Origin of the sequence: Bartonella sp. ML70XJBT (genome assembly GCF_028618425.1) — a bacterium.
Classification (GTDB): domain Bacteria; phylum Pseudomonadota; class Alphaproteobacteria; order Rhizobiales; family Rhizobiaceae; genus Bartonella.
On sequence record NZ_JAQISX010000001.1, the window covers coordinates 57672 to 115342 of the forward strand.

Annotated in this window: 37 protein-coding genes and 1 pseudogene (1 of these 38 only partly in view); 18 read left to right on the forward strand and 20 right to left on the reverse strand. The window is 37.2% G+C overall.

The window, feature by feature from the left end; translation table 11 throughout:
• Window positions 1–972: 972 nt before the first annotated feature.
• From lspA to ihfB, 5 genes are all read right to left on the reverse strand, one after another.
• Window positions 973–1476, reverse strand: coding sequence for a signal peptidase II (gene lspA / locus PVV65_RS00255; protein WP_273753952.1), 504 nt, complete (start codon window positions 1474–1476; stop codon window positions 973–975).
• Window positions 1473–2321 (reverse strand): RNA methyltransferase, encoded by an 849-nt coding sequence (locus tag PVV65_RS00260; protein ID WP_273753951.1) that lies wholly within the window; start codon window positions 2319–2321, stop codon window positions 1473–1475. Before PVV65_RS00260 ends, lspA begins: the two co-directional genes overlap by 4 nt.
• Before the next feature lie 2 nt (window positions 2322–2323).
• Window positions 2324–3256, reverse strand: a complete 933-nt coding sequence (locus tag PVV65_RS00265) for a class I SAM-dependent methyltransferase (protein ID WP_273788781.1) — start codon at window positions 3254–3256, stop codon at window positions 2324–2326.
• Window positions 3257–3416: 160 nt separating this feature from the next.
• Complete coding sequence (locus tag PVV65_RS00270; RefSeq protein ID WP_273788782.1) at window positions 3417–3713, reverse strand: lipopolysaccharide assembly protein LapA domain-containing protein; 297 nt, start codon at window positions 3711–3713, stop codon at window positions 3417–3419.
• Between the two features lie 7 nt (window positions 3714–3720).
• A complete protein-coding gene (gene ihfB, locus PVV65_RS00275; protein ID WP_273788783.1) occupies window positions 3721–3999 on the reverse strand; it encodes an integration host factor subunit beta in 279 nt (92 codons plus the stop codon).
• A gap of 185 nt (window positions 4000–4184) precedes the next feature.
• On the opposite strand from ihfB, the gene lptC reads away from it, so the two are divergent.
• The 6 genes from lptC to rlmN all read left to right on the forward strand — a co-directional run bounded on the left by lptC (window position 4185) and on the right by rlmN (window position 10369).
• On the forward strand, window positions 4185–4826 hold the full coding sequence (lptC, locus tag PVV65_RS00280; RefSeq protein WP_273788784.1) for an LPS export ABC transporter periplasmic protein LptC: 642 nt from the start codon (window positions 4185–4187) through the stop codon (window positions 4824–4826).
• A gap of 105 nt (window positions 4827–4931) precedes the next feature.
• Window positions 4932–5504, forward strand: a complete 573-nt coding sequence (locus tag PVV65_RS00285; RefSeq protein WP_273788785.1) for an LptA/OstA family protein — start codon at window positions 4932–4934, stop codon at window positions 5502–5504.
• 6 nt (window positions 5505–5510) lie between these two features.
• Window positions 5511–6305, forward strand: a complete 795-nt coding sequence (gene lptB / locus PVV65_RS00290) for an LPS export ABC transporter ATP-binding protein (RefSeq protein WP_273788786.1) — start codon at window positions 5511–5513, stop codon at window positions 6303–6305.
• Window positions 6306–7406: 1101 nt separating this feature from the next.
• Window positions 7407–7871 (forward strand): PTS IIA-like nitrogen regulatory protein PtsN, encoded by a 465-nt coding sequence (gene ptsN / locus PVV65_RS00295; RefSeq protein WP_273753944.1) that lies wholly within the window; start codon window positions 7407–7409, stop codon window positions 7869–7871.
• Window positions 7872–8596: 725 nt separating this feature from the next.
• Complete coding sequence (locus PVV65_RS00300) at window positions 8597–9100, forward strand: invasion associated locus B family protein (RefSeq protein ID WP_273754074.1); 504 nt, start codon at window positions 8597–8599, stop codon at window positions 9098–9100.
• A gap of 42 nt (window positions 9101–9142) precedes the next feature.
• Window positions 9143–10369, forward strand: a complete 1227-nt coding sequence (gene rlmN, locus PVV65_RS00305) for a 23S rRNA (adenine(2503)-C(2))-methyltransferase RlmN (RefSeq protein ID WP_273788787.1) — start codon at window positions 9143–9145, stop codon at window positions 10367–10369.
• Window positions 10370–11076: 707 nt separating this feature from the next.
• Here the strand turns inward: rlmN and PVV65_RS00310 are convergent.
• Entirely contained in the window at window positions 11077–11718 is a 642-nt protein-coding gene (locus PVV65_RS00310) for a LysE family translocator (RefSeq protein ID WP_273753942.1), read from the reverse strand.
• A gap of 172 nt (window positions 11719–11890) precedes the next feature.
• Between PVV65_RS00310 and PVV65_RS00315 the strand changes: the two genes are divergently transcribed.
• The 7 genes from PVV65_RS00315 (at window position 11891) to trxA (ending at window position 24384) form a co-directional block, all read left to right on the forward strand.
• Window positions 11891–13126, forward strand: coding sequence for an argininosuccinate synthase (locus PVV65_RS00315; RefSeq protein WP_273753941.1), 1236 nt, complete (start codon window positions 11891–11893; stop codon window positions 13124–13126).
• 263 nt (window positions 13127–13389) lie between these two features.
• Window positions 13390–13605, forward strand: coding sequence for a hypothetical protein (locus PVV65_RS00320; RefSeq protein ID WP_273753940.1), 216 nt, complete (start codon window positions 13390–13392; stop codon window positions 13603–13605).
• Between the two features lie 137 nt (window positions 13606–13742).
• The gene (locus PVV65_RS00325) at window positions 13743–15404 is read left to right on the forward strand and encodes a lysine--tRNA ligase (protein ID WP_273788788.1); all 1662 of its coding nucleotides are present in this window, start codon (window positions 13743–13745) and stop codon (window positions 15402–15404) included.
• Entirely contained in the window at window positions 15404–16978 is a 1575-nt protein-coding gene (locus PVV65_RS00330; RefSeq protein WP_273788789.1) for a peptide chain release factor 3, read from the forward strand. Before PVV65_RS00325 ends, PVV65_RS00330 begins: the two co-directional genes overlap by 1 nt.
• Window positions 16979–17287: 309 nt before the next feature.
• The gene (gene addB, locus PVV65_RS00335; RefSeq protein ID WP_273788790.1) at window positions 17288–20407 is read left to right on the forward strand and encodes a double-strand break repair protein AddB; all 3120 of its coding nucleotides are present in this window, start codon (window positions 17288–17290) and stop codon (window positions 20405–20407) included.
• A 2-nt stretch (window positions 20408–20409) separates the two neighbouring features.
• Window positions 20410–23886: a double-strand break repair helicase AddA gene (gene addA, locus PVV65_RS00340; RefSeq protein ID WP_273788791.1), complete on the forward strand. Its 3477-nt coding sequence runs from the start codon at window positions 20410–20412 to the stop codon at window positions 23884–23886.
• A gap of 174 nt (window positions 23887–24060) precedes the next feature.
• Window positions 24061–24384 carry a thioredoxin gene (trxA, locus tag PVV65_RS00345; RefSeq protein WP_120121550.1) on the forward strand — a complete coding sequence of 108 codons (324 nt, stop codon included), beginning with the start codon at window positions 24061–24063 and terminating at the stop codon, window positions 24382–24384.
• A gap of 199 nt (window positions 24385–24583) precedes the next feature.
• Here the strand turns inward: trxA and tsaE are convergent, their stop codons facing one another.
• The 11 genes from tsaE to gyrB form a co-directional block, all read right to left on the reverse strand.
• Entirely contained in the window at window positions 24584–25051 is a 468-nt protein-coding gene (tsaE, locus tag PVV65_RS00350) for a tRNA (adenosine(37)-N6)-threonylcarbamoyltransferase complex ATPase subunit type 1 TsaE (RefSeq protein WP_273753934.1), read from the reverse strand.
• Between the two features lie 11 nt (window positions 25052–25062).
• A complete protein-coding gene (locus PVV65_RS00355) occupies window positions 25063–27528 on the reverse strand; it encodes a PAS-domain containing protein (RefSeq protein WP_273753933.1) in 2466 nt (821 codons plus the stop codon).
• Window positions 27529–27562: 34 nt separating this feature from the next.
• Window positions 27563–28960: an adenosylhomocysteinase gene (gene ahcY / locus PVV65_RS00360; protein ID WP_273753932.1), complete on the reverse strand. Its 1398-nt coding sequence runs from the start codon at window positions 28958–28960 to the stop codon at window positions 27563–27565.
• Between the two features lie 589 nt (window positions 28961–29549).
• Complete coding sequence (locus PVV65_RS00365) at window positions 29550–30548, reverse strand: complex I NDUFA9 subunit family protein (protein WP_273788792.1); 999 nt, start codon at window positions 30546–30548, stop codon at window positions 29550–29552.
• Window positions 30549–30591: 43 nt separating this feature from the next.
• Window positions 30592–31911 carry a folylpolyglutamate synthase/dihydrofolate synthase family protein gene (locus PVV65_RS00370; RefSeq protein ID WP_273788793.1) on the reverse strand — a complete coding sequence of 440 codons (1320 nt, stop codon included), beginning with the start codon at window positions 31909–31911 and terminating at the stop codon, window positions 30592–30594.
• A gap of 4 nt (window positions 31912–31915) precedes the next feature.
• Entirely contained in the window at window positions 31916–32836 is a 921-nt protein-coding gene (gene accD / locus PVV65_RS00375) for an acetyl-CoA carboxylase, carboxyltransferase subunit beta (protein ID WP_273788794.1), read from the reverse strand.
• Window positions 32837–33835: 999 nt separating this feature from the next.
• Window positions 33836–34555: a sulfate transporter family protein gene (locus PVV65_RS00380; RefSeq protein WP_273788795.1), complete on the reverse strand. Its 720-nt coding sequence runs from the start codon at window positions 34553–34555 to the stop codon at window positions 33836–33838.
• 1246 nt (window positions 34556–35801) lie between these two features.
• Window positions 35802–37223 (reverse strand): bifunctional phosphopantothenoylcysteine decarboxylase/phosphopantothenate--cysteine ligase CoaBC, encoded by a 1422-nt coding sequence (gene coaBC / locus PVV65_RS00385; protein WP_273788796.1) that lies wholly within the window; start codon window positions 37221–37223, stop codon window positions 35802–35804.
• Window positions 37224–37291: 68 nt separating this feature from the next.
• Window positions 37292–38878, reverse strand: coding sequence for a 2-polyprenylphenol 6-hydroxylase (gene ubiB / locus PVV65_RS00390; protein WP_273788797.1), 1587 nt, complete (start codon window positions 38876–38878; stop codon window positions 37292–37294).
• Window positions 38879–38880: 2 nt separating this feature from the next.
• A complete protein-coding gene (gene ubiE, locus PVV65_RS00395; RefSeq protein WP_273788798.1) occupies window positions 38881–39663 on the reverse strand; it encodes a bifunctional demethylmenaquinone methyltransferase/2-methoxy-6-polyprenyl-1,4-benzoquinol methylase UbiE in 783 nt (260 codons plus the stop codon).
• A gap of 117 nt (window positions 39664–39780) precedes the next feature.
• Complete coding sequence (gene gyrB / locus PVV65_RS00400; protein WP_273788799.1) at window positions 39781–42231, reverse strand: DNA topoisomerase (ATP-hydrolyzing) subunit B; 2451 nt, start codon at window positions 42229–42231, stop codon at window positions 39781–39783.
• Between the two features lie 630 nt (window positions 42232–42861).
• On the opposite strand from gyrB, the gene PVV65_RS00405 reads away from it, so the two are divergent.
• Window positions 42862–43776, forward strand: a complete 915-nt coding sequence (locus tag PVV65_RS00405; RefSeq protein ID WP_273788800.1) for a transporter substrate-binding domain-containing protein — start codon at window positions 42862–42864, stop codon at window positions 43774–43776.
• Window positions 43777–43787: 11 nt separating this feature from the next.
• Here the strand turns inward: PVV65_RS00405 and PVV65_RS00410 are convergent, their stop codons facing one another.
• On the reverse strand, window positions 43788–45320 hold the full coding sequence (locus PVV65_RS00410; protein ID WP_273753922.1) for a YifB family Mg chelatase-like AAA ATPase: 1533 nt from the start codon (window positions 45318–45320) through the stop codon (window positions 43788–43790).
• 396 nt (window positions 45321–45716) lie between these two features.
• Between PVV65_RS00410 and PVV65_RS00415 the strand changes: the two genes are divergently transcribed.
• The 3 genes and pseudogenes from PVV65_RS00415 to PVV65_RS00425 form a co-directional block, all read left to right on the forward strand.
• Window positions 45717–47681, forward strand: coding sequence for an autotransporter assembly complex family protein (locus tag PVV65_RS00415; protein ID WP_273788801.1), 1965 nt, complete (start codon window positions 45717–45719; stop codon window positions 47679–47681).
• Window positions 47681–52321, forward strand: a complete 4641-nt coding sequence (locus tag PVV65_RS00420; protein WP_273788802.1) for a translocation/assembly module TamB domain-containing protein — start codon at window positions 47681–47683, stop codon at window positions 52319–52321. Before PVV65_RS00415 ends, PVV65_RS00420 begins: the two co-directional genes overlap by 1 nt.
• A 394-nt stretch (window positions 52322–52715) precedes the next feature.
• Window positions 52716–52903, forward strand: a pseudogene (locus PVV65_RS00425) (integrase); the annotation flags it as partial.
• A 752-nt stretch (window positions 52904–53655) separates the two neighbouring features.
• Here the strand turns inward: PVV65_RS00425 and PVV65_RS00430 are convergent.
• Both PVV65_RS00430 and infC read right to left on the reverse strand, forming a co-directional pair.
• Window positions 53656–55422 carry an ABC transporter ATP-binding protein gene (locus tag PVV65_RS00430; protein WP_273788803.1) on the reverse strand — a complete coding sequence of 589 codons (1767 nt, stop codon included), beginning with the start codon at window positions 55420–55422 and terminating at the stop codon, window positions 53656–53658.
• A 1525-nt stretch (window positions 55423–56947) separates the two neighbouring features.
• Complete coding sequence (infC, locus tag PVV65_RS00435) at window positions 56948–57466, reverse strand: translation initiation factor IF-3 (protein ID WP_273753918.1); 519 nt, start codon at window positions 57464–57466, stop codon at window positions 56948–56950.
• 192 nt (window positions 57467–57658) lie between these two features.
• Here infC and PVV65_RS00440 point away from each other — a divergent pair, with 192 nt between their 5' ends.
• On the forward strand, window positions 57659–57671 hold the beginning of the coding sequence (locus tag PVV65_RS00440; protein ID WP_273753917.1) for a carboxylesterase. The gene runs 767 nt beyond the window's last position; 13 of the gene's 780 nt are visible here — the first part of the coding sequence; its start codon is at window positions 57659–57661; its stop codon lies beyond the right edge, outside the window.

Consider the following 57671-nt stretch of genomic DNA (forward strand, 5'->3'; position numbering starts at 1 on the left):
ATCGTAAGGTTTTCTGATGACAAATCTGTTTATATTAAAGCAATCAAGATCATTTTCCTGCACGATACGATTAGGATTGGCGTGCGGATAAAAAGTTCTAAAAAGGAGTAAAAATAGCGCTCATAAATTCTCTAAAATGCAAGAAGCTATAAGACAACATTGAGAGCTGTAAAATAATACGATGATGCAATTGTTTTTTCATAGCCATAAAAATGGTGGTGCACAGTGGGTTTTACATTATGAAACAAAAAAAATATATTTATAGGTCTATCACTTTGATTTGTTAGATTTTTTTGCATTAAAAATAAAAAGATTTGAAACAATGAAAAATAACAATTTAAAGCAGCTTAAATTCAATATAGAATTATGATTTATTATTTATAATCAATATATTAACTTTATAGTTTATTAAGAAAAGAAGAGGAGCATAGAAACTGAAATCGAAAAAACGAATAACAAGTATTTTTGTAAACAATTGTAATCATTTAATAAACACTTTCAATATTTCAAACTCTATTTATCGATGGAGATAAGGGTGTAGCACCCTATGCGTATCAGCTTGACTTAATAAAGGTGAAAACTGCTACTATCGTATTCTTTTTTGTCTCTAATGTTGCGGCAAACTTTGTATATGAAAGCTTTCATAAGGGGTATTTTCATTTATCCGCTCATCATATCCCTTATGAGGAACAGAGTACCATTGGATTCTCAATTTACTTACTTGTTTTAGAGATACTCTCAACGCTTTCCAAGCTCATTTTACGACAGAGTCCGTGAAAATAGTATAGCGTAAAAGCCATTTGAAGTCAGTTCTTTTGTATTGAGTAGAGATGGACATGTAAGGTTGAAGAAAACATAAAATTTTCATAAAGAAAAATATGTAAAATAATCAGTCTAAAGAATTAGTTAAGAGAGTTTGTAATTAGATTTATGATGGTTGAAAATCTCTGTTTTTTTAAGGCGATGAGAATATTAATGAGAAGATGTATGGCTAGAATGACGTTTTGCTTTCATCCAAGTGCGCAGTTCCTCAATAAGGATAGCAATAACACCAAGAGTGATAAAACTATCTGCAAGATTGAAAATAGCGAAATAAAAAATATCAGCAATGTGAAAAAGTATATAATCAGTGACATGATGAAAGCGAATACGATCAATAAGGTTGCCAATTGCTCCCCCAATAATAAGGACAAGACCAAAGCACGTTAAAAATTTATTATCTTCAGCATTTCTCCATAACCATAAAAGAAAGATAATTACAATGATCGTAATGGCAATGATTCCCCAGTGAGAAAAAGAAGAAAAAAACGAAAATGCAATGCCAGAATTATGCACATGATAAAGGGAAAGGAAAGGAATAAGCGGGATTTCTGTTCCTAAAGGCATATTGTGCATAACCCAGTACTTAACAGCTTGGTCAAGCCCGACTGTAAGGGTTAAGCCAAGGAGAAGAAAAGGGAGTGATTTGCGGATCATATTTTTTCCTCGCATGGTTCCAGTGTTAAATAAGGACGACGGATTTCATAAAGCATAACAGCTGTTGCTACTGCTAGATTAAGCGAGTCAGCGCGTCCACTTTGTGGAATACGCGCAAGTTTATCGCATCGACGTGTAAGAATATCTGACAGCCCCTGTTTTTCATTTCCCATTAAAAGGACTATCGGACCATTTTTGAAATCAAGTGTCCGATAATCCAGAGATCCTTTGAGATGCGTGCCAACAATCATGCCTTTAAAGTGAGTCGACCAGTTTAAAAAGGCGCTTTCATCAAAACGATAAAGGGGTATAGAGAAAATAGATCCCATGGTTGCACGAACTGTTTCAGGTGAAAAAGGATCTGTTGTTTCGCCAATTAAAAGAACACCTTTGGCACCTACAGCATCAGCAGTACGAATAATGGTCCCAAGATTTCCAGGATCACGCACACGATCAAGCGCGATGTAAACATCTTTAGCTTGCCCTTGTATTGTTTCAAGAGGTTGCCATTTTTGTTTGAAAATACCAATAACTGTTTGTGGGTTATCGCGTCGAGTAAGTGATTCCATAACCTTTAGTGAGGCTTTGATAACAAAAGCACCATTAGCTACAGCGCGTGCAGCAGTATTTTCGATAATGGCATTACCAATTTCGCTTTTAGAAAAAATAAGTGTCTGTATTGTCCAACCGAGATTGAGAGCGTCAATAACCAATTTCAATCCCTCTGCCATAAAAAGACCTTCGCGATTACGGTTTTTCTTTTGGTTAAGTGCTTTAAGATCTTTTATGATAGGGTTGCTAAGAGAGGTGATTTCTTTCACTCTACCAGTTTTTGTTCCACACATATTCAAGCAATCCAGCGGCTAAAAAGAGAAGTAGAAAGGGCGCGTCCTGCAACTTCTTCACGCAAAATGAGTTCTCCTGATTCGACCTTACCACCAAGATTTACAAATGTATCGCGCATTAAAGTATGAAGCGCAAAGAAGGAAGCACGAATGGAATAAGCTGTAAGGACAACAGAGAGCGGTTTATCAGAGAGGAGTTTACGACAATTTGTGATCATAGCTGGTAAATGATCAAAAAGTTGCCAAATTTCACCATGGGTTCCACGTCCATAAGCAGGGGGATCAAGAAGGATCATATCATAGCTTTTTTTGCGACGGAGTTCTCGCTCGACAAATTTTACAGCATCATCGCAAATCCAGCGAATAGAATGATCTGGTAATCCTGCTTTTTTCTGATTAGCTTTTGCCCACGCAATCGCTTTTTTAGAAGCATCAACATGGGTAACGTTTGCACCCGCTCGTGCTCCAATCAAAGAGGCAACACCTGTATAGCCAAAAAGATTCAATAGTTTTATAGGACGTGCAGCTTTTATGATTTGTTCTTCCATAGAGCGCCAATGGGCATCTTGTTCAGGAAAAACGCCTACATGACGAAAGGAAGTAAAACGCCCCAGAAAAGACAATCCATTCCAAGAAAGGGGCCATGTTTCATCTAGTGGCTTTTTAGGAAAATGCCAACGACCAACTCCTTCTTCATCACGGTTTCCTGTAAAAATAGCATCAACATCAGCCCATTGTTTTTGTGATAAAGCAGGTTTCCATAATGCTTGACCTTCTGGACGAATAATTCGATAATCTCCATAACGCTCTAATTTTTGTCCATTTCCAGAATCAATAAGAGCATAGTTTTCACTCATACCTGTTTCCAAAATAAGAGGCAACTTTTCCTGCGGATATCTATTCTTGTAGGGGGATTGAAAACATTGTGCAGGCATGTTTTGTATCACGGTATATGAGGTATAAAAAATTACTTTATAAAGCTCTTAAATGTTTCGTAAAAGTACAAAAGAACTAAAATCAATTAAAACACGTATAGAAAAAGACTCTATATTGACTATAAAATACTAATGGAAAAACTCTTTCATTAAAAGATCATTACACTAGATTTGTGATAGACATTTTCAATTTCTCAATCTCGGCTTTACTTTTTTTGAGAGCTTTTTTGCATTTGTGATAGGAAAACCAACGGATCAGATTTCCTAATAAAATACCAAGACCAAAGAAAATAAAAAGCCATATAAAGAGGGGAGCATGATAAGTAAAACTTTCAGAATTTTCTCGAAAAGGATCAAGTGTTAACGGAACCATTTGACGATTAGCTACAATAAAAACAACCAAAAAGGCTGTGATAATCACACCGATACTTGTTAGAAGAATACGTTTAATAATCATAAGTTTCTCACTGATTAAGACGGTCGCGTAAATCCTTGCCAGTTTTAAAAAAGGGAATCCACTTTTCTTCAACAACAACGGCTTCTCCAGTTCGTGGGTTACGTCCATTCCGAGCTGAACGGCTTTTTACAGAAAAAGCTCCAAATCCACGAAGTTCAACACGATCACCATTGGCAAGAGCTGTTGAAATTTCTTCAAAAATAGCGTTTACAATATTTTCCACATCCCGTTGAAAAAGATGCGGGTTATGACGAGCAATAATTTGCACAAGCTCTGATTTAACCACAATAGCCTCACTTTCACACAAAAAATTTTTTTATAATTGTGCACTTCATGCATATTACAATATATAAACGGATAAAAGCAAAATAAAACCAAGAAAAAACAAATTTCAAGAAACAAAATTTGAAAATACCTCTCATAAAGGTTATACAGATTAAAAATGTGGAATATTTAAGAGATTAGGAGAGTATGTCCGTACACAATCATTATGAAGTCTTTTCAACGCAATCATCAGTTGGAGATGTTTTTAAAAAGGCATCTCGTCATTCGCGTCGCATTAGCCTATTAAAATTTTTTTTACCCCTCTTAGCGTTAGTTTTAGCGCTGGTTTTTTGCTGGTTTACGTTTTTCTTGGTTCCCGTTACTTCTGATCCTATGCCTTTGAATAATGAAGAGAATGGAGTGAGCAACTTGACAATACTCAATCCAAAATTAGAAGGTTATACGCGTACTCATGAACCTTATTGGCTTAAAGCAGAAAAGGCATTTCAAGATCAAACGCGCTCTGGAATAATTGGATTACAAAATATTACAGCGAAAGCATCTATGGGCCAACAAAGACAAGTTTTTCTTGCTGCACAAGGGGGTGTTTACGATAACATTCATGGTTTTTTACAATTGGATAAGCCATTCACCATTACGACGAATGATGGGATGATGGCACAATTTATGTCGGCTAATATTAATTTATCTGAGGGACAGTTAAAAACAGATCAACGCGTTGATATTCAGCGAGCCGGTTTTCATCTTGCAGCCAATGCCTTACAAATTCGAGAAAAAGGAAAAAACATGTATTTCCATGGTGGTGTGCATTTAGTGCTTCAAAAGTAATGACGCAATATCAATAGGAATCTTTAAGGGATATTTAATAAAGAGAATTCATGTATAACAAACAGAAGAATTGAAAGAATGAGATCATACAAAAGATGGATAGGTATGACGTTGGCTTTTAGCATGGGAATGTTAGGAGGAGGAACGGTTTTAGGATATGCTGAAGGGACCCATTTGGGGATAAGTCTATCAAACGACAAAGAGCCTGTAGAACTTCATGCAGATTCTTTAGAAATACGTGATAAAGAAGGGATGGCACTTTTTAAGGGTGATGTTTCAGTGGTGCAAGGTGAACGTTTTTTACGGACAGAAAAATTAATTGTTTATTACGATAAAGCCCATAAAGAAGCGAATAGAAACAAGGAAGATACGGAGGCATCATCTTTTACTTTGTTTGGTTCGTCGGGTATACAAAAAATGGAAGCCTTAGGAAAAGTCTATATAAAAATAGCGACGCAAATTGCTACGGGGGATAAAGGCGTTTTTGATGGAAAATCAAAAATGATGAGCTTGACAGGGAACCATGTTGTATTAACAGATGGTGACAATGTGGCAACAGGATGTAAATTAACGGCAAATATGGAAAGCGGAAGGGCTTTTTTAGAAGGTTGTGAGACGACTAAGAAAAAAGGTCGCGTTTCTATTATTTTTAAACAAAGTCAACAAAATGGCCATTAAGGTTTTATGTTTGGAATCAAAAGAAAAAAACAAACTGATCAGCATGATCTTGTAAGTGAAGCTTCAAAAAAGCGCTTAAAAGGGACTTTGATTGCCAGTCATTTGATTAAAGTTTATCGAGGAAGACCAACAGTTAATGGCGTTTCTTTTGGCATTCGTACGGGAGAAGCAGTTGGCATTTTAGGTCCTAATGGGGCAGGTAAAACAACTTGTTTTTATATGGTTACAGGGCTCATAAAATCTGATGGAGGATCCATTAAAATTGATGGATTTGATATTACGCATCTTCCGATGTATCGACGGGCGCGTTTAGGTATTGGGTATCTTCCCCAAGAAGCATCTATTTTTCGTGGTCTTTCAGTAGAAAATAATATTAAAGCTGTTTTAGAAGTCGTTGAAAAAGATCGTCTTAAACAGCGTGAAGAGCTTGATAGTCTTTTACATGAATTTAAAATTGACCATTTACGTAAAATGCCTGCAGTTTCGTTATCTGGGGGTGAACGTCGACGACTTGAAATTGCGCGTGCTTTAGCTTCTCGTCCTCATTTTATGTTACTTGATGAACCATTTGCGGGGATTGATCCTATCGCTATTTTTGATATTCAACAACTTATTCGTCATTTAACGAGGCGTGGCATCGGTGTTTTAATAACAGATCATAATGTACGCGAGACACTGGGGCTCGTCGACCGTGCTTATATTATTCACACCGGCAAAGTGTTAGTTCATGGTCGTCCTAATGATATTATCAACAACGTTGATGTTCGCAGAATTTATTTGGGACATCAGTTTTCTCTATGATTTTACAGCTTTCATACGGTTCTATTTAAGTTTAATAGAAACAACTAGTCGTCACAAACACCTTTCAAAGGAGATAGATTAAGGTTTCGTTGTAATTATTAGTAAAGCATATTATTAATATATATTTTTATTAGAGAAACAAATGAAATTATTACTTTATTGTAGAAACGATGATAATTTTATCAACGGCTTGTAAAGCAATAAAAGAATACGACTTTAGGATAAAGTTTTTTAATTGAGGTGTGCAATAGGATTTTCTCTGGTAGCTGTATTCATTACATTATTATTGAAAATCTCCTTATTTATGCCAAAACTTCTTTTATGAATGTAATCTAAAAAAATTTTTATTGAGTGGAGCAAAAGGCTTCATCACTATAAGGTGAATTTATTGTTTTATTGGTTGAGCTTACTCATAATTGTGTCATAGAAAAGATATCATTAGATTAACTTGATAATAAGTGATAAATGAGGCTGTAAATAAATGCATGTGTTATTGAAAGGTAAGAGATATTCATCGCATTTTTTCTGTCAAATCAAAGAATATGTTGATGATGCTGTTTTGGGTATTTTGATTGGAGCATCCATCCGTTATATATTGCGTTTATTTAATAGGGATTGTCGTGTTTTATTGGTTTGTATGGCGCATTTAAAATAGGAGCAAAACGCCTTTGGGTTCTTGTTATAAGGCTTTGTTTAAGATATACAGTAATTTCCAAACCAAAGGTCTGTTTTGCTTAATATGCTTCTCATTCTATTAAGGGCTTATTTTTAAAGAAAGAAAAAAATCTAATGGGGAGTTATACATTAACTCTTGTGACAAGTTTAATAAATTTATAAATAATGCCCTTTTCTAGGGTCTTAAGGAAATTAATTTTATGAACAACTTCATTTCTTTTTTTCTTTTCTCATGCTGTTAATGAGGAGCTAAACACTATTTATTGTTCTGTTAAAAGTGATATGAGACGTATTAAGCCTTCACCCATTATAAATTGAAAAATAAAAACACATGCGATGTTGTGAAAAGTGAAAGAGCTTTAAGGTTCGATATCGTTTATAGGGTTTATTAGTGAGCATTTGAGCGTGTAAGAGGAAAATTAAAGGATGAATTTGAGTGAGTTAATAACACCGGAAGCAATTATTCCGGCTCTTAAGGCTAATTCGAAAAAACAAGTTCTGCAAATTTTAGCCGAAAAAGCGTCTCAACTGACAGGTCTTAGTGAGCATGTAATTTTTGATATTGTTTTGCAACGCGAGAAACTTGGTTCAACGGGGCTGGGTGGTGGTATTGCGATTCCTCATGGAAAATTACCTGATATTAATCGGATTATTGGTATATTTGCACGTCTTGAAAGTCCTGTTGATTTTGAAGCTCTCGATGACGAGCCTATAGACCTTGTTTTTCTTCTTTTGGCACCTGAAAATGCGGGTGCAGATCACTTAAAAGCTTTATCACAGATTGCACGCGTTTTGCGTCATGCTGATGTTGTGCAAAAATTGCGCAATACACACAATGCCAATGCACTTTATGCTTTATTGATTCAAACTTCAGAATCAAATGCAGCTTAAAAAAGATTATAAGTGTATAAATTGTGAAGGGTACATCATAGAACTTAGAAATAATATAATTAGTATCTTAAAGAGCTGATAGTAGAAGGTTACGTTATACGATTCGCTATTGAGACGGAATTTAAGGCTTTTCTGTTTCGTAATTTAATATATTGATAATATTTGGTTATTCTTGAGAGATATTTTTAAGATTATGACAAGATGATGTCAGGACGATATTGAATACGACGTATGAATACACTATAATAATTGGAAGGTGGAGTATCTTACAGATACGCGTCTATTGAATGTGTAGAGTTGAGAAATGATATTCTCAAGGCTGTGATGCGATGCTATGAAATTTTTGAGGGAGGGTTTATTTTCAAAGTTTTGCAGCAGATTGTTTGTGGTGTAAAGAGTATGGTTTATTTCTCTGCAGAGTGGTGGTATATTTTCATCTTGTTTTGAAATCCTGTTGCTTAAAGGAATTATTTTTTATTAAAAAACGAAATGGGCAGTATGAAATCAAAAATATTGTTTTTTAATGTGATTATTAAATAAAAAGTTCATATTTTGGTAACGACTAAAAGGTCACAATGGAGCGTAAAATCTGTTTTGATTACTTTGGAAATATTTCCTTTATTGAAGGAATTAGGATAATTACACATGAGTATCGAGGAGTTTTTGTTTGAACTTTTCCAATGAAGAGAATCTTGTTAAAGACTAAAGAAGTGAGCTAAATGAAGATGTTTGAAAAAACTGTTATCGCTGCATCTGTAATGGTTCTTATTACAGGTGGGATCGCATGTGCACAAACGCCAAGCCGTTTAAACCAATTTGAAGCGTGGGGAGCCTATTCTTATAAATCGTCCCAAAATACGATTTGCTATGTGTTATCTGTTCCTTTGAAGGCTCTTCCAACAACGGTTAATCATGGTGATAATTTTTTCTTAGTTACCAAGCGTTCTTTGTCACCTGTTTCGTTTGAACCGCAGTTTATGGCTGGTTATACGCTTCAAGAAGGGTCGAAAGTGACAGTAACCATTGGAGGCAAGGACTTTGATTTTTTCACGAAGGATTCCTCAGCTTGGTTGGCATCATCAGAGCAGGAAAAGCAGCTTGTTTCTGCTATGCGTGCTGGAAACAATATGACAGTGAAAGCAATATCAAAACGAGGAACGCATACGACCTATACTTATTCCTTAAAAGGGGTCACTGCTGCATTAAATATGGCTCAAAAGTGCCATTAAAGTTTTGATAACTTCTACAAGAGTGATGTAAATTGGAAAGCAATGGCTATTTCCTATGACCTTAGGCCTGTTGGTTCATGTTTAGCACAAAAAACAGATAATGTGGTGGTAAAGGAGAGTTCTAAGCTCTCTTTAATTGGACTATCACAAGATGAAATAGTGCAAACTTTAAAGACACTTGGTATACCAGAGCGTCAAACGCGTATGCGTGCACGTCAGCTTTGGCATTGGCTTTATGTCCGTGGCGTTTCAAATTTTGATGAAATGCTAAATATTTCAAAAGCAATGCAGGAAACACTTAAACGTTATTTTTCCATTGCTCGTCCGGAGATTGTTGGAGAACAAGTATCAAAGGATGGTACACGTAAATGGCTCTTACGTTTTCCAGCCCGTGGGGCTGGAAAGCCTGTTGAAATTGAAACGGTTTATATTCCTGAAGAAGGGCGAGGTACTTTATGTCTTTCATCGCAAGTTGGATGTACGTTAACCTGCTCTTTTTGTCATACAGGAACGCAGATGCTTGTTCGCAATCTGACGGCGGAAGAAATTTTGGCACAATTATTAGTCGCACGTGATTGTTTGGGTGATTTTCCTGATAAGGATACGCCTGATGGTGCAATTATTCCTGTTGAAGGGCGCAAAATTACCAATATTGTTATGATGGGAATGGGAGAACCTCTTTATAATTTTGAAGCTGTAAAAAAAGCTTTATTGATTGCTTCTGATGGCGATGGACTTTCTTTATCAAAACGTCGGATTACGCTTTCAACCAGTGGAGTTGTTCCTGGAATTATTCGAACTGGGGAAGAAATTGGTGTGATGTTAGCAATTTCATTGCACGCCGTACACGATACACTAAGGGATATGCTTGTTCCTATTAATAAAAAATATCCGCTTGCTCTGCTCATGGATGCTTGCCGTAATTATCCTGGTCTGTCTAATGCAAAACGAATTACATTTGAATATGTTATGCTGAAAGATATCAATGATAGTTTAGATGATGCTAAGCGATTAATACAGTTGCTAAAAGGTATTCCAGCAAAGATCAATTTAATCCCTTTTAATCCGTGGCCAGGGAGTAATTATCAATGTTCTGATTGGGAGCAAATCGAGCGTTTTGCTGATATTGTTAATCAAGCGGGCTATGCTTCTCCTATTCGGGTACCGCGTGGACGCGATATTTTAGCTGCATGTGGACAGCTTAAATCGGCTTCAGAGCGCTTACGAAAATCTGAACGTTTGAAACTTGAAAATGCCATTGGTCATTAGTTAACGCAATTTTTAGTGCTATAAAGCTTGAATTTTTTTCTGTAAATCAACTCTCTCATATAGAGGCATGTATGAGACAGGGATTAAGATGAATAGTCTTCGCTTTATAAGTTCAATAGGGGGAAAGATATTGTATAAAGTCTGTTTGCGTAATCTCTGAAATGAGGAGGCGGCCTAATTTAGAGGAAAATTTCAAGAGCCACTCATTTCCACCTCATTTCACATTTTTTACTTTGGTTTTATGATTTTTAAAAGCATCGACTGTAATAAATTTTAAAGAGTGGAGATATATATATATCCTGATGCTTTTGTTTATTACGTTCTTTAGCAAGATTGCGCTTTACATATAAACGGCATGTCTAAAATGTAAATACTTCTTACCATAAATATCATTGTTACCCATTGACATGTTTTAAAAAAAGCATTTCTTCATGCACTCTCCATCTCACGACAACGACTGTGAAAACTATAGCAAAAAAGCTTCTGTGAAATATATGATACCATCCATATTTTTAGGTTTCATCCTAGGTGTGTAAGGTTAGTACGAGCATTCAAATTTTTAGCTACACGACAATTCCAGCTTTTTTTGTGATGTACAAGAGAATAAAGCTATTCTTTAATTCAATATAGACAGATTTAAAATGAGAGCGTTTCACAATATATAGAGTTCTCATTTAAATTAAGAATGATAAATTACACCTTATAAATCAATTTTTTGTAACGATAAGAAGATGGAGAGCAAAACTGGTAAAAGTACCAGCAATAAGCCAGTCGAGAAAGCGAATATAAAGAGGGTTTTGTTTAAGGGTTTTGGTAAGTTTATGCGCTGTAAAAACAACAGAAATTGTAATAGGGAAAGAAATAGGAATGTAAGAGAGTCCTAAAAAAAGTAACTTTTGTGTTGCCATAGGATCATTCTCATTAATAAATTGTGGTAAGAATGTTGCGTTAAAGAGTATGACTTTAGGATTGAGAAGATTAATTCCAATACCAGCAAGATAGTTACGTTTAGAGCTTTGAGATTTAGAAGGTGTTTGTTCAAAGAAAAATGTCGGTTTTCTCCGTAAAGCTTGGAAGGAAAACCATAAAAGATAAAAGGCACCAACAATTTTCAGAAGAACAAAAGTGTGTGGCGCAGCAAAAATAAGTGCTGACAAGCCAAGTGCTACAGCAATAACTTGAATAGCAAATCCTGTTGCGCTTCCTAAGGCACACATAATTCCAGCTTTTTTGCTTTGTGTAATGGTTCTTCCTACGGAAAGCATCATGTCTGGTCCTGGGATAAGCGCTAAAATCAATGATGCTAAAGCAAATTGTACAATAATAGACCACTCCGGTAGAAATGACACCTAAATCTCCTCTTATTTTTAAGTAGTGTTCACGCTATTTATCGTCCGAAGCGCCCTTATTTACGCTTTTTGAGTCTTTTTAATGTTGCTTGAAAAAATTTATTTTTATACTTCTTAGATTGTTTAAATTTTTAGGAAAAAATGAAAGAAGCAGCTCACATGGGATTTTAAAATGAAAAAGTGGCAAAATACTAGAAAAGTTGTTTTAGCTTATTCAGGGGGGCTGGATACGTCAATTATTCTCAAATGGTTGCAAACTAAACTAGGCGTTGAAGTTGTAACTTTTACAGCAGATTTAGGGCAGGGAGAAGAGCTAGAGTTTGCTCGTCATAAAGCTGAAACGTTAGGTGTTAAAGAAATCTATATTGAAGATTTGCGTGAAGAATTTGTGCGTGATTTTGTCTTTCCGATGTTTCGAGCCAATACGGTTTATGAGGGGAGTTATCTTTTAGGAACATCAATTGCACGTCCACTTATTTCAAAACGTTTAATTGAAATTGCTAAGGAAACAGGAGCAGATGCAATTGCTCATGGAGCGACAGGAAAAGGCAATGATCAGGTACGCTTTGAGCTTTCCGCTTATGCACTTAATCCCGATATAAAGATTATTGCTCCATGGCGTGATTGGGATTTTAAGAGTCGGACAGATCTAATTGAATTTGCACGTACATATCAAATTCCTGTAGAAAAAGATAAGCAAGGTGAAGCACCTTTTTCAGTGGATGCAAATTTATTGCATTCCTCATCAGAAGGAAAGATATTGGAGAATCCAGCTCTTTCTGCTCCTGAATATGTCCATATGCGTACTCTTTCGCCGGAAGATGCTCCCGATCAAGCAACCAGAATCACGCTTGGTTTTAAAAAAGGCGATGCTGTTTCAATCAATGGAGAAAATTTATCGCCTGCAACTTTACTTACAGAATTAAATCATTATGGGCGCAATAATGGTATTGGTCGGTTAGATTTAGTAGAAAATCGCTTTGTCGGTATGAAGTCACGGGGTATTTATGAAACCCCAGGGGGGACCATTCTTTTGACAGCACATAGGGCTATGGAATCTTTAACGTTAGATCGTGGTGCAGCTCATTTAAAAGATGAATTGATGCCACGTTATGCAGAACTCATTTATTATGGCTTTTGGTTTTCACCTGAACGCAAGATGTTGCAGGCAGCGATTGATTTATCTCAAGAACATGTTGAAGGTGAAGTTACGTTAAAGCTCTATAAAGGAAATGTGATTGTTGAAGGACGCCAAAGTAAAAAGTCGCTTTATTCGAGTGAGTTAGTAACCTTCGAGGATGATAAAGGCGCTTATAATCAAAAAGATGCAACGGGTTTTATTAAATTAAATGCTCTGCGTTTACGTACATTAGCCATGCAGCATCAAGGTGATAAAGAAAAGAAATAAAAGATTTTTTTGACAAGTATCATGTGGGGCAGTGCTTTTGTATGAAACAATTTATTGAAGTATTTTTGTCTATTAGTTTTTTACAGTTCTTTCGTTCACTATTAGAGATTTCATTTTTATGATTTATCATATTGTTTTATATGATAATTTATCTTTTTTCTATTGAATTAAAATCTTGAAGACTCTAAAATTTTCTCATTTCAAATGTCTATCATATAGAATCAATCAAAATCATTTTTTTGCACATTATAAGCTGATGAGTCATGTGGATAAAAACTGTACAAGAAAGGCATATCTTTTATGAATCATCTCAAGCGCCAAGAATTGTAGCAACATTAGGGAGCAAAGTTTGTGATGATGTTGGTCCACTCATCAGTATAATAAGCGCGCCTCATGATAAGAGCAATGAAAGCTTTGATAAGCAAAACAAGATACTTTTGCTTTATAATATTGAATGTTTTTTATTTTTATCAAAATAAAATATGTTTACAGCGCGGTTTGTTTTTATATTGTGAGTATAAAGAAATTTCCAAATTTTTGCTTGCTATTATTGACGAATAAATTCAAGAACCATACACCCTAATTTGAAAAGAATATAATTTTTAGGATAAAGATAATGATGCGTGATCAGTGTGATGCCCTTAGCCTTACGCCAGAATTAAGAGATGCAGCTTCTCAATCGAGAGCTTGGCCCTTTGAAGAAGCACGTAAGATTATCAAACGCTATGAAAAAACAGGTTATCCAGAAAGTATAATATTTGAAACGGGCTATGGACCTTCTGGTTTGCCGCATATTGGCACTTTTGGGGAGGTAGCGCGTACCACTATGGTGCGTCATGCTTTTCATATTCTCACAGAGAATAAAGTGAAAACAAAATTGCTTTGTTTTTCTGATGATATGGATGGTTTGCGCAAGGTTCCAGATAATGTACCTGATCGTGAGAAGATGGAAAGCTATCTTGGTCAACCGTTGAGTTGTGTCCCTGATCCTTTTGGAGATGACTATCCTTCTTTTGGAGCGGCAAATAATGCACGTTTACGGGCTTTTCTTGATCGTTTTGGTTTTGATTATGAATTTGCAAGTGCTACGGATTATTACAGTTCCGGCCGTTTTGATGAAACACTTTTAAAAATCCTTGCCTGTTATGACAAGGTGATGGCAATTATTTTACCAACGTTGGGTGAAGAACGACAAGCAACTTATTCTCTCTTTTTACCGATTTCTCCCTTTTCTGGAAAAGTATTACAAGTACCGATGATTGCGCGTAATGTTGAAAAAGGAACGGTTACTTATATCGAACCTGAAACAGGAGAAACTATAGAAACGGAGGTTACAGGGGGCAAGGTCAAGTGTCAGTGGAAGGTGGATTGGGCAATGCGTTGGACAGCGCTTGGCATTGATTATGAAATGGCAGGAAAAGATCTTATCGATTCCACAAATCTTTCTTCGAAAATTTGTAAAGTATTGGGTGGGAAGCCTCCAGAAGGATTTAACTATGAGCTCTTTTTGGATGAAAAGGGTCAGAAAATTTCCAAATCCAAGGGAAATGGTTTAACCATTGATGAATGGCTTACTTACGCCCCAACGGAGAGCTTAGGGCTTTATATGTTTTCAAAGCCCAAAACAGCCAAAAGGCTTTATTTTGATGTTATTCCCAAAGTTGTGGATGAGTATTATGCACATCTTTCAGCCTATAGTCGTCAAAGTTGGCAAGAACGGCTTAATAATCCAGTATGGCATATCCATAATGGTTGTCCTCCACAGGTTGATTTACCGGTACCCTTTGCCCTTCTGTTGAATTTAGTAAGTGCTTCAAATGCAGAAAATAAAGAGGTTCTCTGGGGGTTTATTTCTCGCTATGCTCAAGGAGCCAATGCGCAAACTTATCCAGAACTTGATCAATTAGTGCAATTTGCTCTGAAATATTTTGATGTTTTTGTTAAACCTAACAAAAAATTTCGAATGGCAGATGATAATGAACGGGCAACATTAGCGCAAATTGATGCAAAATTAGCCAGTTTGCCTGAAACTGCTGATAGCAATATGATTCAAAATGCACTTCTTGATGTTGCACGTTTAATAGAATGCTATCAAGATCATAACAAAAAAAGCCCTGAAGGGGGTCCTGGTGTTTCAAATGTCTTTTTTCAAATGATCTATGAAGTCCTTTTAGGGCAAGAAAGAGGACCACGATTGGGATCATTTATTGCTTTGTATGGAATTAATGAAATGCGTGCATTGATTGCTGAAGCGCTTGCGCGGCCTGTGGTGGAATAATGGAAAAGCGCGTACAAGAAGTAAAACGGCGTCGCACATTTGCAATTATCGCCCATCCAGATGCGGGAAAAACAACACTAACAGAAAAGCTGTTATTATTTGGTGGAGCTATTCAGCTTGCTGGTGAGGTCAAAGCGAAAAAAGACCGGATTCAAACCCGTTCTGATTGGATGCATATTGAACGTGATCGGGGTATTTCAGTTGTAACATCGGTGATGACATTTGAATATGCAGACCATATTTTTAATCTGTTAGACACTCCAGGCCACGAGGATTTTGCTGACGATACTTATCGTACTCTTACAGCCGTTGATAGTGCTATTATGGTGCTGGATGGTGCACGCGGAATTGAGCCTAGAACACTGAAATTATTTGAAGTGTGTCGCATGCGGGATATTCCTATAGTGACTTTTATCAACAAGATGGACCGTGAGGCACGTGATCCTATAGAGCTGTTAGATGAGATTGAAGAAAAGCTTGCCCTTGATACTGCACCAATAACTTGGCCGATTGGTACGGGAAAAGATTTTGTAGGAACATTTGATCTTCATCATAATAGGTTTCGTCAAAAAGATGATGAAGTAACACAACAGACAGTTTCTAAGCTTGATGAGGTTGCAAATCTGCTTCCTGAGTATCAGCGTTCACATTTTATCGAAGGTGTAGAGCTTGCACGAAGTGCTTGCAAAAATTTTGATCTTCAATCTTTCCGCGAAGGGCATATGACACCGGTTTATTTTGGTTCGGCTTTACGAAATTTTGGTGTTCGTGATTTGATTAATGCGCTTGTTGATTTTGGTCAAAGTCCTCGTGATCAGGATGCAGATCAACGCAATATTATTGCAACGGAAGCTAAAATGACAGGGTTTGTTTTTAAAATTCAAGCGAATATGGACCCTAATCACCGTGATCGTATTGCATTTTTTCGGGTCTGTTCTGGAACACTTGAACGTGGCATGAAGACAAAGTTAGTCCGAACAGGAAAACCAATGACACTTTCAGCACCACAATTTTTCTTTGCGCGTTCACGGCAAATTGCTGATCAAGCCTATGCTGGTGATATTGTAGGAATTCCTAATCATGGCACATTACGTATAGGTGATACTTTGACAGAAGGAGAAGATATCCTCTTTAAGGGAGTACCCAATTTTGCACCGGAAATTTTGCGTCGTGTTAGTTTGGGCGATCCAATGAAAGCAAAAAAACTTAAAGAGGCTTTGCAACAAATGGCAGAAGAAGGGGTTGTTCAATTATTTATTCCTGATGATGGGTCACCCTCGTTGATTGGTGTGATTGGTGCTTTGCAGATTGATGTTCTCAAAGAACGGCTTAAAATAGAATATGGTTTACCCGTCAATTTTGAACCAGCACGTTTTAATATATGCCGTTGGATTTCGGCAGAGAATAAAGATGAGTTGCAAAAGTTTCTTAGCAATCACCGCTCCGCTATTGCGTATGATCTAGAGGGTGAGCCAGTTTTTTTAGCAGAGAACCATTTTTCACTAAATTATGAGGCAGAAAGAGCTCCTAAAATAAAATTTTCCACTGTTAGAGATTATCAAATGCGCGCTTAATATAAAGAAGAATCTATTATAAACAATTTAGTTGGTAATCATTTTTCATGTTGAGTTGGAGTATTTTTTTATAGTGCTTATGTGATTTAGAAAACAAGCTGTCAGCAATTCTTTGTTGAAACATATCAAAAAAAACTTTGATATATTTTTTCACGATAGCTTAAGATATTGAGTGTCTTTCAATCTTTTTTAATCTAAGCTGAAAATTTCCTGTATAAATATAGTTTTTCCTTGTATGAGAATAGTATACAGTCAAAATAATACAAATAATCAATAAGATGGAATTTGTTATCCCAAATATGATATTATATGACCTATAAACCACATGTTTTTTCTATTTCTTCTGGAACAGCTTTTTTGCCTCACTTTGTTGATGCATTGCTCTCTGGTACCCTTATTGATAATTTTGCTCTCAATGGAGATATTCAAACGGCTCTTGCCGATAGCCTTATTTATGTTCCGACACGTCGTGCGGCTCGCGCTTTGCGCTTAGCCTTTGTTGAAAGAAGCGATACACAATCAACTTTCTTGCCAACCATTCGTGCTCTAGGAGATCTCGATGAAGATAGTTTTCTTTTTGTTGAAAATCATACCAGCGCTCTCGATCCACCCATTGGAGAAAGTGAACGCTTGCTGCTTTTAGCGCGTCTTATTCGTCCATGGCGTGAAAATTTGCCTGCGCATCTGCGTGCCATGTTTGGTACGGAAGATGTGCTTATTCCGGCTCATAGTGCCGATGCACTTTGGCTTGCTCAAGATTTAGCACATTTGATGGATGAAATTGAAACAGAAGGAGCAGACTGGTCAAAACTTAAAGATATTGCCCCTGATATGGTCGCTGAATGGTGGCAAATAACGCTCGATTTTTTAACGATTGTGACAAAAAATTGGCCACAAATCTTAAAAGAAAGAAAACGGAGCAATCCCGCTGAATGGCGTAATCAAGCACTTAAAATGCATGCAGAGACTTTACGACGCGCACAATCTGATAAACCGATCATTGCGGCTGGTGTGTCAGGTTCTATGCCCGCAGTTTCTCATCTTTTAAAAGTTATAGCCTCTCTACCAAAAGGAGCTGTTGTTCTTCCGGGTCTTGATTTTCATATGGATGAAGAACAATGGAATGCACTTGGCGCAAGCAATAAAGAAAAAACAGCGTGTATTTCTTTTGATCATGCAGAAAATATTTTTAGCCATCCTCAATATCATTTAAAAAAACTTCTAACTCTCATGGAGTATCAACGTGATCATGTTTGTGAAATTGGCCAACAGAGCACAATAAAGAAAAGGCGAATGGCGCTTTTATCAGAAGTATTCCGACCAGCTTCTACAACCGATAAATGGGTACAAATTGTCCGTGATGATTATGAAGAACTTTGTGCAGATTGGTCATTTATTGAAGCTATAAATGAACGTGAGGAAGCTCTGGCTATCGCTGTCGCTTTACGAAAAGCTATTGAAAACCCCAAAAAAACCGCAGCCCTTATTACAAATGACCGTAATTTAGCCCGCCGTGTTGCTGCAGAATTACAGCGATTTGGTATTGAAGCAAATGATTCAGGGGGAATACCACTTGCACAAACATTGCCTGTAACGCTTTTGCGACTGATCTTAGAAAATGTTTTGCAACCTGATGATCCCATTGTTTTTCTTTCTCTTCTTAAACATCCACTGACAACACTCCAACAAAACCGTCATCGCTTACGCGAACTGGCAGAAAATTTTGAACTTTTTGTACTTCGAGGAAATACAGGGCGCATCAATCTTTTTGAATGTGATCAATTCCTTGAAAAATGGATTGAAACATATTCCCATGATCATTCTGAAATGAATGCCCTTGATCAGCAGAAGTTTGAAGAAGCACGTTTTCTGTGTCATCTTTTAAAGAAAGCTGTTGAACCTTTAACCTCTCTCATGAAACAAGAGAAAGAATGCACCGTCAATGAAGCTGTGATAGCAACTGTTGAGGTTTTTGAAAATTTTGGTCGCAATGAGGATAATTCTCTTGCCCATCTTTATCAATACGAAGCAGGACAAGCCCTATCAAATTTTTTGCGTGAATTGGTCAGTGATCAATCAGGATTAACATTTCATCTGAGCGAATGGCCCGCTATGTTTTCTGCATTGATCGCAACGCGTTCCGTCACACCTTCACCTGGAGGACATCCACGTTTATTCATCTGGGGTACTTTGGAATCGCGTTTGCAAACGGTTGATACAGTGGTCATCGGCGGTCTTAATGAAGGTTCATGGCCGATATCAACCCGAAATGATGCTTTTTTATCGCGACCGATGAAAATGATGTTAACTCTGGAACCACCAGAGCAGCGTATTGGTCTTTCTGCGCATGATTTTCAATGGGCTATGGGAATGGATAAAGTGATTATGAGTCGCGCGTTGCGGGTTAATCATACCCCTTCTATTCCCTCACGCTGGCTACAACGTATAGAAACGGTTGTAGGAAAACAGGTTTGGAAAAAAATTCGTGCACGCGGTGAAATACTCCTCTATTGGAGCAAGATGCTTGATTATACAAGCGTAAATTCTGAAGTGAAACGTCCTTGTCCTGTACCACCTCTTGATATGCGTCCGCATCATTTTTCAGTCACTGAAATAGAAACATTGCGGTATGATCCTTATACTATTTATGCCAAAAAAATCTTACGACTCAAACCTCTTAAAGCGTTGATTCATGACCCTAGCGCACCTGAGCGTGGAATACTTTATCACGCTATTCTTGCTGCTTTTTGCACACAAATAAAAAATCCAAATGCTGCAAATGCACTCAATGTTCTGCTTTCTATTGGACGTAAAGAATTTGATAAATTCAATTTTCCACCCGATATTGAAACAGTTTGGTGGAACAGTTTTGAAAATCTTGCTCCATTTCTAATTCAATGGGAACAAAGTTTAGGACCGCGAAAGCGGTATGCTGAAGTGGTCTCACAAAAAATACCGATAGGGACAACAGGAGTAACCCTTTCAGGACGGGCTGATCGCCTTGATGTTTTGCCAGACAAAACGATTGAAATTATAGATTTTAAAACAGGAACCCCTCCTTCATCAAAACAAGTTCGTGAATTATTATTTCCACAATTGGCTTTAGAAGCAGCTTTGCTGATGGAAGGAGCATTTCTAGATTTTCAAGATCTTACTCCCTCAAGTTTGTTTTACGTTCCCCTGAACGGAAAAGGTGAAATTAAATCCCAATCTATTCTTTTAAAGAAAAAAGAGAAAAAAACTTACCTCAGTGCAGTTGATCTTGGTGAAATCGCATGGAAAAATCTTATCGCCCTTATAACGTATTATCAAAATCCACAACAAGGCTATCTCTCACATGCTGTTCCCTTAGAAAAACGATATGAAGGTGATTACGATCATTTGGCAAGGTTGTGGGAATGGTCAATTGGTTTTCATAAAGAAGAGTAATCATGAGTTTTTTTTCTATTCCTGAAGCCGCTCTTGATGCACAAGCAACGGCAACACATCCTCAAAAAAACGTGTGGGTTTCTGCAAATGCTGGATCTGGAAAAACCCACGTTTTAAGTGAACGTGTTATTCGTTTGCTTTTAAATGGTACGCCTCCAGCACGTATTTTATGCCTTACTTATACAAGAGCTGCTGCGGCTGTGATGCAATCACGAATTTTTCGCATACTTTCTAGTTGGAATGAACTCGATGATACACAGTTGCAAGAAACCTTAACACGCTTTGAAAATAAACCTGTCAATGCGCAAAAATTAATTTATGCACGACAACTCTTCGCGCGTGCTCTCGAAACACCTGGTGGTTTGAAAATTCAAACGATTCATGCTTTTTGTGAATCTCTCTTGCATCAATTTATGTTGGAAGCCAATATTGCAGGGCATTTTGAACTCCCCGATGATATCAGTCGCAAAAAATTACGACAAGAATCTCGTCGCCAACTTTTAGCACGTCGTGATGTACAATCTGCTTTGCAACAGTTACTTCAAGTTATTAGCGAACATACTTTTAATCAATTGCTCTATGAAGCCGTTGAAAAGCAACATAAACTCTCTGATTTTTTATCTTCTCTTCTGTCTGAAAATGGAGAAGAAAAATTGCGCACGCTTTTTAACTTAGCGCCTGATGAAACAAATCAATACTTATTAGAACAAATTCAACAAACCGCACGCCTTCCTCTTTATGCTCTTAAACATTGTGAAACCAATGGCAGTCAACGTCTGAAAGATATGGTTAAAAAATTTTCCCAATTGAGAGAGATGCGTGATGAGGCCAATATTATTAATGTTGTCTCTGATATTTATTTTAAAACAAAAGGTGAGCCGTGTAATTTTTCACATTTATTTCGTAAAAAGTCAGATGAAATTTGGCCTTTTATTCAACAAATGCTTGAAGATAAACAAAGCAAGCTTTCTGTTCTTTTAGAAAAATACCAATGCGCAAAGGTTGCTACCATCAATATGGCTGCTTTTCAGCTCTGTGCCATTTATCTCGAAATTTATACGAATCTAAAAAAGGCCAATGGTTTGTTAGACTTTGATGACCTTATTGAGCGTACGCTTCATTTGTTACAGCGCAAAGGTGCAAGCCAATGGGTACATTATAAACTTGATCAGGGGCTTGATCATATTCTACTTGATGAAGCACAAGACACCAACCCTGAGCAGTGGCAAATTATTCAACTGTTGGCGCAAGAATTTTTCTCCGGGTATAGCCAACGAACAAATATACGGACTCTTTTTGCTGTTGGAGATGAAAAGCAATCTATTTATTCTTTTCAAGGTGCTGCTCCAGAAAATTTTGCTGCAAATGGACGAATCATTCAAAAAAAAGCGCAGCAAACAAATCAGCAATTTGAAAAAATACAACTACATTATTCTTTTCGCTCGACAGCAGATGTTCTTAAAAGCGTTGATCTTGTTTTTGAAACACCAGAAAACTATAAAGGACTTTCAGCAGAAAATACAAAAACGGTGCATGAAGCTATTCGTGTTCATAGTCCCGGTGAGGTTGTTATATGGGATGCCATTTCCAAAGAAACAAGCGAATTTCCGCATGATTGGCATTTAAGCGTTGGTCATTTAGATACACCTGAAGTGCGTTTAGCAGAAAAAATTGCTGAAACGATTGCTGGTTGGTTACAAAAAGGCGAAATGCTTCCAGCAAAGGGACGCTTAATACGGGCAAATGATATTATGATCTTGGTCCGTAAACGTGGTAAATTTGTCTCAGCTCTTTCCCGGGCTCTTAAACAGCTTAATATTCCGGTAGCAGGGGCTGATCGTTTACAACTCACCAAACATATTAGTATCCGTGATTTAATGGCGCTTGCACGTTTTGTTTTGCAGCCACAAGATGATCTTTCTCTTGCTTGCGTATTAAAAAGCCCCCTTTTTGCTTTTAGTGAAGAGGAACTCTATCAGCTTGCCGCGCACCGCACCGGCTCTCTTTGGCAAAGCTTATGTACGCACGCATCATTGAAAGCATCTTTAAAAGATGCTTTTGAAAAGCTGAATCATTATCGCGCTTTAGTGGATAAAATACCAGTTTTCGAGTTTTATAGCCATATTTTGAATAATGATAAGGGAAGACAAAAAATTCTGTCTCGTTTAGGATCTGAAGCCAATGATGTGCTCGATGCTTTTATGGATTATACACTTAACATTCAAAAAACAGGATTACCAGGATTACAAGCTTTTTTAGAAACATTAAGTGCAAGCGAACCAGAAATTAAACGTGAATTTGAACAAAACAATGAAGAAATTCGCATCATGACTGTTCATGCTGCAAAAGGACTAGAAGCTGCTGTTGTATTTTTGGTTGATCCTGGTAGTGAGATTTGGCACCCTCAGCATGCGCCTCATTTGCTTAAAGTGTCTTTAGACAATGCACAAGAGAACGGACAACAAGCTTTTGTTTGGCGCCCCAATGAAAAGTTTGATACAAAACTCTCTAAAAAAGCAATTTCACATTTAAAAGAACGTGCTGAAGAAGAGTATAGGCGCCTTCTTTACGTGGGAATGACACGCGCTGAAGATCGTTTATTTGTTTGTGGATATAACGGTAAAAAAACGCTCTCTGATACATGGCTACAACTGGTAAAAAACGCCCTTAAACCCCATGCGGTTGCTATAAAAGGCCCTGCAGAAGATATTTCAGCTTGGCGTTATTGCATTACATCTTCTGCTGCTGCTCCTATAAACCAAGAAGTCGCTTTCGCTGAGAGTCAAACCTTACCACCTTTGCCTGTTTTTTTCTCTCATAAAGTACCAGCAGAACCAATGCTCCCGAAACCGTTAAAACCCTCTCTCGCAAGCCTTTCCATTGAAGCTGATAGAGATCTTTCTTCAAGCCCAAAACAACTTTTCACTTCACCTGTTTTAGGAGAAACAAACACCAATAGAGCTTTTTACATTGAATATGGTCATCTCATTCACCGATTATTACAATATCTACCTGACTGCCCCCCACAAAAACGTCAAGATTATGCTCGAAACTATCTCAATATCAAAGCCTCTCATTGGGAGGAAAGCCAAAGAGAAGATGCTCTTCGCCATGTTTGGAAAATGTTAAATCATGTTTATCTCAAACCCCTCTTCTCTGAGCATTCACGTGCTGAGGTTCCTTTAATGGGTATTGTAAAAATTCGAGGAAAAGAACAAGCAATTTCTGGTCAAATTGACCGTCTCTACATCACGCAAGACAGCATTATCTTTGCTGATTTTAAAACAGGATACCCACCAGAAAATGAAGCTGCTATTGCTCCTCATTATTGGTTGCAAATGGCTCTTTATCGAAAATTATTACAAGCTATTCATCCCGGTAAAGATGTCCAAGCTTTACTTATCTACAGTAAAGAAGCTAAAATTTTTAAACTTCTCCCAGAAAAGCTTGAGGCATTTCTTAATGAAATTGCCTTATAAATTATTTCTTCTCTTCAAAGTATCTTTACGCTTTTTACTTTAATAAAATTGCTCAAATAAACACGCTCCACAATTTTTGGTGCAGAAAACCCCTTTAATAATTTATCTTTGCAATAACTTGATATGAATTGCTATCATACCAATCTATAAAAAGTGAGTATAAAGGATAAATCAATGACGTGTATAAAAGTTGATAAAGACAATTTCGAAAGTGAGGTTCTAACCTCTTCTATCCCTGTTGTGGTTGATTTTTGGGCAGAATGGTGCGGTCCCTGCAAAATGATTGCTCCAATTTTAGATGAAGTTTCAACGGAAATGCAAAATCAAGTTAAAATTGCTAAAGTAAATATTGATGAAAATCCGGAATTGGCGACCCAATATGGAGTACGCTCTATCCCTACATTATTGATGTTTAAAAACGGAAATGTCTCATCAAATATGGTTGGCGCTACCTCTAAAGGACGTCTTTCTGAGTGGATAAAAGATGGGCTTAGTTAATGCCACAATTGTTTTGACATATCTTGAAAACGAGCAATAACGATAAAGGGGAGAAATTTTATCTCTCCTTTTGATTTTTTCAAACATTCTTTTCTAAAATATATTAGTAGTAGAGAGTTAATTAAATCAAAAAGTTAGATGCATTTATTTTAATACTTTTAAGAATCCACGCTGTTATGCATGATTATGTCGATATTTTTTATGGACGAATTGCAAAAGATTGTTGCAAACGTTCAATAGAATGTTGTGCTGATCTCAATGTCACATGACGTCCCTGTGCTTTATATTGTAAGGCGAGTGCAAAAGTGGCAATCTCTAAAAGGTCTGCACTTCTCTCTGGCCATTCAACGAGTAAAATATTTTTCTCACGTGCTTCATGAAGCCCTAATTCATCAATTTCCTCTACCATAGAAAGGCGATAAAGATCAGCATGAATAATTTCAAACTGTGGAAGTTGATAGCTTTGCACAAGAGTAAAAGTAGGGCTTGGAACCTCCATCGTGTCATTGTTTGCAAGCGTTTGGATGATTGTCCGTGCAATGGTTGATTTTCCAGTTCCAAGGTCCCCTTGCAGCGTCACAAGATCCCCCGGCTTTAAAGAAAGGGCTAAATTTTTTGCAAAAATCTTTGTTGCCTCTTCATTTTCAAGAAAAAAATCAAAATTCATTAAGACTTCCATTAAAAAATCTTATCTCCTTTGGGGAGGGGGAAAAAACACTCAACTGTTGTTCCTTGTCCTGTACCGGTAAAAATTTCAACATGTCCACCGTGTAGCTCAACAAAACTTTTCACAAGTGAAAGACCAAGTCCTGCTCCTGCACGCCCGCCATGGTGTGAATGGGAAGAAAAACGTTTAAAAATACGATCAAGAATGTCTTTAGGGATGTCAGAGCCCTCATTGTGAACGCTAAAGACGATGTTACCATCTTTTTCATCGGCACAAAATTCAATAGTGCTCGCCTCTGTTGCAAAATTAATAGCATTACTTAGAACATTCACAAAAATTTGATGTAAGCGTTTTTCGTCAGCTGAAATAGAATTTAAGGAAGGAGAAATTTGTTGTAAAAGTGTAATATGGCGTCCATTGAGGCGATCTGCTACACGTGTTACTGCTTGTATCATAGCATCGGCAATGTTAACTGGTTTTATATCTAACTCCATAATGCCTGCATCAAGGGTGGCAAGATCAAGAATATCGTTCACAATATTTAAAAGAGTTCCTGATTCTGAATGAATGTGCCCAAGATACTCTTGTTGACGTTCATTGATAGAACCGAAAATTTGATCCCGTAAAATATCCGAAAATCCAATAATATTGGTGAGAGGTGTGCGTAATTCATAGGAAACATGTTGGACAAATTCATTACGCAAACGATCTGCACTTTCTAAGGCTTCATTTCTTTCTTGAAGAGCACGTGCAACATGGACAGTGTCTGTAACATTTACAAAAGTAAGCATCGTTTGTCCATCGGGAAGAGGGACTAAAGTATAGTCAATAATCATATCATTTTTAAGATCTATACGACCCGAAAATGTTTCACGTTTTTCAGCAAAACCGGTAATGAATTTGGTAAATTGATCCCATTCTTGTCGCACGGTTAAGGCTGAACAATGGCTTTTTAACTGTGTAATATGGGTCCCTTCTACCAGTAAATTATAAGGAAGCGACCACAATTTCGATAGGGAAGGATTTGATAAACGAAGGCGTCCATCAGCACCAAAAACGACCACACCTTCAGAAAGTTTATCAAGTGTTTCACCTTGTATTTTAATAAGTGTATTATAACGGCGCTCAAGATCAATTTTTTCTGTAAGGTTTTCATAAAGCCATGTGACCCCTCCTTGTGGATGAGGATTCGAGACAACACGCACCGTACGGCCATCTGGAAGATTCCAAATTTGTTGGTTCGATTCTGTTTGCCGATAGGCTTTAAAAAGTTCTTCTTTCCACGCGCGCCAATCAGGATGTTCAGCAATGAGTCCTTTTTCACGTAAACGTTCAAGAAATAATGTATGGCTTGGTTCACTTTCTAAAAAGGAGCTTTCTAACGGCCATAAAACTTTAAAAGCGTGATTGCAAAATTTTAATTTTTGGTTTGTATCAAAAATAGCTACAGCTGTTGAGATTTGGTCAAGGGTTTCACAATGGCTTTGAAGAACATATCTTAATTCATGAGCAAGATTTTCATAGTCGCTGTCATCACGTGCAAAAGCAGCCATGCCTTCGGCAGTTGTGAGACGTGTGAGGTGAAAACGGCGCCGTTCACCATCAATGACGGTATGAACATGTTCTTGAAAAATTGTTTCTGTTGCATCTGTTGTGCGTTGTGTGTTTTCATTGAAAAGATCGCCCACTTCATCACTATCTTCACGAAAGTTTGTCATTTCTCTAAAGGCGCGATTGATAAAACAAATTTTTCCTCCGCAATCTTTTATCCATACAGGCTCTTGAATAAGATCAAGAAGATTACGCTGCATTCTCAGTTCAGTAAGAAGACGGGCAATATCTTTCTGTAAACGAGCATTTTCGCTCTGCTGTTTTGAGATATCTTGAAAACGAGCAATAGCGACTGTTCCTGCGATAACCCCTGTAACTTGTAGCAGCACATTATTTGTGGTGGTTATAGAAAGCTCAAAAGGGTGACATTTACAACGCAGTTGAGTCAATGCATAATCAAGTTCTCGCAGAGAATTTTCTTCAACCCAGAGTTCAAAGCGCTGAAAATCTTGCTGAACAATACCTATTTTTTGCAATGTGGAAAGGCCCCCAACGACATGAGGCAAGGATTTTGGATTTTCCCAAATAAGAAGGAATTGTTCGGTTTCTTCCAGAAGCCATTCATAATATTTAAGTTTTTCAGAAAAATCTTTTTGAATTATATTTAAAGGCTTCTGTGTTGCTTTTTTTGCATGCATAATAACAGCCATGCACGTAAAAAATGAAGCACAAGAAATTCCTCCACACAGTGCTAAAAGCAGCCATGGACCATTAGGCAAAGTAAAGGAAAATGGTAAATAATCTTCCAACGACTGAGCAACAGTGCGTGTTGGAGAAAAAAAGAAAAAAAAGCAAAAGATATGTGTGCAGATTCGAATCATTTTTTGAGCTTTTTCTTTGGGGGGATGGTCACTAAAGCTGAGCACGACATTTTTCCCTTTTTTAACCCAAGGAAGCATTTTAGTAACGGTAATGGTTCGGTTTATAAGGTCCTTGCGGTGTAACTCCAATATAAGCAGCTTGTTCTTCTGATAAAACAGTTAGTTTTATTCCTAATCGATCAAGATGGAGACGTGCAACTTTTTCATCAAGATGTTTAGGCAAAACAGTGACTTCATTTTTATAGTGTTCAGCACGAGTAAAAAGTTCAATTTGCGCTAAAACTTGGTTGGTAAATGAGGTTGACATGACAAAAGAAGGATGCCCCGTCGCATTGCCGAGGTTTAACAAACGCCCTTCAGAAAGCAAAATGATGCGTTTTCCATCGGGAAAGGTGATCATGTCCACTTGAGGTTTAATATTGATCCATGGCAAATTCCTAAGGGCTGCGACTTGGATTTCATTATCAAAATGACCAATATTGCCAAGAATACACATATCTTTTAACTGTCGCATATGATCTAAACGGACAACATCTTTATTGCCTGTTGTTGTGATGATAATATCAGCACTGGAGGCAGCATCATCTAAATTAACAACTTCATAGCCATCCATAGCCGCTTGAAGCGCGCAAATAGGATCAATTTCTGTTATTTTAACACGAGCCCCAGCACCTGACAGTGACGCCGCTGAACCTTTTCCTACGTCACCATAACCACAGACAATGGCTGTTTTACCAGCAATCATCACATCTGTTCCACGGCGAATACCATCAACCAATGATTCTTTACACCCATATTTATTATCAAACTTTGATTTTGTGACGCTATCATTGACATTAATAGCAGGAAAAGGCAGAAGCCCTTCTTTTTGTAATTGATAAAGACGATTAACACCTGTTGTGGTTTCTTCGCTTACACCTTTAATTGCTGCACGTTGTCGTGTAAAAAATCCTGGCGTTGTAACCATACGCTTTTGGATTTGTTTGAAAAAAATTTCTTCTTCTTCTGTTTTGGGATGCGAGAGGATATCTTTATTTTGTTCTGCACGACTTCCCGTTAAAATATAGTTTGTGGCATCTGCTCCATCATCTAAAATCATATTGGAAGGATTACCATCAGGCCATTGGAAAATGGCATCTATATAAGTCCAATATTCTTCCAATGTTTCACCCTTCACAGCAAATACAGGAATACCCCTTGCGGCGATAGCTGCTGCTGCATGATCTTGCGTAGAAAAAATATTACTAGAGCTCCACCGTATATCGGCGCCAATTGCTTTTAATGTTTCAATTAAAACAGCTGTTTGAATTGTCATATGCAATGAGCCAGAAATGCGTGCACCACGCAAAGGTTGATTGGAGGAAAATTCCTTGCGACATGCCATCAAGCCAGGCATTTCAGTTTCAGCAATATCAAGTTCTTTACGACCATAAGCGGCAAGGGTAATATCTTTGACAACAAAATCTTGAGCTGTCATTCCTCATTCCTTTAAAATCAGTTTTTGAAAAGACGGTAGGAGAAATTAAAAAAAAATGCAAGACAAGAAGAAGACTTCTTTATGTGAAAAGGCTCTTTTAAAATCTCTATAAATTTGTGCAAGAAACATGCATTTATGGATTTGAGTAACGATTTACGAAGAGGACAAGAGATCTCATGATAAAGTCTTATTATAAAAACAAAATTTTATCCTTTTTACATAACTTTAAAGCTTTTAAAAATCTTCAGAGAGATACCTTTTAAAGAATAAAAATGATGCATTGCTTCACAATTTTTAATCGACTTTTTAAGGGATAATCAAAGAGAGTATACTTTTTATTTTCCTCGCTCATGCGGTTGTTTAGAAAAGGTATCATGACCTCGTTTCATTTCATGATTAAGCTTTTGAGCAAAATAATATAACGTAAAGCCATATATTGTTGTCTTTATATTTATGAATAGGTAACCCATATCCAGTTCTTCTAGATTCCTATGGTGCCTTTGCTTTTGCATAAAAACAGTTTATAAGAGACGCTTTTTCTATTTTCAATAGTTTTTATCAAAAGACTGCAAATTTGGGAAAATTTATTTTAGACGAATAAGTTTTTTGAAAATTGACCATGTGGACGAAATCTCCAGAGATAACTTGGCAAGGATGCAGCTATTGCTTTAGGAGTAATTCCCACACCTTCTAAGGTATATCCATTTTCTATAGCTTCTTGAGAAACAATGTTATCCATTTGCAAAAAGCGTATCTGATTAGTTGTTACAAGTGTTGGTATAAAAGGCAATTTACCGATTATTCCCAAAACTCCTCCAATCAATAACCCTGCAGAAAGAGGCATGGACAGGAGTGTTTTTTTACGGTGAATAATTTTGAATATATTTTCAAGAGCATTTTGGAAGGTGATAATCTGGGGGCCACCAAGATCATAATTTTTCCCCCAAGCAATCTGACCATCTAAAGCGCGCGCAATAAACTCGGCAACGTCACCAACATACACGGGTTGCAATTTACTTTGTCCCCCTCCAAAAAGAGGCATAAAGGGTAAAAAACGTGACAAATCTGCCAAGGTGTTAAAGAAACAATCCTCTGGTCCAAAGATAACAGAAGGACGGATAATAATTGCTTGAGAATGCTTGTTATGAATGATTTTCTCACCCATAAATTTAACACGCGCATAAAGACATGAAGCGTTCTCGTTAGCTACAAGTGTTGACATATAGATGAGTGGAATACCAGCTTCTGCTGTTAGTTCAGCAACATTGTAAGTGCCATCAATTTGTGTACTTTTAAAATTGGATTGATTTGCTTGTTTTAAACTACCAGGCAAAAACACTGCTGCATCAGCCCCAAGTAATGCGCGTCCAACAGAGGCACGATGCTTTATATCCGTTTTAAGCATTTGGGTTTGCCCAACTTCTCCTATTTGGAGCATGTAATAAGCTTTTTGTGGACAACGAACAGCGATACGAACGCGATATCCTCGTTTAGTCAAAGTTTCAACGACATGACGTCCTACAAAACCAGATCCGCCAAAAACAGTAATAAGTTTAGGATGTTGATAAAGTGCACAATCAAGTTGCATGGTTAAAAAGTCTATCTTTCAAAGCTTTAAAAATAACCAATCTCTAACACGGTGGTGTTTTATTGTCACGCAAAATATCGCCAGCAAGATAAAGGGAACCTCCAATAAGGACAATAGCCTCTTGATATTCTCCCTTAATTTTATGCAAAGCATCTTGTAGGTGTGCTTGGGGGGATGCAAAGATTCCTGCTTTTTGGGCAGATTCAGCTAAATTTATTGGACAGATACTGGCGTTATTATTAATAAGCGGTATCGTATATACTTTTTCGACAAGGCCGGCTAAAGGACGAAAATAACCGACAGCATCTTTTGTGTTGATCATGCCAGCAATCATAATAATGGGACGATCTGTTTTTTTTCTCCATTGTGTAAGTTCTGCCGCAATAACTTTTCCAGCAGCGGGATTGTGACCGCCATCGAGCCATAAATTAAACTTAGGAGACAGTTGATCAACCAAATATCCGTAGGTGAGATGTTGCATCCGTGCGGGCCAATAAATATTTTTCAAAGCGTCACTTATGACTTGTTCTGAAAGGTGAAAACCTGCTTGATAGACTGCTTCAATAGAAGCACCAGCATTGGCAATTTGGTAGTCTCCAATAAGGTTAGGAAGGGGAAGATCCATAAGACCTTGATTGTTTTGAAAAACCATACGTCCATGTTCTTTATAGCTTTGATAATCTTGATCAAATAAAGAATAAGGTACTTTATTTTTATCGGCAAGGGATATTAAAGTAGCAAGAGCTTTTTCATAATTTTGCTTACCGATAATCAGAGGAACCTTTGGTTTGATAATCCCTCCTTTTTGAAAAGCGATTTGAGAAATTGTGTTTCCAAGAAAGTCCTCATGATCATAATCAATGGGCATAATAAGCGATACAGCTGGTTTGTTAATGACATTGGTAGCATCAAAACGTCCTCCCAAGCCAACTTCTAAAATAACAACATCAGCTGGATGTACACTAAATAGTATAAAGGCAGCGGCTGTAAAAATTTCAAAAATAGTAATCGGCTCTTGATGATTGACTTTTATAATTTCATGGATTGTTTCAGCCAATAGGCTCTCTGTAACAAGTTGACCTCCTCCTTTTTGGCCTAACCGGCAGCGTTCATTCCAGTTGACGAGATGAGGTGAGCTGTACATATGAACGCAGTAGCCTGCACTTTCTAAAAGAGCACGGCAAATTGCTGAGGCAGATCCTTTGCCATTTGTTCCAGCAATGTGAATAACAGGGCCAAGTTTTAAATGTGGATTGCCAAGACGTTCTAAAAGGCGGACAATACGCCCTAAAGAAAGATCAAATTTTTTCGGATAATTCTTGAGTAAATCATCTACCACCCTTTGTACTTGACTTTGTTGCATAAATTTAAGCTGCTTTTGTTGTAGAAAGCGACGTTTGAGGATCTGTTGGGGATGGGTTGGAAGGGTTAAGAACAGCAGGATGTTTCATCATTAAACGTAAAAGACGCGCAATGGTTGCTTTCATTTCTAAACGCGATACAACCATATCAATCATACCATGTTCGAGCAGATATTCACTACTTTGAAAGCCTTCTGGTAGGGTTTCACGTATAGTTTGTTGAATCACACGTGGGCCAGCAAAACCAATCATAGCGCCGGGTTCAGCAATGTGAATATCACCAAGCATAGCGTAAGAAGCAGTAACACCACCAGTGGTTGGATTGGTCAGAACAACAATATAGGGAAGCTTTGCTTCTTTCAGCATTTCAATTGCTACTGTTGTACGGGGCATTTGCATCAATGAGAGTGTTCCTTCTTGCATGCGAGCACCACCAGAAGCAGCAAAAAGAACCAACGGGCGCCTTTCCGCAATGGCAGTATCAAAAGCTTTGATAATAGCTTCTCCTGAAGCCATACCGAGAGACCCGCCCATAAAGGCGAAGTCTTGAACGATTGCAATGATGGGCAAGCCTTCAATTTTACCGCGTGCACTTAAAATATTGTCATCAACACCAAGTTTAGAACGATAATCTTTTAACCGGTCGATATAGCGTTTTTCATCGCGAAACTTTAAAGGGTCTGTTACAACTTTTGGATTTTCAAGAGCTGTATAAACACCATCATCAAAAAAATGCATGAGACGATTTTGGGCACTGATACGCATATGATAGCCAGAATTGGGAGCCACAAATTGATTGGCTTCCAGATCCTTATGGAAGATCATTTCACCACTTGTAGGATCTTTTATCCATAGATTTTCTGGAATTTCACGGCGTCCCAATATAGAGTTAATTTTAGGACGAACATAATTTGTAATCCAGTTCATCTTTATAGCCTTCCTTTAAATATTACACATCTTTTGTATGATTTGAAAGAATATAGAACTTAAGCAGTCACATTTGCTTTTCCGGCTGAACAATAACGAATCCATTTAATACTTTTATCCATGCGCGTATAGCTCTAACTCCATTGTTTTTTTATTTTTAATATTTCTAATGTCATAACAATCATATGCATGAAGAGTATTCCCTATAACAAATTTCTCAGAAGCTTTAAGAACTTATATGTTTTTATTCTTTGATTTTGATATTAAAACCCACCTCTTGCGCTGGTTAACAAACGGCTTATTTTCTTTTAATAAAAATAACTCTTCAATTAATCACTAATATTAACAGTCCTGAAGCAAAGAAACCTTATAAGAATAAAACCTTAACAAGACTACACGCATCCATTAAAAATTACGGATATGATAACGTTATGTTAGCGAAACGCTAATACCAGAGCAAGATTTTTTTCAAACGGTTTTCTTAAAGCGCGTGCGTTTCACATAAAATAAAGCACCCTAAAAAATATTATTTTTTATTGTGTATCCACACATTGCTAGATTTGACCATCTCACATATTTCAGAAATTTTCTCATGAGTACCTATGAAGTATATATTCCCTTCTATGAAAGGTATAAAATTTATTACATTCCCCTATTTTTACTGAAATAGAAGGTACAAGCCGATATCTTCATACGTTTGGCTAGCTTTTAATGTCATAATAGTTCTTGCCTTGAGAGGGGGAGAATGGAGAGGTCTTTTATGTCTTTTGCAAAGTGCTTTTATACATACACTGCCCCCGTTTATGACATCTCACAAGCGATTATAGTTGATTCAATATGAATAGGGTTAAAATGAGAAAGCTTTATAATATTTAAGTTTTTTAATGCCATAAAACAATAAACTATCATCATAAATCAATGTATTGATTAAAAAAGTTAAGCATAAAATTTTATAGTATGCTTTCTCTGGCTGGCGAGTTTTGTTAAGTTTAAAGAATATTATTTTTGAGTGATGCGTGCCATAGTTTTTTGGGAAAGCATTTTGTGTAAATGTGTCATAAAGGCGGCTGCAAAAAGTGGTGTGGCTAAATTAAGAATGGGAATTGAAACAAAAACCGCGATCAATAATCCAGCGCTAAAAACCGTTGTATAATAAGTATGTAAAAAAACACGCGCATCTTGCTCTGTTCGAAAACGATAAGCAGCAAACAAGAAATATTCGTGCCCAAGCAAATAACCATTAATAACATAAAAAGCAATGAAATTAACACCTGGTATGAAGAATAAAATAAAAGCAACTCCATTACCAAGAAGGCTTAAAATAACAAATTTAAGTGAGAGGATAAGAGAACGCCCAAATGGCATCGCTTGTCCAATAGGCTCATTCGGATAATCTTCCTTTTCGATAATTTCAGCAGCAGAGTCAATGAAAAAACTACCAATCATAGCGGTAATGGGGGCAATAAAAAAAGCTAACAAAAGAGCCAAACCAAGATTGAAGATGATAAACATGCTAAATCCCAACCATCCTGCCCAACTGGGGAGTCCAGGAAGAAACTGAGAAGCCCAAGGCCAAAAGTAAGACACAAAAAGTTGGTGCACACATAACCATAAAATGGCGAGCACAAAAAAAGTAATCCCCAATGCTTTCAGGATCATAATGCTATATTGCGAGGTTAGTAAACGTTGTAAAGCACGATAGGCAGCAGTAAAAATCATAGATTAATAAACTAAGGAAAGAAGCAAAAAAAACAAGAAATATATTTAAAGAAGGTGTGTGTAATTTTTTATTGCTTGAATTACAAGCTCTATTTTCAATGACATTAAAGAAATATATTGATATTGCTTTGTAAAAAAGAGAATTTTACCTTTATATATTATTAAAATCAGGCTAAATTTTCTTATAGAATAGATAGAATAAAAAATAATTCAGAATCCTTCATTTAAAATAAAAATAGACATTTTGGTTAAAAAGATGAGAATAATTTAAGAAATATTGAGTAGGCGTTTTTTACTAACATTTTTTATCCAGTATAGCTTCCGAATTTTGTTTATCGATATCCTTATTTGTTTTGCAAGATCCCTAATATTTTGTATTTTAAGAACTATAAGTGCAATAAAGTAAGAATTCATAGAAGCATTTTTCATAAAAATAGTGCATTGGAGCGAATAATTTTGAGCTAATAACACCATTTATTTATGAAGAAAATTGATCATCTTCAATTTCAATGAGTACCCCAAATAAAGAGATATTCTATCAAATCTTTCATCATCAAAATCAGAAAATCATTTATTTTCACATTATAAATAGGACTAATATGGGGATAAAAACACTTAATAAGAAAATGCTTTTTATAAATTTTCCCCCTAAAGCAAGGTTTTCGTAAAGTTGAAGGGTGGCAAATGATGATTCTAACTTGTCTTTTGAGAATTGGAAAGACAGTGGTACAAAAAATTCTATTCTTTACAAAGCCTAGGCTAAGGCAGGATTTTTTTAAGAAACGTTTCTCAAAGCTCGTCATACCCCTTTTGCAACAGTCTCTATGAATGGGATAAGGATAAAGCTGCTATGAATACTATAAAACTTATAGGGCACCACTACCTTTATACTTAGCAAAGAAACATGCCGGTAGCGCCATACACTTTGCCAATCCTTTCAATGTTGAGACAAGCACTTAATCCTTGAAACGATTCATTATAAGTTTTTTAGTCTTTTCTTGAATATTTTATATTTATGCAGCTATCCTCGCTAACGTGCAAATAAGTAGCTTTGATTGATTCAATATACATGGATTTAAAATAAGAGAATCTTACGATAACTAGGGATCTAATTGTAAGTTGAATAACGCCAGATTATTATTATAAATTAATATGTTATCTAATCTAGATTGATAGACATCTTCTGTGTCTTCAAAAATTCAGTTCTTATTTTATGAGATGTTTTAATAAGGCTTTTGAAGAGTTATTATTTGAAATGAGGTGTTTTTTTCTCATGAGGCGTAGGCGTTTGGGGGATAAAAAGTGATACGATCATGTTTGCTAATTTTTGCGCTACGCGTTGTTTACGCATAGGGGGCCATTGTTCAACTTTTTCTTTACTTACGAGATAAACTTGATTTGTATCAGCACCCATGACGGTTGTACCATCTTGTTGAAGAGAAATATCATTAGCAAGAATGAAATCAGCTCCTTTTTCAACACATTTTTTTTGCGCATTGGCAATGATATCACATGTTTCAGCAGCAAAACCAATGACCAATGAGGGGCGATTTGGAGCATGTCCAATCGTTTCTAAAATATCAGGATTTTCTACCATATGCAAAGATAGTGGTGTTTTATGACCATCCTTTTTAATTTTGTGTAAAGATTGCGTTTGACTGCGCCAGTCACAAACTGCGGCAACAAAAATGGCCCCATCAGCAGGCAATGATTCTTGAACGGCTTGTAACATCTGTTGTGCTGTTTTAACATGAATAGTTTTTACTTCTTGTGGGTCTACAAGATTAACAGGTCCACAAATAAGTGTTACTTTTGCCCCCAAATGCGCAAGAGCGGTCGCAATAGCATGACCTTGTTTACCCGAAGACCGATTAGCAAGATAACGCACTGGATCAATGGGTTCGTGGGTAGGGCCAGAGGTAACGATGAAATGGCGGCCAGAGAGAGGTTTTTCACGTACATTCAACAGAGCCTCTATGGCAGCGACGATGGTTAAGGGTTCACTCATGCGCCCATAGCCTGTCTCGTCACGTTCAGCCATTTTTCCTATTTCTGGTCCAATAATATGGACGCCATCTGCGCGCAATTGCGCAACATTGCGAACAGTGGCTGGATGCGCCCACATAGCTGGATTCATAGCAGGCGCAATTAAGAATGGGCAGCGTGCTGCTAAAAGGACGCAATCGGCGAGATCATCTCCTATACCATGGGCTATTTTTGCAATGCGATTGGCTGTAGCGGGGGCTAAAATAATAAGGTCAGCATCACGAGCGAGTCGGATATGCCCGATATCATGTTCTTCTTCACGTGAAAATAAATCAGTATATACAGTACGACCGCTTAAAGCTTCAGCGGTTAAAGGCGTAATAAATTTTTGCGCAGCTTTTGTCATTATGACATTTAAGTGTGCTCCACGTTCTTTTAAACGACGAATGAGATCAAGCGTTTTATAGGCCGCAATACTTCCACCAATAATAAGAAGGAGTGATTTTGATTTCAGTGATTGCATTTCAACGGCGCTTACATGAGAGGGGTGCGTGGTGAAAGCGGTAGGATTACTTAAAAGACGGCGCGCTTCTTCTTCCATGGAAATGCCATTTTGTGCAGCGCGTACGCGCAAAGCTTCTTTGGTTTTAGGAGAGAGGTTACGAATAGTAATACTGGCCATAAAATACCTCCAAGAAACAAAATGATTGCAATGATTTCATTATTGGTATTTTTAGCATATTGAACAGATTAAAAAAGATGAAAAAAGTAAAAAGTAAGACAAACGCAGCAAAATGCAATGATGAACAGACTATAACGTCCATAACGGTTTCTACGACTTTGTTCAACAGCAAGCTGCTTAAGGGTGGAGAGAGAAAGACTAAATCCCGTTTCTCTGATTTTGTTAAGGTCTTCTTCTATACGTTGGAAATTTTGTATCAATTGTGGAGTTTTGCGAGCCAACGATAGGAGAGCTTGTGCTCCTTCACTAAAGTCTTTTGCAACACCTATGGGGCCTAAATTTTTACTAATCCATTCTCTGACAACGGGTTCAGAAGCTTTCCACATATTAAAACTGGGGTCTAATGTGCGAGCAACACCCTCCACGACAACCATTGTTTTTTGCAGTAATAGAAGTTCGGGTCGCGTTTGCATGTCAAATAATTCAGTGACTTCAAACAACAATGTGAGCAATTTAGCCATGGAAATGCTTTGTGCTGATTGTCCGTGAATTGGTTCACCAATCGCGCGATTGGCTTGTGCAAAGCTTTCAATATTATGGTGTGAAGGGACATAGCCTGCTTCAAAGTGAGCCCGGGCTACCCGATAGTAATCGCGCGTAATAAAGCCATAAAGAATTTCAGCAAGGAAATGCTTTTCTTTTTTGCCAAGTCTTCCTGTAATGCCTAGATCAACAGCAACAATACATCCATCTGAGTCTACAAATAAATTACCAGGATGCATATCGGCATGAAAAAAACCATCACGCAATGTGTGGCGTAGAAAAGATTGAATAAGCGTAATGGCAAGCGCCTGTAAATCAAAACCTGCTTCTTTGAGCTTGGAAATTTCGGATATCCTTATACCATCAATCCATTCCATGGTGAGAACATTCCGCCCTGTCCGTTCCCAATCAATACGCGGAACCCGAAAACCTGTATCCTGTTGAATATTTTCAGTCATTTCAGATATAGCGGCTGCTTCTAAGCGTAAATCCATTTCAAGGCGTGTTGTTTGTGCTAAAGTATCTACCACACGAACAGGACGTAGCCTTCGGGAAGCAGGGATATAACGCTCTTGTAAATGCGCAATGAGATAAAAACTTCTAAGATCTTTAGAAAAACGTGCTCTAATATTAGGACGAATGACTTTTACGGCACATTTTTTCTTATGACCAGTTTCATCAATATATTCAGCAGGATGAACCTGAGCAATAGAAGCAGCGGCAATGGGGGGATAAAAATTGACGAATAAATCATCAATAGAGCGACCAAGAGAATTTTCGATTTGAGCAATAGCGGCGGTGCAAGAAAATGTTTCAACACGATCTTGGAGTTGTGACAAATCGTCTGCAAGATTCCGTCCGACAATATCAGGTCTTGTGGCAAGAAATTGACCAAGTTTTATGTAAGAGGGTCCGAGCTTATTGATGGCATACGAAATATTTTCAGACCGCCGTTTCTTTTTCGTTTTGCGTCGTGCTAATGCACGCGCTATACGATGACATAATGCTGGAAAACCTTGAAGCTCATCATGAGGAAGGGCACTTAAAACACCTTCACGCGTTAAAACCCATCCTGCGCGTATCAATTGAAAGTAAGGAGAAATTTGCACCATTTTTAAATTTTCCAACCTGAATGCAGTGCTGCAATCGCACCGGTGAGATTGCGGTACGATACACGCGAAAATGCCACTTGCTTGATCATATGGGCAAAATCATCTTGTTTAGGAAATTTGCGAATAGACTCAACCAAATAACGATAAGCATCGCCATCATTTGCAATAAATTGACCCAGCTTAGGGATAGCATGGAAAGACCAAAGATCATAAATTTTATCGAGCCAAGGCATCTCTACATTTGAAAATTCTAGACATAAGAAACGCCCACCGGGCTTTAAAACACGAAAAGCTTCTCTAAGAGCTTGATCAATATGAGGAACGTTGCGAATTCCAAAAGCAATAGTATAGGCATCAAAGCTTTGATCTTCAAAAGGCAAATGTTCTGCATTGGCTTCAACAAAATCAATCAGGGGAGCAAGACCATTTTTTTGTGCGCGTTGTTTGCCAACGCTGAGCATAGAGCCATTAATATCAAGAACCGTAGCATGGGCTTTTTGGCGTGAAGCATTAAGGATGCGAAAAGCGATATCACCAGTACCACCAGCCACATCAAGAACTCTCCAATTGGAAAGTGCTGGGGGAGAAAGCCATGCAACCATAGAGTTTTTCCAAAAACGATGTAGTCCTAACGATAAGATATCATTCATCTTATCATAATTTTCAGCGACAGAGTGAAATACTCCATCAACCATGGATTGTTTTTGTGTTTCATCAACTCTTGTGAAACCAAAGGAGTGTTCCATACCTCCCTTAGCTCCGACGCGTTCTGTTTCAGCTGCCATATGCATGACCTTCCTTATTTTTCTTTTATCGTAAATGAAAAGAAAGGGAATGTTCAAATACGAAAAAACAATGTATAAAACCACGACATTTATACAGCCAAAAACAGAAGAGTACCTTTAGATATCAAGATTAGCAACGTTTAAGGCATTATCTTGAATAAAAATACGTCTAGGCTCAACTTCATCACCCATGAGACGAGAAAAGAGTGAATCTGCATCGGTTGCATCATTAATTTTTACTTGTAAAAGAGAACGCGCATTGGGATCAAGCGTTGTTTCCCAAAGCTGTTCAGCATTCATTTCTCCAAGACCTTTATAGCGTTGAAGCGTAATACCCTTTTTACCGCTTGTAAAAATGCTCTCTAAGAGGCTCATAGGTCCAAAAATACGCTCTGTTTTATCTTTGCGGCGTAAAAGAAGAGGAGGATGACATAGGTCGTTAAAATTTTGGGAAATGCGATCAATTTGACGTGCATCTGTTGAGTTTATAAGTCCTGCATCAAGCGTGATAACATCTTTAACACCACGTAAAACACGTTCAAAACATAAATCTCCATCTTCTGTATATTGTCCACACCAACCTTGTTCCATATCATCGGCAATCAGATTAAGACGTTGCGCGACAGCATCTGCTATTTTTTGTGCTTTTTCTTGTGTTGCAAAGGATTCAGGGTTAAAAGCCCCAATAATGGCTGCTTGCTCAACAACATTGCGATCATAACGGGTATGAAGGCCATTTAAAAGTTGACGGAAGATACGGGCATCTTTAGCGAGTTGATATAAATCAGCTCCTGCACGAACTTCTCCCGTCGAAAGCTCAAGTGTTGTTTCTTCTAGTCCCGTATCGATCAAGAATTCTTCAAAGGCTGCTTCATTTTTAATATATTGAGAAGATTTTCCACGCGATACTTTATAAAGAGGAGGTTGAGCAATGTAAAGATGTCCCCGTTCAATCAACTCGGGCATTTGTCTAAAAAAGAAAGTGAGCAGCAGAGTGCGGATATGGGCTCCATCAACGTCCGCATCTGTCATGATAATAATCTTATGATATCGTAATTTATCGGGTGAAAATTCATCTTTACCAATAGATGTTCCAAGAGCGGTAATAAGTGTTCCGATCATATCAGATGAGAGCATACGGTCGAAGCGGGCTCGTTCAACATTGAGGATTTTACCGCGGAGAGGTAAAATTGCTTGATTTTGACGTGAACGTCCACTTTTTGCTGAACCACCCGCCGAATCTCCCTCGACAATAAAGATTTCTGATTTTGCAGGATCACGCTCTTGGCAATCGGCAAGTTTTCCTGGCAGAGAAGTGATGTCAAGCGCTCCTTTTCGCCTTGTGAGCTCACGTGCTTTGCGTGCTGCTTCACGTGCTGCTGCAGCTTCCACCACTTTACTAATGAGAAGCTTTGCTTCATTGGGATGTTCTTCCAGCCATATTGAAAGACCTTCATTGATCAAATTTTCAACAATAGGGCGCACTTCAGAAGAAACTAATTTGTCCTTTGTTTGTGAAGAAAACTTAGGATCAGGAACTTTGACAGAAAGAATAGCTGTTAATCCTTCACGGCAATCATCACCGGTTAAATTTACTTTTTCTTTTTTTGCAATCCCGGAAGATTCAGCATAACCATTAATTTGGCGTGTAAGAGCACTTCTAAAACCGATTAAATGCGTTCCACCATCCCGCTGAGGAATATTATTGGTAAAACACAAGACCTTTTCATGATAGGAATCATTCCACCATAGGGCAACATCAACGCTCATACCATCTTTTTCGCTTGCAATGTAAATAGGAGTGTCTAGGAGCGCTTTTTTTGATTGATCAATATATTTGACAAACTCTATCAATCCGCCTTCATAATGTAATTCAACAGATTTAATGTCAGCGTGGCGCTCGTCAACAAGAAGAATATAAACCCCAGAATTGAGAAAGGCCAATTCCCGTAAACGACGCTCTAAAGTTTCAAAATCAAACTCAACCATAGTAAAGGTTTCAGAGCTTGGTAAAAATCTAATTTCTGTTCCACTTTCTTGATCACAATCGCCAACAACTTTTAATGGAGCATCAGCCACTCCATGGGTAAAAGACATTTCATGAATTTTACCATTACGTTTGATTTGCAATTTAAGCCAAACGGACAATGCATTTACCACAGAGACACCAACACCGTGTAATCCACCTGAAACTTTATAAGAGTTTTGATCAAATTTTCCGCCGGCATGAAGTTGTGTCATGATAACTTCAGCAGCAGAAATACCTTCTGTTGGATGGATATCAGTTGGAATTCCACGTCCATTATCACGAACAGAACAAGAACCATCAGCATGGAGTGTGACGTTTACAAGAGTTGCATGACCGGCTAGAGCTTCATCGATAGCATTGTCTACAACTTCATAGACCATATGATGTAACCCCGATCCATCATCCGTATCACCGATATACATACCCGGACGTTTGCGTACAGCATCAAGACCTTTAAGAACTTTAATAGAGGCAGCGCCATAGTCATTGCCTTGTGTTGGTGAGGTGCTTTGTGTGGGTGAGGCTATTTCATCACTCATAAGTTAGTCCATTTCTGTGTTTAATTTACAATATTTTATCTGCTTTTTTAAAGCTCAATGTTCCGCTCAGTTATTTATGGAATAACCATATTAAACATTTACTGTATATCGGCGCTAGATTCAATATCTGTCGATATATAATGGAGAGAATGATGAAACGATATTACACTATTATACAGTAAAATGGCGTCATTTAGAGCGGTCATATAAGATAAGTGAATATCTCTTTGATATATTTAAGTATTTTTACAGTGCGTGATGAATATTCAGCGTAAAATTTATCTGTATAGCCTTTCGTTAAGTGAATCGCATGAATGGGAAGACAGAAGAATTTAAAAGTGTAATTTATCGAGAGAAGCTGAGTTTGAAGAATATAACGTCAAATACCTTGTAAAGGCGATAAGGTTCATTTCTTCCAAATTACTTTTTATACATTTATTTGGGAAAATTTGAGATCAAAAGTTTAAGAATTTTTAATGTAGTAAAAAAATATATGAAAATGTTAACAATTAAAAAAAGAGAAAGAATTTTATTTATGAAATGGAAGATATTTTGGTGAAGTGCGTTAGATAATAATTAAACAGAGTTTTATCTTATCTTTGAAAAATGGGGAAAAATGGAGGAGAAAGTGTGAAAATAAGAAAACCTATACATGTAAAACATCTTCAATGGCATTTACGGTATTTTTTACTCCATAATTTATACACTCTTTTTATTCGCATTTTATTTATAGCAGGGGGATTTTTATTTTTCTCTTACGCAGAAGCTGAAATAGCTGGAAGGTTGCCTTCTTTTTTTGATTCGCATGAACATTTTGTACAACCTGATACCAAGAATATCACTCGTTTACGTTTTGTAACAACTTTTGATTTTCCTCCTTTTAATTTTCTTGATCAAACGGGGCATCTTACAGGTTATAATATCGATTTATTGCGTGCTATTTGCTCAAAATTAAAATTAGAGGAGTTTTGTGAAGTCGAAGTGGTTCCTTGGAAAGAGCTTGTCGAACATGTCAAAAATGGTGGTGCAGAAGTCATTATTGCAGGTTTAAAAGAAACAAGTCAAACCCAACAAGATCTTGTTTTTACAAAGTCATATTTGCGCTTTCCAGCGCGATTTGTTGCTTCTCGACAGTTAAACCTTGATGAGCCAATAAGCAACCAATTGGTTCATTTAACCAGTGGTGTTTTGTCTAAAACTATTCACGAAAAGCTCTTTCATGATTATTTTCCTAAAGCAAAATGGCGAGGATTTAAAAAGAGGGAAGAGCTCTATAAAGCCTTACAGGAGCATAAAATTGACCTTATTTTTGATGATGGGTTTGCTTTATCATTATGGTTCAAAAATCAAAAATCTATTGATTTCTACCATTTTGTTGGGGGGGCATATATGGCACCCCAGTTATTGGGACAAGGAATGCAGCTTGCTGTTGCAAAAAAGAACGAAAAATTGATTGATATCCTCAATTATGCCCTAAAATCTCTAGAAGAGGATGGTAAACTCACAGAGCTTTATTTGCGTTATTTTCCAATAAGTTTTTACTGATGAGCAGTTTTTTAGTGAAGAGCTGTTAATCTTTCCGTACCGATTCGATAGGAGATGGCTTCTGCGAGATGATGACGTGAAAGATTATCGGATTCATCAAGGTCAGCAATCGTACGCGCAACTTTGAGGATACGATGATAAGCACGTGCAGAAAGATGCATTTTTTCACTCACATTTCGTAAGAGTATGGCAGCATTTTTATCAGGAATAGCAATTTGTTCTACAATTTTGGCAGGGCAATCGCCATTGGTTCGGATATGATCCAACCCTAGTGCTGCAAAACGTTTGGCTTGAATGGTACGGCAACGTGCGACGCGTTTTGCAACATCACAGCTTTTTTCTGATTGCTCTGGTTGCATAAGGTCCATTGCTGTCAAAGCAGGAACATCAATCCGTAAATCAATTCGATCAAGAAGCGGACCAGAGATACGGGATTGATAATCGATTTGACAGCGTATACCTTTAGCACAAACATGGCCTTTTTCACCTGCCATACCACATCGGCAAGGATTCATTGCGGCAATAAGTTGGAAGCGAGCAGGATAGCTGATATGGTGATTAGCTCTAGCGATAACCGCTTCTCCACTTTCTAAAGGTTGACGAAGAGAATCAAGAACTTGCGGAGAAAATTCAGGCAACTCATCAAGAAATAACACGCCATTATGAGCAAGAGAGATTTCTCCTGGACGTCCTTTAAGTCCCCCACCAATCATTGCTGCCATAGAAGCAGAATGATGTGGGGAACGAAAGGGGCAATGAAGTGAAATGGTATTATGAATCGTTTCTCCTGTAATAGATGCAATCAGACAGACATCTAAAAGCTCACGACTATTAAGAGGGGGTAAAATAGAAGGTAAGCGTTGCGCCAACATAGATTTTCCAGCACCAGGAGGACCAACAAACAAAAGGTTATGGCGTCCAGCAGCACAAACTTCTAAGGCACGTTTGGCTGTTTTTTGTCCTTTGATTTCACAAAGATCTGGAAGTTCAGTTTCGATAGTATATTGGCGCGGTTGTGGACGTTTTTGAATTTGTGTCCCTTTAAAATGATTAACGATAGTGAGAAGAGTCTCTGGAGCAAGAATATTTATTTCTGCATTTGCCCATGCTGCTTCAGGTCCACATTGAAAGGGACAAATCAGTCCTTTATCGAGTGATACAGCTGTCATGGCCGCTGGTAAAACGCCATTGACAGCAGTCAGTGAACCATCCAGTGACAATTCACCTAAAATGACATAGTCTTGCGCTACTTCTGGAGGGAGGATTCCCATAGCAAGCATTAAGCCTACGGCAATTGGCAAATCATAATGTGATCCCTCTTTAGGCAAATCAGCTGGTGCAAGATTAATCGTAATTCGTTTGGTTGGCATAGAAAGCCCACAAGCATGGAGAGCTGCTTGTACACGTTCACGACTTTCTGCAACGGCCTTATCGGCTAACCCAACAATAGCCATTCCTATTTTACCGGATGAAATCATAACCTGTACATCGACAGGAACTGCTTCTAGACCGCGAAAAGCAACGGTTGTGATACGTGCGATCATTTATCTCCCCCTTTAGATTTGGGAGAGACAATCATATCTACGCATAAAAATCAAGAAGCATCTCTATGGTTTTTTTCATGGATAGATCTATATACGTACGCGGATTTTTGTAGCGTTCTGAAAATTATTTGTACAAATTTAACCATGATAATATGGAGCGCAATAAAACATTTATAATAAGCTCAATGAATATGTTAAGAGAAGGAAATGAGGGTGTTTGTATGACACGATAGAGCAGAGTTTTGTGAAGATATGAAGGGAGGGGGCATTATGTCTCGTAGAGTATTATTTGATGTGATAAAACGTGTAAAGTATGCAAAGTAGTTATATTTACCTTTATTATTTTATATTATTTAAAGTATATTAGATGCAAAGTGTATTAAAGGTATCTGATTTATGGTATATCAGACGAGAATTTTGTTAAAATCAGAAACTGTGCGCTGTGTATTTATAGGCTTGTGTTTCGCGTTTGCTTTTCCTCAGCCACTTGCTGCATTTGATTTTTTCGGCCTCCCTCTTTTTGCTCAAAAGAAAATAAATTCTTCTTCACATTCTGTTAAAAGTACAGAGAGATTTTATAAAGTTGATATTATCACCCCACCAGGAGCGCCATCGGAAGGCATAAAAATAGTTAAATCTGTTTCTTCTCTTTTTTCAGATAAAGAGAAAGCTTCTGCGAGTTCTTCTGGTTTATTAGCCAAAGCACGCTCAGATTATCGTGCTATTCTTTCTGCTCTTTATGCAGATGGGCGCTATGGTGGTGTTATTAGTATTAAAATTAATGGCTTAGAAGCGGCTGATTTAAGTCCAGTAACGCAACTACCAGCACAATCCAATATTGTTATTACGATTAATGCTGGCCCACAATATGTTTTTAGTATTGCAGATATTGATAAAGTAGCGCTTCCTGAAAAGCGTAAAGCGCATAAAATGCCCACAATTGAAGAATTGGGCTATAAAGTTGGTGCTATTGCCAAATCTGAAACCATTTTGAAAGCAGAAAAATGGGCGGTAGAAGGATGGCGTAAACAAGGTTATGCAAAAGCTAAAATTATAAAAAGTGATATCGTGGCTGATCATGCTGCGTTGCATATTGAAGGAAGGATTGTTGTTGATCCTGGACCAAAGGCTCATTATGGTCCTTTAAGTGTCCGTAATATAAGTAAAAAACCACGTGTCGATTCAGCTTATATCGCATGGATGACCGGATTAAAACCCGGCCAGAAATACGATTCCGATGCGTTAGCGAAGGCAAATGAACGTCTTGCACGCCTTGGTGTTTTTCGTGCGATCAATATCCGTGAGGCTGATACCATTAACCCAGATGGCAGTTTACCACTTATGCTTATTGTACAAGAACGTAAACCGCGTCGTTTTGGTGTAGGGGGTAGTTATTCAACATTAGATGGTGCTGGTTTTGAAGCTTATTGGATGCATAACAATCTTTTTGGTCATGCAGAAGTTCTTAAAATCGAAACAAAAATGAGTGGTGTTGGCAGCAATAAAAAACAATCATACAATTTTAAAAATTTTGATTATCTTTTCGGTGGTACGTTTATAAAGCCGGGTGTACTCACACCTGATACAGATCTCAGGTCAGAATTAAAAATACAGCAAGATGTTCTGGAAAATTACACAACAAAAGCTATCAAAGGGAAATTAGGTATTACGCATATTTTCAATAGTAATCTATCGGGACAGGCTGCTATAGAAGTTTCAAATGGTTACTCACGTGATATCTATTTTGGAAGCCGTAATTTTACAACAATTGGTTTTCCTACTGGTTTGATTTATGATAGTCGTAATAATAAGTTTAATGCAACAAAAGGTTTATATGGTGAAGTTTTCATTGAGCCCTTTTATGAGATGCGTTTTAGCAATTTTGTTACAAAAGTAACGGCAGAAGGCCGTTCTTATTGGGCGTTGGATGAAGGGGATCGTTTTGTTTTTGCTGCGCGGGCAAAGCTTGGTACAATTCTTGGAAATAATGCAGCACAAGTTCCTGCAGATACGCTCTTTTTTGCTGGTGGTGGGGGCTCTGTTCGTGGTTATGCTTATCGTAATATTGGTATCAAAACAGAAAATAATGCGATTGTTGGCGGACGAGCACTTATTGAGGGATCGGCAGAATTGCGTGTTTCTTTAAATGATAAAATAGGATTTGTCGGTTTTCTTGATGGAGGTCTCGTAGGGGAAAAAGCGAATTTTGATTTTTCTCAAAAAATTAAATGGGGAGCCGGTATAGGAGGTCGCTATATGACAGGTGTTGGTCCTGTACGCGTTGATTTAGCCTTTCCTTTAAAAAGAGAGCAGGGTGATCCTCGCATGGGTTTTTATGTGGGTATAGGACAAGCATTTTAATGAAAAAAAGTGTACGTTTATCAGCTTTCTTCTTTGGATTTGTGTTTTTTTTGGTCGGTGGTTTTGTTCTTGCACAAAGAGAAGACCGTCTTCCTTCTAGCGAAGAGATAGCAGACGATCGTTCATGGTTTGTTTCTTTAATTGAAAGCAAGCTTTCAGCGCCTAATCGTCAAGTTCGCTTACACAATATGCAAGGAGCGCTATCTTCTCAAACATCAATTGATGCTATTACTATCAGTGATAAAAAGGGAATTTGGCTTAAAATTACCAATGCCAAAATGGATTGGAATCGTCTAGCCTTGCTAAAAGGGCGGATGGATATTAATCAGCTTTCGGCAGAACAGGTTACGTTTTTGCGCAAACCACAAGGCAATTCTTCTTTTGAGATAGGTAGGTTTTCTTTACCAAAATTGCCGCTTGCTCTTTCAATCAATGCACTTACAGCGCAACATGTGACGTTTGAGCAGAATCTTTTTGGTTTTTCTGCTGATATGTCCTTAGAGGGTAATTTCACTTTGGCGAGTGGTCATTTTGATGTTGATATGGTGGCGCATCGTTTAGATACACCAGGGTCTTTTTCTATTTTTACCAAGATATCAAAGAACAATCGTACAGCTCAAATTGATATCTCTGCCGATGAACCGCCAAATGGTATTTTGGCCAATGTTTTTAACATCGAAAAACGCCCAGCATTAAATCTCGCGATTAAAGGTGATGGTACTTTTGATGATTTGGTTATCAAACTTTCTTTAGAATCCGATCATCATTCTATTTTAGATGGTCATGTTATTCTTGCAAGTGTTTCAGAAGGACACAGTTTTTCTACGAAATTAGAGGGTAGATTGGATCCTTTAATACCTTCTCAATATCGTCATCTCTTCGCATCTGATATAATATTAAAAGCAGAGGCAAGAAGGACAAGAGAGGGGGTAACCCACCTTGATCAGATGGTTCTTCAGGGCAAAGCAATGAATATTATCGCCAATGCTGAAATAACCGCCGATGGTTTTTTGCGGCGGCTTTTTGTTGATGGTAAAATGGCTCTTGATAACGAAAAGGAGTTTGTTCATTCGCCCATATCAGAGGTGTCAAAACCTGCAAAGACTCTTGCTTTGAACATTGACTATGGTCGCGAAGGACAACAATCTTGGAATGGGCGGCTGGTTGTCAATCATTTTAGCAATAATAATATTTATATTCGCGATGCGGTTTTTGATATGGGGGGCGTAAGCGAAAATCTCGACAATGCGGCTTCTCGTCATGTTGGTGTTCAGGTTAATGGAACGCTTCAAGGGGTTAAAAAGATTAAGGGAGGGGGCGTAGAAGATTTAAGCCAAGCCGTTCATATGTATTTAGATACGGATATTGTTTCGAATAAACCAATTTTTATTCATGATCTTAGTGTTACGGCTAAGGGTTTTTCTTCTTGGTTAAAGGGGACAATGGAGAATTTTATTTTTAAAGGCGATCTTGGGTTAAAAGCCCAAACACTAGCTCCTTTAGAAGTATTCAGTAAACAACCTCTCTCTGGTAGAGCAGATATTAAAGCCAAAGGAACGATTGGTTTATTGAGTGGCATTTTTGATCTGAAATTATCAGGAATGGCTGACAATATGAAAATAGGCATGCAGCCTTTTGATCGTTTATTCAAAGGAAATATCACTCTTTCAGGTGGTGTTGCCCACAATACGATGGGCTTTGTTCTACGTCATTTGAATTTGAAAAATCAATATACAAACATACAGGCTAATGGTTATTTTTCGGATGAAAGCGCTAAAATGGATTTATCTGCTCAAATATCTGATCTTGCCAAATTAGATCCGAAGATAAGCGGTGCTCTTACAATTCAAGGAACAGCAAGAGGGCGCAATAGCCATATAAAGCTCAATACAACTGCTCATATTGCTGAAGCGTTTGTTATGGGGAAGGAACTTCAAAATACAACACTTAACATAAAGGCACTTATAGATAATACAACACCTGTTACTTCTTTAACGGGGGGTGTAAAAGGTGAAGGCGTTTTTGCTCATAAACCTCTACATTTATCTGCTTCTTTTAAGGATTCTCATAAAATTCGAAAACTTGAGAATATTAATATTAAAGGGGGAAGTGCAAAAATAACGGGTGATCTTTCTCAACAACTTGGAGGTTTTTTGAAAGGAGCGCTGCATATTGATGCCGATGATATTTCAGTGCTTTCAGCGTTATTTTTACAGGATGGTAGTGGAAAAGTAAAAGGAGATTTTATTTTTGATGAACAAAATGGTAGACAAAAAGCTCATGTAAAGGCGCATGTTAATCATTTGAATTTTGCCAAGAATAAAATAAAAAAACTAGCAATAGATACCGACATATTCGATCCTTTTGGTACGGCACAGTTTGAAGGTGTTATCAATGCAGAGCATATCCAAACTCCTTTGATAAGGGTCAATCGTTTAAATGCTCGCGCCAATAGAAATAATGAACAAACGGTTTTTACTGTCCAAGCGATGTTGCATGATGCTCTTAATGCTCAGCTTTCTGGTCGTGTAATGAGTGTAGAACTTCCAAAAGGTATAAAACGAGAAGTGCAAATTGAAACCGTAGACTTAAAACAGCACCATTTTCATGCAACATTGCCAAAACCATCGATAATTGTTTTTGATAAAGATGGAATGACAATCAATGAATTAGGAATTACAATAAATGGCGGTAAAATTACCCTTGCGGGGAATATTCAAGATACCCTGAATTTGCAACTTACCGTAGATTCTCTCCCTGCTACTTTAGCCAATCTGTGGAAATACGATCTTGGAGCAGCAGGGAGTGTAACAGGAAAGGTTATGATTCGTGGTCATTTTAAAAAACCTAATATAACCTATGATATAAAAGGTGAGGAACTGACAACCGTTGCTCTTCAAGATAAAAAAATTATGCCTTTTTCACTTTCTGCTACGGGGAAAACTATAGATCAGAATCTTACTGTGAATGCAAGTTTAACAGGAGAAGGAGTACAAGCACAAGCTCAAGGGCTGGTATCTTTAGAAAAAGACAAACTTGATCTTCATATTAATTTGCAAAATTTATCAGCACGTTTGGCGAATAGCTTTATTGCAGGACAGGCGCTTGATGGGATGGTGATAGGCAAAATTAATATTAGTGGGACAAAGAAGGATCCATCGGCTTATTTTGAGCTTTCTAGTCAAAGCTTAACCACTATGACGCATAAAGGACCGATGTCAATCAATATAAATACTCGTGGTTCTTATAAAAAATCGACATTGCATATTGAAAATATGATAGCAACTGGAGATAAAGGATTAGCTCTTTCCATTCATGGGCCTGTTTCTTTTAATGGTTCAGAGGCAAAATTAAACGTTAAAGGAATAATGCCTCTTGATTTTGTTAATCTCTTATTAGCTAAGCGTGGTGCATATATAACGGGTACAGCAAGAGTTGATACAGTTCTTAATGGTGCGTTATCAAAGCCACAATTTATTGGAAATATTTCTATAGCCGATGGTAGCTTTTTGGATTCAAAAACCCACGTAGGATTGAATAATATAACGCTTGAAGGCAAATTAAATGGCGATCATATTCTTATAGAGAAAGCTTCAGCTTCTTCGTCTGAGGGAGGAAGAATTTCTGCTTCAGGTCGTATTTCTAATGATCTAGAGACAGATTTGATCTTTCATCTTGATAATGCCAATTATAATGATGGTTCTATGATTCTTGCGACATTGTCAGGTGATATGACAATGAAAGGTCATTTTCTAAGTGATCTTGTTATTGGTGGAGATATCATCGTTGAAAAGGCTGAAATTCTGGTTCCTGATCATTTTCACAATGCTAAGTTTCTTGATGTCAAAAATAAGAATTTAACAAAGCCAATTCAAACAACACTTGAACGTGCTGATGTTAAGAGCACGAATAAAAGCCCTAGTGTCACAGAGGAATCATCATCTGTTGTGTTATCAAATATGCGTATTACAGCACGCAATCAATTTTTTGTACGGGGAAAAGGATTAGATGCTGAACTGGGAGGGAGCATTAATTTAGCGGGCGCATTAAATGATGTGCATCCAGTGGGTGAATTTAGAATGATTCGTGGACGTTTTGATATTCTTTCACAACGTCTTAATTTTGATCAAGGACAAGCGAGTTTTAGCGGTAATCTTAATCCTACGGTTTATTTTGTAACCAACAATAACAGTGGTGATATTCGCGTAACTGTAACCGTAAGTGGAACAATTGATAATCTTGATATTAATTTTTCTTCACAACCAAATTTGCCACAGGATGAGATTTTGGCACGTTTGATTTTTAAGCGCTCTCTTAATGAACTATCACCATTTCAGATTGCTCAACTTGCGGCAGCAGCCGCTGATCTTGCGGGTGGTTCTAACACATCTTTGTTGAACACTTTACGAACTAAAATTGGACTTGATGATCTTGATGTTATCGTTAATGAAAAGGGTAATACAGGTTTACGCATTGGACGCTACATACACAATAACATTTATTTAGGCTTTGAAGCAGGATCTGATGGAACAACGAAAGGGACAATTAATTTGGATATTTCGCGTCACCTTAAAGCTAAAGGTTCTATAGGAAATGAAAAAAACTCGAGTATTGGTCTCTTTTATGAAAGAGACTACTAAAGATTAAAGTTTAAAAAAACAAATTCTTTATTTTTTGTCTCTCATTTCTCGGGCCGGTAAGGAAGCTTAGACTAGAAAAATACTTAAACCTTATTCTTAATCCCATTTTATGCTGTTGACTAAAGAGTGTATTGTATACAACATATTGATTTATAAAGTTAATTTATCTTTATTTACCTTGAATTAAAATTTTGCATGCCGTAAGCTACTCTCATTGAAAATCTCTCTCATATTAAAGCAATCAAAACCATTTGCTTGTATATTACAAGTGAAGAAGTTTGCGTAGTAAAAGCGATTAAGAAATGCCTCAAAATGCCTCTTATGAATCATCTCAAGAACTAAGGGCTGTCGTAACACCTACGAGCTGACAAAATAGTGTGAATGGTGTACTGGCTTGCTCCTTCATAAGCGTAAAGATGGAGGTGCTCAATGGATTCATTGTTATACAATTCACGGATATTGTCGCGAAATGAGTTTGGAAGAATATTGAGAGACGTCTCTTTAAAACAAGCCAGTGAATTTGCAACAGAATGCCATTCTGTTTCACATGAAGGGCGTGCGCTCATTAAAGAACGCGATAAATAAAAGCATGAGGCAAGTGTAGAATTTATAAAATATCGATTTTATTTTCAAACACATTTAAAGTAATCTACGATAGTCAAAAGTTTTAGAATAAATCATTTCTTATTTTTTTAATCTTTTTCTTTTACGCTGAGTATGCCTATAATTTGCAGCATAATTGATAGCTTATCTTGTTATCCATAGAAAACTATCATTTTAGGGGTAGTGATAGTAAGGCATGTAGCCTTTGACCAAGTATTTTGAAAGTATATGGATGGATATTTAGGGGCGGTTTTATTCGTTAAGCCTTGTATACGTGAATCACATAAATCATTATAGAGTAGAATGAATTCGATAAAAATCTGGATTATTTACAAATTAGATTGAGTAGGAATCTTTGTACTTTTAAGGTGTAAAGAGAAAAAGTTTTTAGCATAAAGATAAATATGGATAAAGGTAGTATCAATCTAGATTCCTTATCCTTCGTGGAAGTTTTTTCAGAACTTGATGGTATCCTCTTTTTAGGATTGGTAAAATTGAAGAATATTTTATCACTTTCTTAAAGAGAGAAGAAGGTGATTGTTCTCATTGCGTGATTAAAACTCAATGACATTCAACAAAATAAAAGAAAAGGCTTTCATCTAAATCCAATAAGTTTATTTTCGATAAACCATAAATTTTTGCCAATTCCTAATTGAAATAATACTTTTTCACAAATCGAGCGTTAGCTTCTATTCATTTTTTACTTTAAATATTCTTTAAATACCTAGAAATTAGGGCGTGTGTTTTTTGAACTGGATATTATGAAGTTTTTTATAAAATCCATGTTCTTTTGCGAGCAATTCTTTCTGAGTTCCTTGTTCAATCAGTTGTCCATTTTGTATGACCACAATTTTATGAGCGCGAGCAATCGTTGAAAGACGGTGAGCAATAATGATTGTTGTACGCCCTTTGGTAAGATGATGAATGGCTTCATTAATTTGTGCTTCGGTGTGTGAATCGAGCGCACTTGTTGCTTCATCAAGAATGAGAATTTCACTATCGTGAATCATTGCTCTAGCAATAGCGAGTCGTTGTTTTTGTCCCCCTGAAAGATTACAGCCATTATCGTCTATTTGTGTATCATAACCATTTGGCAAATTTATAATAAAGTCATGAGCATTTGCTGCTTTTGCTGCTGCGATAATTTCGTCATCACGAGCGCCTTCTTTTCCAAGCCCAATATTATATTTAACGGTCCCTTGAAAGAGAAAAGTATCTTGCCCTACATAGGCCATCAGGTTTCTCAGAGAACGAAATGTTGCGTAGCGGATATCTTGATCATTAATCAATATGCGTCCTTTTGTGGGGTCATAGAGGCGCATAATAAGATTGATAAGTGTTGACTTTCCTGAACCGGATGGTCCTACTAATGCGGTCATTTTTCCGGCTTCTATTTCTAGATTGATGTCTTTTAATACCATTTTGTTATCAGTATATGCAAAAGAAACATGTTCGAAACGAATAGCTCCTTGCGTTTTATTCAGATCTTTAGCTTCTTTATGTTCTGTAACAGTAATGGGACGATCAAGTATTTCAAACATCGTGCGGATATTGACTAAGCCAGATTCAATTTTGACACGGACATTTGCTAGTCTTTTTGCGGGTTCATAAGCTAAAAGTAAAGCAACAATAAAGGACATAAACTCACCTTGAACACCTGCGCGTTGGGTTGCAAGGTATCCAGAAAAACAGATAATACCAGCAATGGCGACACCTGTGAGTGTTTCCATAATCGGATTGGTAATCGCTTCAAGTGTTGCAATACTGTTTGTTTGTTTTTCAACATCACAAATGGCTTTGTCCATCCTTTTTTTCATGACTTCTTCTAGTGAAAAAGCCTTAATAACTCGAATGCCAACAGCCGTTTCCTGTACGATTTTGATAATTTCACCAAGTGAAAGAAGTTCTTTTTCCATAAGGCGACGAACGCGTTTTAAAGCCATTCGAACACCGAAAAAAGCCAGTGGTCCTACGATTAAAGTAATGGAGATTAACACAAAGTTTTGAATGAACATGACAAGCAACAAACCGCTAACGGAAAGCAAATCACGCACAAAAGTTGTGATAATAGTATCAATGATATTACGCACAGCTGTCGCATTATGGGTTACGCGAACAAGCAGATCAGATGACGTGTTATTATGATAAAAAGAGACACCTTGTTCCATAAGGCGCGCATAAATTTTGCGCTGTTGTTCAGCAATGATACTGTTGCCTGCTTTGCTTAAAAAGTAAGTTTGGGCAAAAGTTGCAATCCCTTTAAGAATAAAGATAAAGGCAATGAAGCTAGAAATCAAAACGATCATAGCAAAATTTTGCGCATCAACAATATAATTAACAACATCACGCATAATCCATGCACTGGTTGCAGTTGTGCAGGAAATAATGATCATTGAGATAATAGCTGCACTGTACCAACGCGCATGTTTATGAAAATTTTCTCGCAAAAGGCGAATAATGAGATGTTTATCAAAAGAGGAAAGTTGTTTTTTGGCCATGAAGTGCTTCTATATTTTCTTGTTGTTTTATGCAAGATTGAAGCGCTCTTAATTCAAAAGCCCCTTAATCTTTTTTATAAAAAGGGTCTTCTTCTTTCAATATGTGTCATACTCTTCCATGTGACAGTGTCTCGTATAATGTAAAATCCTCCCATAAATGGTCTGTGCAAAACTATTTCATTTATATAAGATATAAGCTGATATCATTACTCTAATTGGCATTCCCATATTGCAACTGTCCCTTAGACGCTTGAAAAAGTTCATAGAAGGATTATGGCTTCTTTCTATGCATATGATACCACCACTTATGACGCGCAAGCGAATATTTTTGTGTGATTTCATATTGAAAAGATTTGAAATGAGAGAAACCTACGATATTTACTTCTCTTATTTGAAGAGAAAAAATATAAATTATCATTATTAATTAATATGTTATTCTATTCCGCTCCAAATGTAAAATATCGCGCAAGAAATTTTTAATGCTTTGAGCATTTATAAATACATCATTTTCACTCTATAATGTTGCATATCCGCTTTATCCTATAACCTTCAAAAGGTTATATTAAAGGAATAAAAAAATTTTAAAGGCTTTGGTCTTAAACCAACAAAACGATTTCCCTTTAAAAGAGATAGTGGCTAAAGTTACTGGGAATGCTGACAATAGAGTGGATAATAAGGGAAAATTTGTACTGAGGAGATGATCTCTTATTAAAAAAAATAAACACAGGTTGCCCACTGGCATATTGAATACTGTTTTGTAAAGTGTTGTTTAAGCACCTACATCTTTACGCTTATGAAGGAACAAGTCAGCACCATCACACACTTGCAAGCTCATGGGTGCTGCGACAAATTTTTGGCACTCGAGACTCTTTATAAGAGGCATTTTTACTCTTTTCTTGTACCGTTTTTATTCACGCAGGCTTCTCCCTTTGTGATGTGCAAAGCAAGAGATTTTGATTGATTCAACATGGAACAGATTTGAAATGTAAAGAATCCTACGATCTTTGAGACTCTTACTCAACATGCAAAACAATGAATTATTTTTATAAATCAGTATGTTGCTATTACGAGTAACAGATGAGAATGATTGTACTAATGGGCACCATTATCTTTACGATTATGAAAGTTCAAGTTAACATCCTCATTCCTTTACCCTTTTCCATATTGCTATAGGCTTTGCCATTTGAAATAGTTCATAAAAGACATTTCTACTTTCTTAATATTTTATGTATTATTTCTGTTTGTGATGTTCAAGAAAATAATTTTTTTGCCGGATTCCACAAATAAGAGATCTCAAAATGAAGAAGATCTCACGATGTTTATGCTCTCTCATTTAATATACAAAAAATAATATGCAAAAAAACACATTCTTCTTATAAGTCGAGAAAGCATTATTAAATTTTTAAAAGGGACTATACAGATTTACAAAACCTCAAAAGCACCACAAAGCTCTCCGTAACGCCCCTAACTAATATCCATCCGCTTATCTTTACAAGTTGCATACAGACATTATTTCAATGAAAAACTATTTAGGTGCTATCACCATCATTATTTGCCGCCCTTCAAGCTTTGGCTCCAATTCAATCTTGGCAATACCACTTGTATCTTCCTTTATACGCTGAAGAAGCTTTAATCCAAGATCCTGGTGAGCCATCTCACGACCACGAAAACGCAAAGTAATCTTTACTTTATCACCATGGTCAATAAAGCGATGAACAGCCCTGAGCTTGACTCCATAATCATGGACATCAACATTCGGACGCATTTTAATCTCTTTGATTTCAATGACTTTTTGTTTTTTGCGTGTTTCAGCAGCTTTTTTTTGAGTTTGATATTTTAATTTGCCCAAATCGATGATTTTACACACGGGCGGTTCCGCATTTGGTACAATTTCAACCAAATCAAGCCCAGCTTCTGCGGCCATAGCAAGAGCTTCTTGTATCGCAACAACTCCTTGATGTTGTCCCTCATCATTGATAAGCTGAACATGAGGCACCCGAATATCATGATTTGAACGCGGCCCATCTTTTTGGGTAGGTGTCATTTTAAACGGTCTACGAATGGTTTATGCTCCTTAATTTTGATCCAACTATGGTTACTTAATATACAATTATACACATAAAAACAACTATAATTCGTGTATTTTTCATTATTTGATTTGTTACTTTTTTAAGAATTTAGATTATAAAAGTTTTTCTCTTGATTTAAAGAAATTGTTTTATGGAGAAAAAGAATTATGAATCAAAATA

Bases quoted from the DNA above. Each gene is read 5' to 3' on its own strand.
- lspA (WP_273753952.1), bottom strand. From the start codon at position 1,476: ATGATCCGCAAATCACTCCCTTTTCTTCTCCTTGGCTTAACCCTTACA.
- PVV65_RS00260 (WP_273753951.1), bottom strand. From the start codon at position 2,321: ATGTGTGGAACAAAAACTGGTAGAGTGAAAGAAATCACCTCTCTTAGC.
- PVV65_RS00265 (WP_273788781.1), bottom strand. From the start codon at position 3,256: ATGCCTGCACAATGTTTTCAATCCCCCTACAAGAATAGATATCCGCAG.
- PVV65_RS00270 (WP_273788782.1), bottom strand. From the start codon at position 3,713: ATGATTATTAAACGTATTCTTCTAACAAGTATCGGTGTGATTATCACA.
- lptC (WP_273788784.1), top strand. From the start codon at position 4,185: ATGTCCGTACACAATCATTATGAAGTCTTTTCAACGCAATCATCAGTT.
- PVV65_RS00285 (WP_273788785.1), top strand. From the start codon at position 4,932: ATGACGTTGGCTTTTAGCATGGGAATGTTAGGAGGAGGAACGGTTTTA.
- lptB (WP_273788786.1), top strand. From the start codon at position 5,511: ATGTTTGGAATCAAAAGAAAAAAACAAACTGATCAGCATGATCTTGTA.
- ptsN (WP_273753944.1), top strand. From the start codon at position 7,407: ATGAATTTGAGTGAGTTAATAACACCGGAAGCAATTATTCCGGCTCTT.
- PVV65_RS00300 (WP_273754074.1), top strand. From the start codon at position 8,597: ATGTTTGAAAAAACTGTTATCGCTGCATCTGTAATGGTTCTTATTACA.
- rlmN (WP_273788787.1), top strand. From the start codon at position 9,143: ATGGCTATTTCCTATGACCTTAGGCCTGTTGGTTCATGTTTAGCACAA.
- PVV65_RS00315 (WP_273753941.1), top strand. From the start codon at position 11,891: ATGAAAAAGTGGCAAAATACTAGAAAAGTTGTTTTAGCTTATTCAGGG.
- PVV65_RS00320 (WP_273753940.1), top strand. From the start codon at position 13,390: ATGTGGATAAAAACTGTACAAGAAAGGCATATCTTTTATGAATCATCT.
- PVV65_RS00325 (WP_273788788.1), top strand. From the start codon at position 13,743: ATGATGCGTGATCAGTGTGATGCCCTTAGCCTTACGCCAGAATTAAGA.
- PVV65_RS00330 (WP_273788789.1), top strand. From the start codon at position 15,404: ATGGAAAAGCGCGTACAAGAAGTAAAACGGCGTCGCACATTTGCAATT.
- addB (WP_273788790.1), top strand. From the start codon at position 17,288: ATGACCTATAAACCACATGTTTTTTCTATTTCTTCTGGAACAGCTTTT.
- addA (WP_273788791.1), top strand. From the start codon at position 20,410: ATGAGTTTTTTTTCTATTCCTGAAGCCGCTCTTGATGCACAAGCAACG.
- trxA (WP_120121550.1), top strand. From the start codon at position 24,061: ATGACGTGTATAAAAGTTGATAAAGACAATTTCGAAAGTGAGGTTCTA.
- tsaE (WP_273753934.1), bottom strand. From the start codon at position 25,051: ATGAATTTTGATTTTTTTCTTGAAAATGAAGAGGCAACAAAGATTTTT.
- ahcY (WP_273753932.1), bottom strand. From the start codon at position 28,960: ATGACAGCTCAAGATTTTGTTGTCAAAGATATTACCCTTGCCGCTTAT.
- PVV65_RS00365 (WP_273788792.1), bottom strand. From the start codon at position 30,548: ATGCAACTTGATTGTGCACTTTATCAACATCCTAAACTTATTACTGTT.
- PVV65_RS00370 (WP_273788793.1), bottom strand. From the start codon at position 31,911: ATGCAACAAAGTCAAGTACAAAGGGTGGTAGATGATTTACTCAAGAAT.
- accD (WP_273788794.1), bottom strand. From the start codon at position 32,836: ATGAACTGGATTACAAATTATGTTCGTCCTAAAATTAACTCTATATTG.
- PVV65_RS00380 (WP_273788795.1), bottom strand. From the start codon at position 34,555: ATGATTTTTACTGCTGCCTATCGTGCTTTACAACGTTTACTAACCTCG.
- coaBC (WP_273788796.1), bottom strand. From the start codon at position 37,223: ATGGCCAGTATTACTATTCGTAACCTCTCTCCTAAAACCAAAGAAGCT.
- ubiB (WP_273788797.1), bottom strand. From the start codon at position 38,878: ATGGTGCAAATTTCTCCTTACTTTCAATTGATACGCGCAGGATGGGTT.
- ubiE (WP_273788798.1), bottom strand. From the start codon at position 39,663: ATGGCAGCTGAAACAGAACGCGTCGGAGCTAAGGGAGGTATGGAACAC.
- gyrB (WP_273788799.1), bottom strand. From the start codon at position 42,231: ATGAGTGATGAAATAGCCTCACCCACACAAAGCACCTCACCAACACAA.
- PVV65_RS00410 (WP_273753922.1), bottom strand. From the start codon at position 45,320: ATGATCGCACGTATCACAACCGTTGCTTTTCGCGGTCTAGAAGCAGTT.
- PVV65_RS00415 (WP_273788801.1), top strand. From the start codon at position 45,717: ATGGTATATCAGACGAGAATTTTGTTAAAATCAGAAACTGTGCGCTGT.
- PVV65_RS00420 (WP_273788802.1), top strand. From the start codon at position 47,681: ATGAAAAAAAGTGTACGTTTATCAGCTTTCTTCTTTGGATTTGTGTTT.
- PVV65_RS00430 (WP_273788803.1), bottom strand. From the start codon at position 55,422: ATGGCCAAAAAACAACTTTCCTCTTTTGATAAACATCTCATTATTCGC.
- infC (WP_273753918.1), bottom strand. From the start codon at position 57,466: ATGACACCTACCCAAAAAGATGGGCCGCGTTCAAATCATGATATTCGG.